The organism is Paenibacillus silagei (assembly GCF_017874735.1).
Lineage (GTDB): Bacteria > Bacillota > Bacilli > Paenibacillales > Paenibacillaceae > Paenibacillus_AQ > Paenibacillus_AQ silagei.
In genome coordinates, this window is sequence record NZ_JAGGLV010000004.1 from 55838 (window position 1) to 113508 (window position 57671).

The following is a 57671-nucleotide window of genomic DNA, read 5'->3' on the forward strand; positions in this document are numbered from 1 at the left end:
ACCCGCAAGCGGGATATTCCCATGGGCACCGTGCTGTTCGTCATGGACGGTCTCGTCATTCTGTGTCTGGGCTTCTTCAAAAGCTGGGATTCCGCGCTGTACGCGATGCTCTGTATCTTCGTCAAAAGCCGGGTGGTGGACATGATCCACATCCGCCATATCAAGCTGACCTGCTTCATCGTCACGAAGGAGCGCGAGAAAATGCTGAACCGGCTGACCAGTCTGCCGCACGGCATCACGGTTGTGAACGCCGAGGGCGGATACAGTCACGAAGGCAATACGATGCTGATGACCGTAACCACCCGCTATGAGCTGGCAGATCTGCGCAAGACGATTTTGGAGACCGATCCGAAATCCTTCGTTAACGTGCTGGAGACCGTGGAGATTATGGGCAGGTTCCGGCGGCTGAGCTAACCAGGAGCGAGCTTGCTGCCACCCGCCGGAACGTCAGGCAAGCAACATATTTTGCGGCAAAAGAAAAGAGTGCTGTTCTCCGCTTTTGCGGGTAACAGCACTCTTTTTAACTTAAGATTAAGGGAGCGGTTGTTCACTGTGTCTTTATCTTATACATAAACCGCTTTACGACGCTTACGTCGGTACAGGTCCGGCTCATTTAGCCTTTCGTAGGCGTAATGTATTCGGTTTTTGGCATACATTCAGACCACCTAGCCTTTTTCGGGCATGTACAGGACTTTCCCTAATCCGAAGAGGACTCCCCAGCCGCCATACGCCGAACAGGGATGCCCGCCAGCCTTCCAGCTGAAGAACATCCCCGATGTATTGTTGTAACTGACTATCCAGCGGCTTAGCGGCGGTCCTGTGGACCTCCAACGAAGGCTTGCTCTTGTGTATCCAGGTTATAGGCGGTATGCAGCGCCTGGATGATCTGCTGCAGGTTGCCGGATTCAATCACACAGGATACCTTGATCTCGGAAGTGCTCACCATCTTGATGCTCACGCCTTCATTCGAGATCACCTCGAACATTTTGGCGGCAACCCCCGGGTGGCTGACCATCCCGGCGCCGACAATCGACACCTTGACCAGACTGTCCTCGGAAGTCACTTCACGGTAAGGCAATACGCTGTGCAGCCCTTCGATGACCTCTTTGGCCTTCACAAGATCTCCAAGCGCTACAGTGAAGGAGAAGTCAGCCGTCTTGTTCTGCACTCCGCTCTGCACGATAATATCGACATCCACACCTTCATCGGCCAGCTTGCCGAATACCTGGGCGAGTACCCCCGGCACATCTGGAACTCCCAGAATACTGATCCGGGCCACATTTTTATCATAGGCAATTCCGCTAACTACTACACCTTGCTCCATGCTTGCTTCCTCCTTCACCACAGTACCTTCATTATGGTTAAAGCTTGATCTTACGACCAGCTTCACTTGATATCGTTTGGCATATTCCACGGCACGCGGATGCAGCACGGCTGCCCCGAGATTCGCCAGCTCCAGCATCTCGTCATAGGAGATTTCCTTCAGCTTGCGCGCCGTCTTCACAATCCGCGGGTCAGTAGAGTAGATTCCGTCTACATCGGTATAAATCTCGCAGACATCCGCCTTGATGGCTGCAGCCAGCGCAACCGCTGTCGTATCTGAGCCTCCTCGGCCCAGCGTAGTGATCTCGCCATCCAGCGTCATGCCCTGGAAGCCGGCTACAATCACAATCTGCTCCCGCTCCAGCGACTCCAGCACCCGGCGCGGAACAATCTCACTGATCCGTGCCCGGCCGTGGGTCTCATCGGTGCGGAACCCGGCCTGCCAGCCTGTATAGGATACGGCATTCCGGCCGATCCCGTGAAGCGCGATCGACAGAAGCGCTACGGAGATCTGCTCCCCTGTAGTCATCAGCATATCCATCTCGCGTGCGGGGGGCTGACCGTTCAGCTGATTCGCCTGATCGATCAGATCATCTGTGGTATCTCCCATAGCGGAGACCACCACAACGCAGCGATGTCCTTCATCCTGCTTGGCTGCGATCCGCCCGGCGACCCGCTTCATACGTTCAATGTCGCCGACGGAGCTGCCCCCGAATTTCATGACATAAAGTGACAAAGTTCCATTCACTCCCTATTTCGCTCTAAAGTAGCTTAAATTTTGGTTAATGCTTTAACACAGTATAATACGAAAATCATAACATGCGTTAATGGTTTCACAAAATAAAGTGCCCATTTTTGATGAACCCGGCCTTAACCCCGAACCCGCACGGCCGGAATCAGGTGCACTAATGCTCCTCATTCGCTCATCCAGCCCGCTTCGGCCCAATTCAGGGGCACTAATGCTCCTCATTCGCTCATCCAGCCCGCTTCGGCCCAATTCAGGAGCACTAATGCTCCTTATTCGCTCATCCAGCCCGCTTCAGCCCAATTCAGGGGCACTAATGCTCCTCATTTGCTCATGTAGCCCGCTTCGGCCCAATTCAGGGGCACTAATGCTCCTCATTCGCTCATCCAGCCCGCTTCGGCCCAATTCAGGGGCACTAATGCTCCTTATTCGCTCATCCAGCCCGCTTCGGCCCAATTCAGGGGCACTAATGCTCCTTATTACTCACCTACACTCCATATTCGCCCCACCGGAGACGTCCGTCAGAGGGCTTTATCCCTTTGTTTCCCATTATGCCGTACGCTTTCTGCAAATCTGAGGGACTTATCCCTTTAATCCCCCCATTCAGCTAACATTCCACTATATCAGAGGGATTTATCCCTTTCATCATTTTCATCCCCTTTCCCTTCACTTCTTCCTTCTCTCCCAGCCTGACACAGCAAAAAGACCTCCGCCGCATCAAGCGGGGAGGCCCTCAAGTTACATCTGAAATCCAAAAAGGCTCTACGCGCGGGAGATATATTTACCTTCGCGGGTATCGACCAGAAGAACATCTCCTTCATTGATGAACAGCGGTACCTGGACCGTATGACCGGTCTCCAGAACAGCGGCTTTGGTCGCGCCTTGAGCCGTGTTGCCCTTCACGCCCGGTTCGGTCTCAGTTACCTTCAGCTCTACGCTGGTCGGCAGGTTGATCCCGAGGATTTCGCCCTGGTAGCTGACGATATTCACGGTCATGTTCTCTCTGAGGAAGTTAAGCTCCCATTCAAGCTGCTTGGCTGTCAATTCGAACTGGTCATAAGTCTCGTTGTCCATGAACACATGTTCAGAGCCGCTTGCATACAGGTACTGTACACCACGGTTCTCGATGATGGCGCGGCCAATGGTTTCACCGGCACGGAACGTGCGCTCAACCGTATTGCCGTTACGCAGGTTCTTCAGCTTGGAGCGGACGAAGGCTGCGCCTTTACCCGGCTTCACGTGCTGGAAATCTAGGACGGTGAAGATGTCCCCTTCTACTTCTACGGTCAGGCCTGTCTTAAAATCGTTAACTGAAATCACAAAAAATCCCTCCTGGAATCCATAAATGAACTGAATGATAGTGTCTTACAGTACCAAATAATCCTTCGATGAATGTGTCAGCAGCGTGATGCCGCTCTCGGTAATGACAATATCATCTTCAATCCGTACGCCGCCAAGGCCCGAGAGATAGATTCCCGGTTCCACAGTGACAACCATCCCCGGCTGGATGACTTCATCCGCCAGCTTGGACAAGCGCGGCCATTCATGTACTTCCATCCCGAGACCATGGCCTGTGCTGTGGCCGAAGTATTCACCATACCCGTAGCGGGTGATGATATCTCGGGCCAGGGCATCACATTCACGGCCGGTCATGCCGGGCTTGATATGCGCCAGCGTATGAAGCTGCGCTTCAAGCACAATATCGTAGATCTCCTTCAGCTTAGGGTCCGGTGATCCCAGAGCAATCGTGCGGGTCACATCGGAGCAGTAACCGTCCAGGAGCGCGCCGAAATCGAAGGTGACGAATTCGTTGTTCCCGATAACCTTGCTGCTCGCTACACCATGCGGCATAGCTGAACGCTCACCGGAAGCGACGATTGTATCGAACGAAGACGAAGTTGCACCATGCGTACGCATGTAGAATTCCATTTCCAGATCGACATCGCGTTCCGTCATGCCCGGCTTGATCACATTCAGGATATGACTGAAGGTGGCGTCTGCCAGATCGGCAGCCCGCTGCATCACAGCCAGCTCTTCCTCGTCCTTGAACATGCGCAGGTTCTCAACAGCCTTCGATACCGGTACCATGGCTGCCGGGGCAAGAGCCTCCGCATAAGCGGTGTACGCACTGAAGGTCACATCATCCTGCTCGAAGCCGACACGGACTTGTCCGCCCTTCGGCAGCAGTTCCCGCACGGTGTCAATGAATTTCGAGTCATGCTGTACCACCTTGAGGCCATTCACCTGTTCCGAGGCCTGTGTCATATACCGGAAGTCCGTCAGCAGATAACTGTCATCACCGGTAACCAGTACGTACCCGGAGGAGCCGGTGAACCCACTCAAATAGCGGCGGTTATATCCGCTGGTAATTAACATCGCATCCAGTCCCAGTTCCTGCAGAACCTTACGCAGCTTGGAGACGCGCTTGTTGCCCATTTTCATTCTCCTCTCGAAATAGCCACATTGTATTTTACCATAGCGGCAGGCCAACTGAGAAGTTTTTTCGAAGGGCCTAGGCCAGCTTCGTCTGCTGTTCGCGTTTGCGTTCATCCGTATACTCGATTGCCGCTGTATATCCGATGAATAATCCCCAGAGCAGGAAGAGACAGAATTCGCTGATCACCGTGTCCCACGGCAGCTTGAACGGCGGCTGGAGCAGGAATAAGCGCGAGCAAGCCAGGAACAGGACCGACCACCACAGCACCCCGTATATCATCCCAGGCCAAGGTCCGTTAAGCTTCCGGAGAATAAACACGTAGATCAGGGAAGCTAATACGGAGAGTACAATGAAGCATAAATATCCGAGCAGATACCCGGCAGGGGTCAGCAGAAATTCATGCTTGAAAAAGGGCTCCGCCAAAAATCCCGGAATGACCTTAGTGAAGTGCAGAACATACATCAGCCAGTGCAACCCTCCCCAGATTAAACCGGCGAAATAACCCAGTTCAATGGAGAAATAAAAAGGATTCGTCTGGACACTCTTAGGCTTGCTTGAAGAACTCATAGAGCTCCCTCTCTTTCGGTATGGGGTTAATCCGGTTTCCACTCCGCTCTCTACAGCTAGTATGTACAGCTAACGGCAATCCAACTAGTAATGTGTTTAAAAATTAGTTACAATGTATTATATAAATCATATCAATATACGGGAAGGTGAATTGGTTGTCCCAGGAAACTCCCAGTTACGGCGGCCAAGCCGTCATCGAAGGCGTCATGTTCGGCGGCAAGCATGTCAACGTAACAGCCGTAAGACGAAAGAATCAGGAGATTACATTTTTGGAGGTGCCGAAGAGCGATAAGAGCTGGGTCCTTAAACTGCGCAAGATTCCGCTGCTTCGCGGCATTGTCAGTATTATAGATTCCAGCGCCAAAGGCTCGAAGCATCTGAACTATTCGGCAGAATCCTATGCCGAGGATGAGACGGAGCCGGAAGAGCTTGCCAAGCAGCAGGCGAAGAACAAGAAGAAGGACGAAGGCTGGAGCCTAGGAATGATCTTCGGCGTAGCTATAATGGGGATTCTGTCTTTCCTGTTCGGTAAGCTGATTTTCACGCTGGTCCCGGTATTCGTAGAAGATTTTTTGTTCAAAAATGTATTTGACAACTATATTCTGCACAACCTTGTGGAAGGCGGCATCAAGCTGATTCTCCTGCTCGTCTATCTCTGGGCGATCTCGCAGACGCCAGTGATCAAGCGGCTCTTCCAATATCACGGAGCTGAGCACAAGGTCATCAGCGCCTTTGAAGCCGGTGAAGAGCTGACCGTAGCGAACGTACAGAAATACAGCCGTCTGCATTACCGCTGCGGAAGCAGCTTTATGATGCTGACGATTATCCTCGGTGTAATTATCTACTCGGTCGTCCCGTGGGATTCCCTGATGGAACGGGTGCTTCAGCGTATCGTTCTTTTACCGGTGGTCATCGGAATCTCGTTCGAGGTACTGAAGGGCACGAATGCGGTAAGAGATATTCCCGGCCTTAAGTATTTGGGATACCCGGGCCTGTGGCTGCAGCTGTTGACTACCAAGGAACCTAAGGACGATATGGTAGAGGTGTCGATCGCTTCCTTCAACCGGATGCGGGAGCTGGACGCTGCAATTGAAGCAAAAGGATATTCGGAGGCAAGTGTGTCAGGCGGCATTTTGGATCCTGCGAAAGGATGATTAGCCAATGATCAGACATGCTTTGATATTTTGGATTACGACAGCTCTTGCCGTATGGGGCCTGGTGCTGGATATTATGGCACGCGGCCTGGCGGCCCTGTCCTTCTTCATCTTCCCCCTGATTCTGCTGGGACTGTTGTATTACGCCTACAAGGTAGCCCCCGGCAGAATGGGAGGCGGACCCGGACGTCCGCGCACTAAGGTTAAGCCTTCGGCCAAGACGATGTCCAAGGTTGCCGGCATCCGCAAGACCACTGGCTCACCGGGCAAGCGCAAAAGCTATCCCTTCCAGGTCATCGAAGGCAGTAAGGGTAAGAATGACGATCAGTTGCCCAAATATCACTGAATACTGAATGTAACGAAGCAGAGCTGCAAAAGGCATCCCCACGTGATTTCATCACGTGGGGATGCCTTTTTTCTGGAAAGATAAGAATTTATATGTTGTGGTTTTGTTACCGTCTTGGACCTGCGGCCTGAAGGGGTGCCCTCCTGGTGTAGGACGGCGGTGCCGGACGATAGTTAGCGAAGAACTCTTCTCCGGCTGCGATGCCCGCCGTATACAAGGCGTCCGTCTGTGCCTGCGTGATATGAAACTCGGTGGTGGAGATGCCCAGCGTAGGGATTTTGACCGTACGAACGAATTTATCCGTCTCAATATACCGTTCATCATGCGCGGAGAGCATCGTTTCCACCATCGCCTCCAGCATGCTGAACGGACCCGTAATATGATGCGGCTGCGGAGCTGTCTTCCCAATCAGCTGATAGCCTATGGTTGGTGTCCTGCGCAGCGGCGAGAGGAAGCCGTCCTTCTTCTCATCAAACAGCCAGAGCGGAAAATTACTCAGCACTCCCCCGTCCACCATATAGACCAGCTGCCCGCTGAACGATTTCCCCCGGGCCGCCTCTCCAGCCAGCCGCAGGATCACCGGATCGAAGAAATAAGGAATGCTGCAGCTCATCCGCACCGCCTTGGCAACTTCGAAGCTGTCAGGCTCGATCCCGTACAGCACCAGATCATCTGGCAGCACCACAATCCGCCCGTTGGTGATATCTGATGTAATCACCCGCAGCTTGCCGCGCGGCAGATCCCGGAACGTAACAACCCCCTGCTCCAGCAGCAGGTTGCGTATCCACGCTTCCAGCGCCTGGCCTGAGTACAGCCCCTTCTTGAGCAGCACACGCAAGGCCGGCCCAACGAAAGCGGTGTTGTAGAGCGCTCCCCGCTTCAGGAAGGAGGTGAACGGTGTCCGCCGGATAATCCGGCTCATGGTCTCTCCGCTGTACCCCGCTGCCAGCAGCGAGGCAATGATCGAACCGGAAGAGGTTCCTGCTACCCGCCCGAAGGTACGGCCCGCGCGTTCCGTCGCCTCCACCGCACCTGCCAGGGCAATTCCTTTGACTCCCCCGCCTTCAAATACCGCGTTAATCTCCATACATGGCAAACCCCCGTTCCATAGAATGTATTGTTATCTATGAGCACGGGGGACTATTCATGACTTAACTCTTGAAATAGAAGCTGAGCAGACTGGCTAGCCCGTACGGGTCACGGACCACAATATCATTCGCCCGGAACAGGATGCTGCCAGCCACCTCATCGTATTTCTCATTATATTTGAGCTGGTTGATAATCTGATCTCCGCTCTGCCATTCCGCAGTCTGCTTGGTATCCCCTACCTTGTAGGAGGCAAGACCGATATACAGCTTAACCTTCGTTCCCTTAACCTCGTTCACCCACCAGTCCACCAGCTTATCATAACGGGCGGCGCTGAAGGAGAGGCTCCAATAGACCTGCGGGGCAACATAATCGATCCAGCCGCTCTGAATCCAGGTGCGCACATCCGCATACATGTCATCATAGGCTGACACCCCTGCTGTAGTATCTGAGCCGGTGCTGTCCGCTTTTTTGTTGCGCCATACCCCGAACGGGCTGACCCCGTAAGAAACGGACGGCTTGGCTGCATGAATCTCCTGCCCCAGCTGACGGATGAACTGGTTGATATTATCCCGCCGCCAGTTGCCTTTGCTGCTAATCCCTTGTGTATTGAAGGTCTTGAAGGCCGTATCATCGGCAAAAGCTACATTGGACGGATAGAAATAATCATCCAGATGTACCCCGTCGATATCATACCCTCTGACCACCTCCATCACCGTGTCAATAATATGCTGCCGAGCTTCCGGAATTCCCGGGTTTATGTACAGCTTGTTCTCCGCCTTGACGATCCAGTCCGGATGAAGCTTGGCTACATGGTTAGGGGCTAGACTGCTGGTAGAAGCGTCTGTCGTAGCCCGGAACGGATTGAACCAGGCGTGCAGCTGCATTCCCCGGCTGTGGGCACTGCTAACCATATAGGCCAGCGGGTCGTAGCCGGGCTCCTTACCCTGAGTCCCGCTAAGCACCTTGGACCAGGGCACGATCTGAGAAGGATAAAGTGCATCTCCAGACGGTCTGACCTGGACGAATACACTATTGAACCCGGCCGCCTTCAGCTTGTCCAGCAGGCTGTCGAACTCCTTTTTCTGCTTGTCGGGATTACCTGCCGAAGACGTTGAGGGCCAATCCAGATTATACACGGTGGATACCCAGGCGCCCTTCATCGCCTTACTGGTCTTGGCACCAGGAATGGAAGGTACGGTTGGTGACGGTACCGTTGGTATTGGCACAGATGGCGTAGGTACAGTTGGTGTAGGCACTGACGGAACTGTCGGCGTCACAGGTGTAGAAGGGCCGCCGATCTCCATGCCGGAATATAAGGAGATATGCTTCGTAGCCTGATCCCAGAGTACTTGAAGCCCAAGCTGCTCGCTTACAAACCGCAGCGGCACCATGACCCGCCCCTGTGTGATCTGCACAGAAGTATCCAGACGGACGGCTGTACCGTTAACGATAGCACTTGTTTTGCCGCTGGTCAGCTGCAGTACATTATTATCCTTGCTTATGGTTGCTGTTTTACTGGTCTGATCCCATTTCACACCGGCCCCCAGTCCCTGGCTGATCACTCCAGCCGGCACCATCGTAACATTAGTACGTGTAATATACGGCGGCACATCCGGGTTCAGCGTCTCTCCATCCAGTTCAATGGTGATTTGCACAGAAGCTGCGCGCACACCCGGCGTCCATACAGGCAGACATAGCATAATCACGAGCAGTCCTACGATCCATTTACGGTAATTCATAATTCCTCCCAGGTCTTGAAGTTGTATAGACAAAAAAATAGCCCTCTCGTCCTTGGGTCAGGGAGAAGGCCGTTCTTTTGTAAACGGAATCCTTCCTTAGTGAAAAAGGAACGGTATCCGTTTTGACGTAAAAAAACTGGAAAGGTTGCGCTAATCAAACAAAAAAAGCCACGTTTATGAATCGCTGGCTATCTCATGGTGAATATCGTACAAGGTCTGCACACGCGCTTCATCCCGGCGGAAATACTCCACCAGCGTTTCGATCCGGGTGATGGAATCCCAGCTCAAGTGATGCTCAATGCCTTCAACATCCTTATAAATATGCTCTTGCTGTACCCCAATAATCCCGAGGAACTCCTCCAGCAGCTGATGGCGGTCCACAAGACGTTTCCCCACTTTTTTTCCTTTGCTTGTTAGGACAAGCCCACGATATTTCTCATAGATGAGATATTCGTCCTTATCCAGTTTTTGGATCATCTTGGTCACAGAGGAGGGATGGACTTCCAGCCCCTCGGCAATATCCGAGACCCGCGCATAACCCTTCTCGTCGATGAGCTTATATATGCGCTCCAAATAATCCTCCATGCTGGGTGTTGGCATTCTAGCTTACCTCTTTTCTATAATGAGCGTAACGGTGGGACCGGGCCTTGCTCTAACAATGATACATGCTTCTGCCGCTCCTTGGCAAGTCCTGCCGGTCATCCGCTTCCCCGCTTAGTGATGTTTACCATGATTCCATTCGCCTGAGGATTGGCACAATAACGGTATCCTCATCCCTAAGGAGCGTGAAATTATGAGCATAGTCACACCCGAACGCCCTCCTGCTAAAAGAACGCGCAAGCCTACCGGCCTGTTCATCCCAGAGCTTGTCTTCTTTGAACCTGATGCGCTGAATTATCCCAAAGGGGAGCGGATTATGGAATGGGTCAAGTCCCGCAATATTCCCTACCGCATGACCACCTCGCATAACCGGATTACCAATCTGCCGGGCGAGACAGAAGTCGAGCAATACAAAATCGCCAAACGGACGCTTGTGGTCGGCTTGCGCAAGACGCTCACTTTTGACCAGTCGAAGCCGTCGGCCGATTATGCGATTCCGATTGCCACCGGGTGCATGGGCCACTGCCATTATTGTTACCTGCAGACTACGCTTGGAGCGAAGCCCTACATCCGTGTCTATGTCAACACCGGGGACATCATCGATGCCGCAAAAAAATACATCACCGAGCGTTCCCCGGAAATCACGACGTTCGAAGCGGCCTGTACCTCAGATCCGCTCGGCCTTGAGCATATTACCGGCTCGCTGACGGAACTGATCGAATTCATGGCGGAGGAGCCGCTCGGGCGGCTGCGCTTCGTGACCAAATACCAGCATGTCGAGCCGCTGCTTAAGCTGAAGCATAACGGTCATACCCGTGTGCGTTTCAGCGTGAATGCCGACTATGTGATCAAGAACTTCGAGCCGGCCACCTCACGCTTCGAGGAACGGATTGAGGCCGCCGGACAGATCGCCCGTGCCGGGTATCCGCTGGGCTTCATCATTGCCCCTATTATCTGGCATGACGGCTGGGAAGAAGGCTACAGCGAGCTATTAGAGAAGCTGGCGCATGCCCTGCCGCCGGGGATTGGCCAAGGGCTGACCTTTGAAATGATCCAGCACCGCTTCACCAAGACGGCCAAGACCGTCATCGAGAAGCGTTATCCGAAGTCGAAGCTGGAGATGGACATCGAGAAGCGCAAGAAGAAATGGGGCAAATGGGGACAGAACAAATATGTCTACCCGGACGAACAGCAAACCGCCCTGCGCGAATTCATCACAGAGCGGATTTTTGAACATTTTCCGGAAGCAGCTATTGATTATTTCACTTAAGTCCTTGAGTTAGAAAATCAGCCAGCGCGGCGTGATGCCCTGCAGCCAAATCGTAATGCGGAACATCTGGTCGGTGAACAGCAGGATGCCCATGAATACCATCAGCCCGCCGCCCAGCTTCATCAGCAGGTTGGAGTATTTCAGGATCTTGCGCGCCCCGCCCAGGAAAAAGGCCAGTCCAAAGAACGGCAGGGCAAAGCCGATACTGTATGCCGTAATCATCGTAAACCACGTTCCCGGATCACTGGCCGATAGCGCAATTATAGCGGTTAGAATGGGACCTATGCAGGGCGACCAGCCTGCTGAGAACCCGATGCCGAAGATGAAGGAGCCCAGGTACCCGGCAGGCTTCCATCTCAGCTCCAGCTTGCGTTCCCGGAGCAGGAACTGCGGCTGGAAGACGCCCAGCAGGAAGAGCCCCATGACAATAATAAGGATCGCCGATAATTGCCGGATCAGATCCCGCTGGCCGTTGAAGAATTCACCGAACAAGCCGGCTCCAAAGCCAAGCGTATAGAACACTGCCGAAAAGCCAAGAATGAACGCCAGCGTATGCGAGAGGGTCCGGAGACGGACCTCTTTGCTGTTGCTGCCACTCTTCAGCTCCTGCACCGATAAGCCGGTAATATAAGATAGATAAGAAGGATAGAGCGGCAGGCAGCAAGGCGATATGAATGACGCCACTCCGGCGGCAAAAGCGATTCCTGCATTCAGGTTGGACACGGGCGCATCTCCTTCCATAGTCGGGGTCACTCGGGTCACTTCATGTAGCAGCAGTACAGATACAATTATGTAGTTGGTGCTAAGGGCGGCCGGTTATACGCTTGTTTGTTAGGCTGGCAGCCCTTTTTTGCCGATGAGGGTTAGGGTCAATAGTGCAATTAACAGCAGAACAATCGTTGCTCCAGGAGCCAGATTCCATACTCCAGCAATGACCAGTCCGGCAATAACGGCAATCTCGGCAATCGCCACGGACAGAATAACCGAAGACTTGAAGCTCCGTGACAGCAGCAGACTAATGGCCACAGGAATGGTCAACAGTGCAGAGACCAGCAGCGAGCCGACAATCTTGATCGCCGTACTGATTACCAGAGCCGTTAACACCGTAATTAGCATATTGAGCAGCTTCACCGGAAGTCCGCTGACACTGGCCGCGTCCTCCTCGAAGCTGAGCAGGAAGAATTCCTTGAAAAATAAGGTTACGACGACCACAACGGCAATCGTTACGATTCCCACCACGATAAGATCAGTAGTATTGAGCGTATAGATGCTGCCGAACAGATAGCTCATTACATCTGCATTATACCCTTTGCCCAGGGTGAAAAAAAGGGAGGCCAGCGCTACACCGCCCGACATGATGATGGCAATGGACAGCTCGGCGTAGCTTTTGTAGGCTTTGCGCAGCTTCTCAATCGCAAATGAGGCCACAACCGCAAAGACCAGCCCCGCCCCGAGCGGATAAAAACCCGTCAGAAAGCCCAGCGCTACCCCGGCAATCGTAACATGCGCCAGCGTATCTCCGATCATAGACAGACGCCGCAGCACCAGAAAAACGCCGATCAGCGGCGCCGTAATGCCAATCATCAGCCCGCCGGCCAGCGCCCGCTGGAAAAAATCACTATACAGGATTTCCAAGATGTATATCTCCTTTACAATTATAAAACCTTTTAGGGTAAAAGCTTTTTCGAAACCTTTTTCGAAAGCTTTTTCGAAACCTTTTCGATCCCTCCCAAACCCTCCCTTCGCCAAGGGAGGGCCCCAAGGGCTCTGCCCTCTGGACACCCGCTAAGTGCAATTGGCGTGTGAGGACCGATTTGCGGCGCTTAGAGACGTTTGCGGAAGGATCGCTTTGCCTCCCTTCGGGATACGCTTCACAGCAGGCGGGATTTACTTACGTCCCAAGACTTTCACCTCATATATTTGACCTGCTGGCCTTATCATGCCACTCTACTATTTTATTTCCATAAATACAGTAAGGATGAAGCTGCGTTCGTAGCGAATAATCAGAGATAAGTGTAGTCTGTGCAACTAAAAACAGTAAAACGGAAGGCTTTCCTCTTCTAATTGTATTCTGTACAACTATATTTGCCCGGATGGCCGAAAATCCAGGTACGAAGGCATTTTAATTGTACGAAATACATCAAAACAGAGATTTGGCGGCGCATCTGACGATTTAGTTGTACGAATTGCAATTAACCCACCCTTTCCCCCTAATCTGGGCACGGCAAACCCTCAGCAAGCGGGAGTTAAAAGTAATCCTCACACGTTTAAAACTGATTGCAGAATGTACAACAGAACTATCACTTTTGAGCGTATAATCAGATTCTGTTGTATTTCGTACAATTGATATTGGCAGAAAGGCTGGAAAAAGGTCCATTTCAAAAAATCTAATGTACAAACTGCAACAGAAGAGCAAAAAGGGCAGAAATTCGTGCAATCTACTGTACAAAATACAATAGGCTGCGGTTCGAGCAGTTAAACCGTAAAATGATCAGGGTAACTATCCTCTTATCAGCCAATCTCAACGATCAGGACAACGTATGCTGCAGGTTATCGACAGCGCAGTCCTGCACATCATGCGAGTGGCGGCAGTAGAAGTTGATTTTACCGTTCTTCTGGACCGGCTCGCTGCCCAGGTAGTTCTTCATCATGTCGATATCATGCGAGACCATCAGGAAGGTCATATGATGATGGGCATGCATGTGCATGATCAGCTCGAAGAATCCGGCCTGGGTCTCGGCGTCAATGCCGACGGTAGGCTCATCCAGAATCAGAAGATCCGGGTGGTTGATCAGCGCACGGGCCAGGAAGACACGCTGCTGCTGGCCGCCGGACAGCTGGCCGACTCTTTTCTCGGCAATATCCTGAATCCGCATCACTTCAAGCGCATCCTCACACTGCCGGTGCTGGGCCTTCGAGACCCGCCGGATCAGATTCTTGTTGTTATACAGGCCGGACAATACGACCTCACGGACAGTTGCCGGAAACAGCGGGTTGAACGCATTCTTCTGCGGAACGTAGCCGATCCGCTCCCAGTCCTTGAACCTCCGCACCGGCTGGCCGAATAATTTGATTTCCCCGCTGGTGGCAGGCAGCAAGCCGACGATCATCTTAAGCAGCGTAGTCTTGCCCGCACCGTTAGAACCGAGGATACCGAGGAAATCACGTTCTTTTACCGTATAATTCAGATTCGAGATGACCTTCTGTTCCCCGTAGGAGAAGGACAAATCCTGTATTTCGATCATATGCTGATGGCAGTCCAGGGATACCGGTTGCATGTGAAGTACCGCCTTTCACTTATACTTTCCTTATTATTGTAAGGCTAGAATGAGATTTTGCAAATTTTTCTCCATTAAGGTGAAATAATTGTCCCCGTTCTTCTGCTGGGCCTCGGTCAGCCCTTCTACCGGATTCAGCACCATCGTGGATACACCGGTCTCACTTGCCAGTGTCTTAGCCAGCTTATCAGATACAAGCTCCTCGAAGAAAATATAACGGATGCCCTCTGCCTTAACCAGCGCCGCCAGCTTCACCAGATCCTGCCCGCGCGGCTCAGCGTCAGGTGACAGCCCCATAATCGCATGCTGCGACAGGCCGTAGTCACGTGCCAGATACGAGAAGGCCTGATGAGATACGACAATCTCCTTGCCCGGCAGCTTGCCCAGCTCTTCGGTGAACTTCAGATCCAGCGCGCTCAGGCGGTCCGCCAGCTTCTGGTAGCGCTCCTCATAGCCTTCAGTATGCGCAGGATCAACGGATTGAAGACTATCCTTGATATTCTTGGCCATTACAAGCGCCGATTTCGGGCTTACCCAGGTATGCGGGTCCGTGTGCAGGCTGTCGCCATGCCCGTCTGCTTCAGCCTCTTCACCTTCATGGCCGTGATCATGCCCATCGTCTTCATCCGTTGTAATCAGCTTCACCCCTTGGCTAACCTCTACAGCCTTAGTTTTACTGTCACGGTCAAGGCTCTTGAGGAAATTAGGTACCCAGCCCTCCAGCCCGGCTCCGTTATAGAGGAACAGCTGCGCCTTAGAGGTACTGATGATATCCTGGCTGCGCGGGGTCCAGTCATGCGGCTCTACCCCTACAGGAAGCAGGTTGATAACATTGGCATCTTCGCCGCCGATTTCGGCAGTGAATTCATATATAGGATAAAAAGTAGTTATAACGTTCACTTTTCCTTCCACAATGCTTCCGTTGCTCTTCGGTCCGCATGCGGCCAGCGACAGCGTAAGCAACAGGACAGCGGCGAGCAGCAGCCCTTTTTGCAAACTTTTTGTAACCATTTCTCTATCGACCCCTTAAATCGTAAAATTTACTATCAGAATTATAATAGTAATCGTTACGATAAGTCAACTCCGATCTACATTTCGTAGTCTGCAAGCTGCCTTCTACCCGGTTATCTTGGAGCAAAAAGAAGCAATCCCCGCTGCCTGTGGCCTGCGGAGATTGCTGTACGGTCATTATGCGGATGCTCTTGGCATCCTTATTTCACAATCGCTCCATTCGGCATGCTGTCCGGCACAGTTGCAATGGTCAGCTGCTCGCCCTTGGAAGCGGCCAGGATCATGCCCTGCGACAGCTCACCGCGCAGCTTCACCGGCTTCAGGTTCACAATGCAGATCACCTTGCGGCCCACCAATTCCTCCGGTGTGTAGAACTTTGCAATGCCGGATACCACTTGGCGCTGCTCATAACCAAGATCCAGCTGCAGCTTCAGCAGCTTATCCGCTTTCTTCACCGGCTCGCAGGCGATGACCTGGGCTACGCGCAGCTCTGCTTTGGCGAAATCGTCGATGCCGATTTCTTCCTTATGCTCCTCTTCCTCCGGATCGGCAGCCGCCGCCTCCGGAGTCACAGCAGCCGCTGCCGGCGCCGCCTCTGCAGCGGCCGGCTTCCCGGCTCCCATCGCTTCGGCGATGTACGCTACTTCCTGCGCCACATCCAGGCGCGGGAAGATCGGGTCGCCCTTCACCAGCTTAGTACCTGCTGGAATCAGGCCGAAGGACCTGCCGCTCTCCCAAGTGGTCAGCTCGCCCGGCTGAATGCCCAGCTGCTCCCAGATCTTCGCCGGAGCGCCGGTCAGGAACGGCTGGAGCAGAATGGATGCGGTGCGCAGTCCCTCGACCAGATGTCTCATCACCGAAGCCAGCTCCCCGCTGCGGCTCTCTTCCTTCGCGAGTACCCATGGCTGGGTCTCGTCAATGTATTTATTCGTCCGGCTGATCAACGCGCCGATCGCAGTCAGAGCTACGGAGAATTCCATCTTCTCCATCGCTTCTTCCACCTTGGCGTAAGTGCTCTGCACCATTGCCTCAAGGTCACCGTCAAATGCGGTAACCTGACCGGCATAAGCCGGAAGCTCGCCGCCGAAATATTTCTCCACCATCGCCCCCGTCCGGTTCAGCAGGTTACCGAGATCATTGGCCAGATCGTAGTTAATCCGGTCCACGAAGCTCTCCGGCGTGAAGGTTCCGTCCGAGCCGAAGGGAACCTCCCGCAGCAGATAATAGCGCAGGGCATCCAGACCGTAGCGGTCAATCAGCGTCACCGGATCAACCACATTGCCCTTGGATTTGGACATCTTGCCGTCCTTCATCAACAGCCAGCCATGTGCGAATACCTTCTTCGGCAGCGGTTCGCCGAGCGCCATCAGAATAATCGGCCAGTAGATCGTATGGAAGCGGACAATTTCCTTCCCGACGATGTGTACATCTGCAGGCCAGTACTTGTCATACAGACTACGGTCCTCGGAGCCGTAGCCAAGGGCCGTAATGTAGTTAGTAAGGGCATCGATCCATACATAGACTACATGCTTCTCGTCGCCTTTTACCTTAACGCCCCAGTCAAAAGTCGTACGGGATACAGCCAGATCCTCCAGACCCGGCTTGATGAAGTTGTTAATCATCTCGTTCTTACGGGATTCCGGCAGGATAAACTCCGGGTTCTCTTCGTAGAACTTCAGCAGGCGGTCAGCATACTTGCTCATGCGGAAGAAGTAGCTCTCCTCCTTGACCAGCTCCACCGGATGACCGCTGTCCGGACTTTTTCCTCCGGTAATCTTGCCGTCAGCATCTCGTTCAATATCCACCAGCTGGGTCTCGGTGTAGAAGGTCTCATCCGAAATACAGTACCAGCCTTCGTACTCCCCTTTGTAGATATCCCCCTGCTTCAGCAGGCGGTCAAAAATATCCGCAACCACCTTCTTGTGGCGCTCCTCCGTGGTACGGATGAAATCATCATTCGAGATGTCCAGCTTCTTCCACAGATCCTTAATGCCGACTACAATCCCGTCCACGAACTCCTGAGGGGTCTTCCCGGCCTTCCCGGCCTTCTCTTCAATCTTCTGCCCATGCTCGTCCGTTCCGGTCAGATAGCGCACCTCATAGCCGCGCAGCCGCTTGTAGCGGGCCATCGCATCACCGGCTACCGTAGAATACGCATGCCCGATATGCAGCTTGTCGCTCGGATAATAGATCGGTGTTGTCAGATAAAAGGTTTTGTTCTCACTCATTACTTCATCATCCCTTCGTTATCCCTAATCGTCCATTTCACACAAAAAACTCCCGCCCCTCTATGGGGCGAGAGTAAACTCACGCGATACCACCCAACATTCCCCGGCTCCTCACAGAGCGCAGGCTTCGTCAGTTCCTTAACGGAACTGTCCATTAACGCTGGAACACGCCGTGCGCTTACGCAGGCCCCGGCTTCAGGCCTTCTGCTCGAACACAGTTCCTCCCGGACCATATTCAATCTGGCGTCCCATACCGGCTCCCAGCAGCCCCGGCTCTCTGTAATGGTGTCCACATCTACTTATCCGTTCCTCGGAATATCACTTATTATTCAAAATATACCCATCCCGGCGGCCTGTGTCAAGTCGTATGCAGCGGCTTGTCCCCGGATGGCTGCTCTTTGCGCGGCGGCACCGGGTCAAGACCTCCCGGATGGAAGGGATGACAGCGGGCGATCCGCCTGGCAGCGAGCCATGAGCCCTTAAGCGGCCCATGGACCTCAATAGCCTCCAGCGCATAGGCCGAACAGGTCGGGTAGAACCGGCAGGTGGCGGGCTTTAGCGGCGAAATGAACTTGCGGTAGACCCGGATAGGGGCCTGTACCGTTCTTCGTAGGTTAGCCATATTCAGCGTCCCTCTTTGCTACGTGCGGCCCCGGCCGGCTCTTCTTCTCTTCCCTGCTCACAATCCTTGCAGTAGCCGAAGACCTCGAATTTATGCTTGACCACCCGGAACTGATCCGGCGGGTCGGTTAGATTCATCGGGCAGAATTGAATCGGGTACGTCTTCATACACTGCAGACAAATCATATGGTGATGATGGTGATCCTGACTGCAGCTTGCCTTGAATTTGACGCCTTCTTCAAATACAATCTGCTCCAGTACCCCCAGCTCCTCCATAACGCGCAGGTTACGGTAGACTGTATCGAAGCTCAGCCCGCTATACTTGCGGCCCATATGCTCATATACATCCTTCGCAGACAAATATCCCGTATTCTCGCCGAATAATTTGGCAAGCGTCTTGCGCTGATCGGTGATTCGCAGCCCCTGCCCCGACATGGCTTCCAGGATTTGATCTGTCGACAGCATTCGCTCATCTCCCATAACATTAGATCATTTGTGTTGCACTCTCTTTATAATGCCCCAAAAGCACTGCCCCGTCAATAAAGGTGCCTGTTGCCTCCCCGCATCCAGATACTTGCGGAAGAATACAAAACGGCAGCCGCCCCCTCAGGAGCGCTGCCGTTTGTATTGTAGAAGAAATTATTTTTTCGCCGGAAGCGGGGTGAATACAAAGTTAACGGGCAGGTTGCTGCCGGAAGCCACGGAGAACACAATCTCCACACGCCCTTCATATTCTCCGGTGCGGTAGATGACAGCATTCGTGTCTGAGGATAAGCCTAATACGCCCTTATTGGGCAGGTTCACCATTGTACCGTTTACGATCAACGGCCCCAGATAAGGACCCCCGCGCGGATTGAAGGTGATCAGCGTGTTTGCTGCAACACGATCCAATACGATTTTGTACAGTACCCCGAAGTTACCGGCGTTAGAAACATATGTTCCATTCATTGGATCCATGCCGTCCAGGTTTTTGTCCATTTTATTGTCGCCCAGAAGCAGCTTGCTTTGCGTGGTACCCACCAGATCGGTCACGTTCATGACGCGGGTAGAATCGGGGAAGGTTCCCCGGGTATGCACGCCGTCAATGTCAAGAACCGGCAGATAAGGCAGCTCGGCGACAGGATCTTTGCTCTGCTCCACCATAACTACATTATACTGAATCGGCAGATCACTGAACAGGTCTGCGCTCAGCGACATTACGTCTTTGGGCTTCATGGCGATTTTGTTCAGGTCTGTCATAATCGGAAGACTTTGCCCCGGCTGCAGGGTAATTTGCGATTGGGCCAAGCCGGTAACCATGGAATTGAAGTATTTCTCCATCGATACTTTTCCAGTATATTCCGGTGAGGTCACCGGTCCGGCAATCCCTAGATATTGGATGTTAATAGTTGTCGGATACAGGTTGTTATTCGTTGCAATCACATAGAGCTTCTGTCTGGTAGCCATATTGTTCATATGATGCACCAGGAAGCGCGTATTGCCCACTGAACTCTCCCGGTACAGTACACCTTCCGTCTGAACGGTCTCCGGGCTGTTACTGCGGATCAGGGTGTAGCCTTCGGACGACAACGTATACGGTAGGTTAGGGAGCGCCGGAATCATCCCGCCGTCCAAACTGATGATATCCCCCGGAATGGTGAACAGCTTCGTTACTTCATCCTGTGTATAGAGTTGTTCATTGGTGATTGTAATCATCTTCTCAAAAGTACTGCTAAGACCGTGCTTGTCCGTAACCGTCAGCTGAATGGACAGCGGTCCCGGGGTGAAGTACGCCAGGGAACGATTGTTCCAGGTTGCGGTCAGCTCTTCATTCTCAGGATCATAGCTGGTATCGGTCAGGACTACCGGCTCACCCATTTTGTATTCTTCTTTATCTGTTGTGAATTGGGCTACTGGCGGCTGATTAGGCTGCAGTACCTGAATGGTTACCGGATAAGGGTCACTCCACATGTTGTTGGCATCCCGTACCGAATACATAACCGTATAGAAGCCCGGCTGATCATAGATATCCTGCTTGTTGTCGCTCCAACGTTCTTCAACAATCGGCGTACCGTTCGGGGAAGAGCTGTAGGTTACATAATTCACAGTAGTCTCACCAGCATAGATTTCTTTGGGCTGAACTGTGAAGGAGGCAGTCGGCTTCGTATTCAGCGTAAGAATAACCCGCTTCTGCACATTGTCCACGGTATAAGGAATATTAAGTGCATAGGTAATGGACGTTAACGGAATCATGAAGGTGCCTTTGAACTGGTAAGCCGGTCCCTTCATAGTGAACTTGGTACCATTGACGGTATAGATTTTGCTGTCGGTCTTGAACCGCATAATGCTGGTACCCTTGGTCACAATGACCTCTTTGGTTTTGGCGTCATAGGTAAAGGCAACGCCGACCATTTCCACCATTGCGCGGATCGATACGTAGGAGACGCCGTTCTTGACTGCCATCGGCTGATTGGCGGTGTAAGGCGTTCCGTTTCTGAACATCTTGTTGCTGTTCATCATCAGAATAAGCTGGCCTGCCCCTGCAGCAGAAGTAGTAGTCATGCTTGGGGTTACAGGCGTATCCGTTAACGGAGTAGCCGTAGGCATAACGGCATCAGTCGGCACAGTACCGTCCACAGGAGCAGCTGTTGCGCCTGGAACCTCAGTAGCAGCCGGAGCTGGAGTCTCTGTTATTGCTGGAATGCCTTGAACCGGTGATGCTGTAGGAACAGGTGTTGGTGTGGGTACCACTGTACCTGCAGGCGGTTCAGTCATTAACGGAGGCAACGGGTCTGTTGACTCAGGCTGAAGCTGTGTTTCAGAAGTATCCACCGCTGCGGCAACATGGCCTGTTACGGTTTGTGTGCTGACTGGAGCTGCAAAAGCCGGAACGGCTGCTGCTAATTGTGATACAGCTAATACTGTTACCAAGAACATTTTCCTAAAATTCATTGTACGACTCCTTCTGCTCCCATTGTAGTGTATAAGGCAGTATATTCAATGCTTTCTGTCCACCTTATAATCCCCGCAAAAACGCAACCGCCCTCTTCAGGACGGCAGCATATTTTGCCACGTTCATTTTACAAAACATAGTATTAGACGCAAGCAACGGAGAAAAGTTTCATTCTGTGTAAAGAAAGATCTATATAAATCCAATTAGCTCCATTATTAATGGGTGCCCCCACCTGTCACCAGAAGAGTATAATAGTAGCAGACTTCATGTGAAAGGAGTATTTAAGCTGAAATGAATCCATCTGAAGGGTTATACAAACTTATCGACGCCCGCTGTGTTAATCCGGCTGGATCTGAATCTGAAATACATAAGTCAGACAGGCATACCCTCCTCATAGGAATTAAAGGCAGCGGCGAAGTCGAAGCTAAAGGCTATTGCTCTGAATTTGGTTCTTGCGATGTACTGCTGCTGCTCCCTGATACACCGTGGCGCTTGTTAGGGAAGGAGAAGAACTCTCTGGAATACTGCTGTTTTACCTTTGATGTATATACTATGGACGGACAGCATACGCTTCAGCGCGGAGAGCTGGAGGCCGATATTTTCCCGCCTGCCCATTGGTCTGAAGCGTTAACTAAGACTGACCTGATCTGCTCTTGCTGGCAGGGCAGCAGCTGGGACAGAATGGAGTCATCTATCCGTTTCCAGGAATTGCTGCTTCATTTATGGAGACCAGACAGTCCGGAGAATAAGCATCGCACTCCCTCAACTGCAATAATTGACCAGTCCAAAGCCTATATAGACAGTCATTTCGGGCAGCCCATGACCAGAGAAAAGCTTGCCGAAATGACAGGAATGAGCGTCGCCCATTATTCCCGGCTGTTCAAAAAACAGGTGGGCCGGAGCCCGATGGAATATCTGAATTCTGTCCGCATTCGTCATGCGGGTGATTTGTTGCTCCGCTCTGAAATGACGCTCCGTGACACAGCGCACCATGTAGGCTATCAGGATGAGTTCTATTTCAGCCGTAAATTCAAATCAGCCATTGGCATTTCACCATCTGTATATGTTAAAAAACACCGTATGTCCACTCGAATTGCCTCCATGGCCCATCCCTATACCTCTCATTTGCTGGCATTAGGTTTAACGCCTTATGCGGCATTGATTAATAATTCACGCGGATCTGCCTATAGCTTGAATAACGTTATCAGCTTGGGGCATGATCAGCCCGACCTCGGTAGACTGGCAAATGCCCGGCCGGAGCTGATTATCAGCTTCGAACATTCAGATTATGCGGAACCAGACAAAGCAGGCTTGTTCCCCCATATTGCCCCAACGTGTACCGTACCATTTGAAGGGGATTGGCGTGAGCATCTCCGGATAATTGCGAGAGCGGTGAACCGTCTGGAGATCGCCCGGCAGTGGCTTGAGGCGTACGAAGAGCTGGCTGAGAGTCTTCGGCTCAGTGTCAGAGAAAAGCTGGAGGACGAAAAAGTTGCTGTGGCGCAATATGAGAACGGGTGCTTCCGCCTGTTCGGCAACCGTAACTTGGGTACCGTGCTGTATAAAGATCTGCAGCTTGAGAGACCCCGGCAATTACTGAATGTAGAGCATTCCATTCTTCTTACTCCAGATCAGCTTTCGGAATGCAGCATTGACCATCTGATTCTGTTTACATCGGGTAACTCCGCACAGCGTGATTTGATCCATCGTTCGCTAGCTTCACAAGAAGTATGGAGGGAGTTAAATGCCGTACGAAAAGGAAACGTCTACGAGGCCGCTGATTCAAGTCTCTATTCCTGTTACACCTCGATGGCCCACGATTTATTTCTGCGCCGTTCAAGCGATTTGCTCCTGAGCCATATGTCCAGGCGATGAGCATTTTTGTCCATGGCACCCACCTATGCCACTCCTTATAATTAAATTGTGATAATGATTATCAAAATCAATTGCGAAAGGTGTGTGGCTTGTGTTTCCTTGTACTCGAAAATTCAAACACAAATTTAGCCGTGGAGTCATCGGCCTGCTTGGAGTAATAATGCTGGGGCTAGTCGTTGGATGCAGCAACAGCGGGAATAATGGAGGTTCGGCGGTTGCCGGTTCCACCTCTCCAGTACCTGCCAAGACGACTGAAAATACGGATACCCGTATCATCTCAACCATTAAGGGAGATATAGAAATTCCGGCACATCCGAAAAAGGTTGCGGGCATGCTTTATGTTTTTGCTGACCATCTGCTGGCACTTGGAATTGAACCTCATGCAATGGTTACATACAACGATTTGGGATTCCCCCAATACCTGTCAGACCAAATGAAGGATACTATCGTTATTGGCTCAGGAGAAGCACCTAACTTGGAAGCACTGCTCGAAGCGGAGCCGGATCTCATTCTTGCTTCTAAGACACTGAACGAAGCGAACTATGAGCAGCTATCAAGGATTGCGCCAACGATACTTTTCGACAATGAAAATGAAGATGATTGGACCCGATTCCGGCAAACGGCAGAAATCTTCGGAAAAGAAACTGTGGCTGATCAGGTCCACGCCGATTATGAATCAAAGATAGCTGCGGTAAGGAACGAATTGGCTGCCACTGCTGCCACTGAGACTGTCGCCTATATGCGAATACAGGACAAGCAATTGCAGCTGATTCAACCGGGAGATAATTTTACGCTCTTCGGCCCTCTGGGACTAACCCCCGCTTCCACAGAAGGTATAGATTTCAAGGACTCATGGAATGTAGCCATCTCCGAAGAAGTACTTCCCGAGCTGAATCCTGACCGTATGTTCATCATTCTTCGCCCAGGTGACAGTAATCAGACGGCTCTGGATAATATTATGAGTACTTCAATCTGGGCCAACCTTACAGCTGTCAAGAACAAACATGTGTATATCGGTGATGCAAATCTGTGGTTTGCCGGCTATGGCCCAATCGGACTAAGCAAGGTTATCGATGAAATCTCGAATGCCTACCTGCCGGAATCGTGAGGGACGAGCCATGACTCCCGCTCCAGACAGCCTGCTCATACGAACGATACGCGACAGAAGAACCATACAGGAATTTAATGGAATGCCCATTGCCCGGAGCACACTGCTCAACTTGCTGGACAATGCGGTATGGGCACCTTTTCATTCCAAAAAAGAGCCTTGGCGATTCATCCTGTTCACAGGGGAGGGCCGGACAATATTTGCCGACGCTATTCTGAAGACACGCCCGGAAGCATTCGTTCAACAATTCGGTGCACAGATACATGATACGTATTGCAGGCGGATTCCGGTCCACCTCATCGTGATCATGCATAGCGCCCTTCCTCCAAAAGCCTGGGAGGAGGCCCTGGCAGCAACTGCCGCTCTGATTCAGAACATTCAGCTGCTGGCCTGGGAACAAGGAATCGGCGTGGTATGGAAGACCACTGCTTTTAATGAAGATTCCTCATTTCGGTCAGCAGCTGGTGTAACTCCTAACGAGAAAATCGTTGGCACCTTGCATATGGGATATTTCGATCCCGAAGACAAGCCTGCTCCAAAACCGCGTACTGCTGCTGTAGACTTGCTGACAGTTATAGAAGGCAATCATTCGGATAATTGTTGACAAGAGATCGTGGCCGGTTCCTGCTTAAAAAAAACAGAGGGCTGTCCCGCAAGGCCATTTCACGGCTTTGCGGGACAGCCCTAATTACTGAAAAAGCAGACTTACTGTGCTTCAGCCGTCCTGAACCTGCTGCGGTATTCTTTGGGGGTCATTCCCGTCTGCTTCAAGAACACCTTGGTGAAATAACGGCGCTCCTGATAACCGACGCCCGAGCTGATGGCCGTGATGCTCTTATCACTGCTGGCGAGCATGAATTTGGCAGCTTCAATCCGCTGCTGGGTGACATATTCCACGAAGGTCACCCCGAAGCGGTTCTTGAACAGGAGGCAGAAATAACTGCTGCTGATGCCAATCGTATTCGCCACCTCATCAATGCCGAGATCCGCATGAAGGCGTTCCGTAATGAACTGTGCGGCCTGGTTCATCAGCTGCTCCGCTGTTTTTTTGGCAGGCTCATCAGCCACAGGCACTTCCTGAAACAACGGGATGCTGTTGTACAACTTATCCTTATACTGCCTGCTGCGAATCCGCGAACCGATCTCCCGCACCTTGTCGCCAAGCTCCCCGTAATGAATCGGCTTGCAGATATACTCCTTCACACCCAGCCGGATGGCTTCACGCGCATAATCGAATTCCTGGTAGCCGCTGAGCAGCAGCACCTCACTCGTAAGCCCCATCTCCCGCAGCTTGCCGATGAATGTCAGCCCATCCATGACCGGCATACGGATATCACAGAGCACCAGATCGGGTGGACAGTCCTCGGCTATGCGCAGCGCCTCCATCCCGCTGCGGGCCATCCCCGCAACCTCCATCCCCATGTCCTGCCAGGGCAGCACAGTGTTGAGATTGCTCAGAATAGGCGCTTCATCGTCAACCAATAATACTTTTAGCATAATGGCCTTCCCCCTGCCCGTATTTCGGAATGACGCACTGGATGATCGTTCCTTCCCCAGGACTTGCACATATGAAAATCCCATATCTGTCGCCGTATTCGATCCGTATCCGGTCCGCAACACTTCGTACCCCTAGCCCTCGCCGCTCCAGATGAATGCCCTGCCCAGGCTTGCCTTCCGGCTGCTGCTCTGCCGCGTCATTCACCATGTATTGAAACATCGATAGCTGAGACGGGGTCATCCCGATTCCGTTATCCTGTATCCGCAGCACCAGATTGCCTTGGGTCTCCCACACCTTGACACTCACGAGACCCTTATACCCGATCCCCTCAAAACCATGCTGAATACTGTTCTCCACCAGCGGCTGGAGCGTAAGCTTCAGAATCCCGCAGCCCATCAGCTCTGGCGGAATTTCAAGCTCATAATCGAACAGATCCTCGAACCGGAACTTCTGGATATCCAGATAATTGCGCAGATGCTTAACCTCTTCCTCCAGCGTAATCTCATCCCTGTCCTGAATGCTGATCCGCAGAATACTCGCCAGCCGGTAGACCATCTCACTGACCTTGCGGCCTTCATTCTGCACAGCCAGCACATTGATTGATTCCAGGGTATTGAACAAAAAATGCGGCTTGATCTGGGCCTGCAGCACACGCATTTCCGCCTGATTCTTGCGCTGCTGCTCCACATGAACCCGGCTGAACAATGTATTGATTTTGTCCATCAGATCATTGAAGCCTCTGGCCAGCAGCGTCATCTCGTCGTTGCCCTTCTCCTCGACACGGGTAGTAAGGTCACCGTCCTCCACCCGGCGCATGAAGCGCACGATCACAGCAATCCCGCCTGTAATCCGGTTCATGAAGAACAGATTGAAGATGACAGCACCCAGGAGGCACAGGAACATCACTACGACGAACCAGCGGGCAAACACCGTCACCTCATGAGACAAAGTATCCCAAGAAGTGATGGAGACCAGACTCCAGGGATACTCCTTGAGATGGTAGACCGACAGAATGCTTTTCTCGCCGCCGAACTGTGTCTTGAAGCTCTGAAAGCCGGGCTTAAACGTAATCTCCTTCGTGGTGAAGCCGCAGAAATCCTGCCCGTCCAGCTGCCTGTCCGGGTCCAGCAGAATCATCCCGGCATCGTTAACCAGCATGAAAGACACCTTCTGGTCGGTCCCGCCAATCTTAAGATTGCGAAAAATCGACTCGAACTCCCAGTTCTTGATCTGCACCACCAGAATGCCGATATTCTGAAAGAAGCTAAGCTCCTTAATCAGCCGGATTTGCGTAAATACAGCCTCCGTCCCGGTCAGCTCAGGGTACTCATGCGGGGCCAGCCATTTCGGAACCCCGTTCAGCTTCATGACCTCCTGGTACAGCTCGCTGCCTTTGAACTTATCATAGGGCAGGGTGCGGAAGTTCTCCTTGTTGAAGACCGAGACGATCTCTGAGCTGCCTTTACCGTTGAAATTATACAGGAAAGCATAGCTGATTGATGGATGATTATAGAGCAGACTGCGGAAATTGCGCTGGCTGGCATTCAGGCTGAGCTGCTCGGCATCGGTTAAATCCTGCTTGGAGGGATCATCCGCACTGAGCGCCATATGAAAGACCGAAGTGGCAATTCCGTTGTCAGTCACATTGTCCATATCCTTGAACACATTAGAAATGCTGTAGCTGATCGCTTTGAGCGAATATTCGGACTGCTGGCTGTATTTCTTCTCAATCGAATTATAAGTCACGAAGAACATAATCATGCCAAGAATAAACAGCGGAATGATAATCAGGCCTAAGAATGCCGTAAACAATTTGTAGCGCAGATTCATCGGCTGTTGCTCCTGACATGATTGATATTATCCTTTTACACTGCCTGCGGTGACGCCTTCAATAATCTTCTCTTGCAGAACCGCATAAATCACTATAACCGGAACCACACTGTAGACAATCCCCGCCGACATCTGTGCGTAATTCATCTGATACTGATCGCGGAACTGGACCATCCCCACCGGGAGCGTACGCAGCTCGTCATTGGAGAGAAAATAGTTGGCCAGCAGGAACTCATTCCAATTTCCCAGGAAATTAACAATGAATACCGTAACCATCGCCGGAACTGTCAAAGGTACAATAATTCTAGCAAATATACCCGGGGCCTTCAAGCCATCCATGACCGCCGCTTCTTCAATTTCACTGGGCAGCGAACGCATGAAGGCCGCCAGAATAATGATCGTGAACGGGATCGCATTAGCAATGTAAGGAATAATCAGCGCCCAGTGGGTATTGAGAATATGCAGCTTGCGGACAATCGTATAGATGGGCAGCATCAGCGCATTATTCGGAATCAGCATCCCGATCAGAACCAGCGAGAAGAGGATGCCGTTCCACTTCCCCTGACGCATCCGCGTGACCGCGAAGGCGAACATAGACGCCAGCAGAATAGACACTACAGAGGCCAGAACCGAAATATATAAGCTATTGAAAAAATAAGTGCTGATCTTGGCATTTACCCACGCTTCCACATAGTTGGACCATTCGAAGCTCTTCGGAATGCCGAAGGGGTTGAGGGCAATCGCATTATTATCCTTCTTCACCGAAGAGAAAAGGACAAAGAGGAACGGAAACAGCACAATCACCAGATACCCCAGCAGGGCGATGTGCGGCAGACTTTTTTTCAGCGGGCGCGGCATCAGTATTCAATCCTTTCCGTACGGCGGGCAAACACCAGCTGGTAGAGGGCGGTTACCACGAGTGTGAACAAGAAGATCAGAACAGCGATCGTATTGCCGTACCCGTATTTGAAGTTGGTAATCGCATACTTAATCATATAGGTGGCCATCACCTCGGTTGAACCCGCAGGACCGCCCTTGGTCATAACAATGACGATATCGGCAGCCTTCATCGCTCCGGCAATGGAGAGCATAATCACCACCGAGATGATCGGTACGATCAGCGGCAGAGTGATGCGTGTAGCCCGCTGGAACCCTGTAGCGCCATCGATGGCCGCTGCTTCATCCAGCTCACCGGGAATGGAGAGAATCGCCGCCAGTACCATTACAATGTAGAATCCGGTCCACTGCCAAGCGTTCGTAATCAGAATTGACAGCATGGCGAAGCGCTCATCCGACAGCCAGTAGACCGGCTCAATGCCGACAAGGCCAAGCACTTTGTTGAACAAGCCAATATTCGGCTCATAGATGAAGCCCCAGAGAATCCCGATAACCGCGGTAGACATAATGGATGGCATGAATACCGCCGTCTTGTACAGTCCCTTCAGCTTCTTCACATTCGCAATCAGTAAGGAGAAGAACACAATCAGCGGCACCTGTATGCCTACGGAGAAGAGAATGAACCACCCGTTATTTTTCACAGAAATCCAGAAGCGTTCATCTCCCAGCGCTTTCTTGAAGTTGTCCACTCCGGCATATTTGACCGTCTCGGATACACCGTTCCAGCTGGTGAAGCTATAGTAGATTGAGCTGAAGATGGGATAGATGAAGAACATTACGAACAGCACCAGTGCCGGAATAACGAACAGAATGAACACCAGAGGATTTCTCAGTGCCTTATTCATAGCTACCTCCATATTGCTTTCTTTTGAAAAATGCACCCTGGAGCAAGCACCAGGGCACATACAGTTCACCGTTTCTTATTCCACCGCTGCATTAGCCTCTTCCTGTATCTTCTGAAGCGCTTCGCCCATCTTCTCAGGAGTCGTCTGCCCGCCGATCAGGCTCTGAATCTGGATATTACTGATTTCAGTGGTGACATCCGCCTGCACCAGCGAATCAAAGGCCGGGAAGGACGACTGGGAGCTATTCAATACCGCGACAATCTCACTCATCAGATCATCCGTAATGTTCTTGTTCAGCACAGCCTGATCGATCTTCATGGCTGGCAGGACTCCGTCCTCTACCAGACCGCGCAGCTGCATCTCTTCATTGAACATATTCTTAATGAAGGATTTCACTGCTGCAAGCTGCCGCTCATCTTCACCCGCCGAAGCGGAGAAGCCATAACCATTGTTCACATCGCGCATCAGCGCCGTCTGATCCCCCACTCCGCCTTCAACAGCCGGAATATTGAAGAAGCCGACCTTGCCGATTAGACCTTCGCCGGATTGGCCGGCTTTGAACACGGAAGACTTCCAGGTCCCGTCATACATCAGGATGGCTTCACCGCTGGTGAACTGGGTCGTATATTCAGCATATTCGAAGCCCAGCTCTCCCTTCTTGAAGTAGCCTTTATCCACCCATTCCTTATATTTCGCCAAGCCCTTGATAACATTCGGATCATTCCACTTCGCTTCACCGGTAGCGAACTTCGCGGTCACATCCGGTCCGGCATAACGGGACCAGAGATGGTTGGCCAGCATCAGCGGTACCCAGCCTGCTTTGGAGGCACCGGCCATCGGCACTTTACCATCTGCTTTAATATCAGCCAGTTGCTTCTCCAGTTCGGCGAAGGTTGTCGGAGCCTTCCAGCCCTTGCTGGTATAGTATTCTTTATTATAGAAGAACCCCTCTCCGGAGCCACCGATCGGCAGACCGTAAATCTTACCTTCATAGGTGAACGGGTCCAGATTAGAGAATTTGTCTTTGATGCCTAATTCATCAAGGATCGGGGTCAGGTCCAGCAGCTTGCCTTCTTTGGCATAGATCTTGGAGTCCGGGCTGCCGAACAGGTCGAAGATCTCCGGAGGGTTACCGGCCGCCATTTCACCGCGCAGCTTCTCCTTACGGTTCACATCCGAATCTACTCCATCAAGCTTGAAGGTCAGTCCAGGCACATCCGCCTGCACCTTGCCCACCACATCCTCCAGAATAGCCAGTCGTTTCTGTTTGTCCGCTCCAACCTGGGTATGACGGATCGTCATTTCAAAAGGCTCAGCATTAGCCGGTTCTTCCGTTGCGGTAGCATTGGTAGCAGCAGCCTCATTCGTTGCAGCAGGCTCTGTCGTCGGAGACGCATTATTCTTGTTGCCTCCACAGCCAGCCAGCAGCGCCGAGCTAACGAACATCAGGGACAACAGCAGTGTTAGACTTTTTCTCATTACGGGTGACCCTCCCTATTTCATGATTTCCCTTACAACTCTAATTATAGAAAATCACATTTGTAATCGTAAGGTTAAGATTTATCTTTAATAGGGATAAAATCCTCTAATGGAAGCGGATTCAGTCAGGTTTCCTGACATAGAAAAAAGCGAAACTCCTCAGAATAGAAGCTTCGCTTTCGATAATTAATATATGCAATTAGACCAATGCGGTCTGCATACGGCCTTCTTCAATCAGCCGGTATGCACGCTGCACTTCTTCATCGGAAGGTGACTCTACCCCTTCAAGCTCATAGGGACGGCCAAGCTCCTTCCATTTGTAGATGCCCATTACGTGATAAGGCAGGATTTCGAACTTCTCTACTCCATTAAGCGTTCCAATAAAGCGTCCAAGGTTCTGCAAATCCTCTTCCTTATTGTGAATGCCGGGAACATAGACATGGCGAATCCACATTTTACGGTTATTATCGGATAACCAGCGGGCCAGCTTCAAGGTACGGTCGTTGGACTTACCGGTCAGCTTGATATGCGCTTCATCATCAATATGCTTCAGATCCAAAAGTACCAGGTCGGTAACATCCAGCAGGTCGCTGATTTTCGATCCATCATTATAGCCGTTGGTATCAAGCGTGGTATGCAGATTCCAGCGTTTCTTCACCTCGGTGAACAGTTGCTTCACGAAATGCGCCTGGAGGGTTGGTTCACCGCCGGATACGGTCAGGCCGCCGCCGGACGTTTTATAATAATTCAGGTAAGGCTCAATTTCCGCCAGTACTTCCTCGACGGTCATTTCCTTGCCTTCATTGAGTTCCCATGTGTCCGGGTTGTGGCAGTATTGACACTTGAGCAGGCAGCCCTGCATAAAAAGCACGAAGCGGATACCCGGGCCATCCACCGTTCCAAACGTCTCCAAAGAGTGGATATGTCCTTTAAGCATGAGATGTCATCCTTTCGAAAAAAACTTAAAATTTTAACCACTTTCAGACAAGAGTGTACCGCCCTCTTGCAAGGGCGGCAGCTCTTTGATTGATTTCAGTTCTTGTAGAACAAGAATGCTTCTTACATGGAATCGTGGAATGTACGGTTGATAACATCCATCTGTTGTTCACGGGTCAGCTTGATGAAGTTAACAGCATAGCCGGATACGCGAATGGTCAACTGTGGATAGTTCTCTGGGTGATCCATAGCGTCAAGCAGCTGCTCACGGTTAAATACGTTAACGTTCAAGTGCTGAGCGTTATTGTGGAAATATCCGTCCATCATGAAGACCAGGTTGGACTTACGGGAATCTTCGTCTTTACCCAGCGCCTTAGGAACGATGGAGAAGGTATTCGAGATACCATCCTGTGCATCGGAGTAAGGAAGTTTGGCAACAGAGTTCAGGGATGCCAGGGCGCCCTTCTTGTCGCGTCCGTGCATTGGGTTAGCACCAGGAGCGAATGGTTCACCTTTTTTACGTCCGTCAGGAGTAGTACCAGTCTTTTTACCATAAACAACGTTTGAAGTGATAGTCAGTACCGATTGAGTCGGCACAGCATCACGATACGTTTTGTTTTTGCGGATCATCGACATGAAGGTTTCAACCAGTTCAACAGCAATGCCGTCAACAGCGTCGTCGTTGTTACCGTAGCAAGGGAATTCACCCTCAGTTTCAAAGTCGATAGCAATGCCTTCTTCGTTGCGGATTGGCTTAACCTTAGCGTATTTGATTGCGCTCAGGGAGTCAGCAGCAACGGACAGTCCGGCAATACCGCAAGCCATAGTACGCAGAATGTCGCGGTCATGCAACGCCATTTCGATACGTTCGTAGGAATATTTGTCATGCATATAGTGAATGATGTTCAGCGTATTGACATAAGTCTTAGCCAGCCATTCCATCATTGGTTTGAAGCGTTTCATTACTTCATCATAATCCAGGTATTCAGAAGTGATCGCAGGATATTCAGGACCTACCTGAGCACCGGATTTCTCATCTTTACCGCCATTGATCGCATATAGCAGAGCCTTAGCCAGGTTGGCACGGGCACCGAAGAACTGCATTTGCTTACCGATACGCATTGGGGATACGCAGCAGGCAATCGCATAATCTTCACCCCAGTATGGACGCATTACATCATCGTTCTCATATTGGATAGCGCTGGTCTCAATAGATACCTTAGCACAATATTTTTTGAAGCCTTCAGGAAGCTTCTCGGACCACAGTACAGTCAGGTTTGGTTCTGGAGCAGGTCCCAGATTGTACAGGGTATGCAGGAAGCGGAAGCTGTTCTTGGTTACGCGGGTTGTGCCGTCTTCAGCCATACCACCGATGGATTCTGTAACCCAAGTTGGGTCGCCGGAGAACAGGTCGTTATAGTCAGGCGTACGCAGGAATTTCACGATACGCAGCTTCATTACGAAATGGTCAACGATTTCTTGAGCTTGCTCTTCTGTCAGAGTACCTTCTTCAACGTCGCGTTGAACATAGATATCAAGGAAGGAAGATACGCGTCCAAGGGACATAGCCGCACCATTCTGTTCTTTAACAGCTGCCAGATAACCGAAGTATACCCATTGTGTAGCTTCTTTGAAGTTCGTAGCCGGTTTGGAAATATCCATACCATGAGCTGCAGCCATTTGTTTCAGTTCGCCCAGAGCACGCATTTGCTCGGACAGCTCTTCACGCAGACGGATAACATCTTCTGTCATGGAGTCTACTTCAAGCTCAGTCAGTTGCTGCTTCTTGTCTTTAATCAGGAAATCAATACCATACAGAGCAATACGGCGATAGTCGCCGATGATACGTCCGCGGCCATAAGCATCAGGAAGGCCTGTGATTACGCCCGATTTACGCACAGCTCTCATATCTGGTGTATATGCATCAAATACGCCTTGGTTATGCGTTTTGCGGATGTTCGTGAACATGTCAACGATATTCTGCGGAAGCTCGAAGCCGTATGCCTTAGTAGCATCGATCATCATCTTGATACCGCCGAACGGCTGAATGGAACGTCTGAAAGGCGCGTCAGTCTGAACGCCGACAATCTGTTCCTTGTCCTTGTCAATGTAGCCAGGAGCGTGGGAAGTGATGGTGGAGACAGTATCGAGGGATACATCCCATACGCCGCCTCTTTCTCTTTCTTCCTTGCTCAGCTGGGAGATAATCTTCCACAGTTCAGTTGTATTGCTGGTAGGTCCAACCAGGAAATCTTCAGTTCCTTCATAAGGCTTGATGTTCTTGGCAATAAAGTTGTTAACGTCAACTTTCTTGGCCCAGACACCTTTTGTGAAATTTCTCCAACCCGATTTTGCTTCTAATACTTCTTTTTCAATCACCGACATGCTAAATCCCTCCATTTATATTTATTATATTTGTAGAGATCGCGGGCTTGAAGGTTAATCCCGTGTCTCGTGATCCCGAGGCTAATAGTTGTTATAAAATTCACAATCACATCTTCATAACGGGGATCGTTGTCTATATAAACATTTTAGTTTATTTTCTGAAAAAGGACTGTGACAAATATCACTCTTTCGGTGATATTTGTCACTTCCATCCAGTCCCATATTAACCTTTAACCTTATTCTTTGCCAGGCAACCGTTAATTAGTTATCGAATTTGCCGTAGAATGCGTTGCGGTATACATCAGCAAGCTCGGAGACCAGCGGCATTTTAGGATTGGCAGTAGTACATTGGTCTTCAAATGCACGGTCAGCCAGATAGTCAACACGGGATTCGAAGTCCTTAGGATCGAAACCAAGAGCCGAGAAGGATTCTTCGATACCGAGTTTTTTGTTCATGTCGCGGATTGCATTGATTAGGCTCGTTACGCCTTCTTCGGTAGTGCGTGCAGGCAATCCCAGAATACGGGCGATTTCTGCGTACCGTTCGTCAGCTACAAAGTGCGAATATTTAGGGAACGAAGCGAACTTCGTAGGTTTCTTGGCATTGTAACGGATAACATGCGGCATCAGGATCGCATTGGTACGGCCGTGCGCGGTGTGATACTGTCCGCCCCATTTGTGTGCCAAGCTGTGGTTAATCCCCAGGAATGCGTTGGCAAAGGCCATACCGGCAAGCGTCGAAGCATTGTGCATTTTCTCACGGGCCAGCTTGTCACCTTGCAGTGCGGATTTCTCCAGCCACTGGAACACCAGTTGGATGGCTTTGATTGCCAGACCATCGGTATAGTCACTGGCCATTACAGATACATAAGCTTCGATAGCATGTGTCAATACGTCCATTCCTGTATCGGCAACTGCAGTCTTAGGCAAGCTGTAGACAAACTCAGGGTCAATAATTGCTACGTCTGGAGTCAGCTCATAGTCAGCGAGCGGATACTTGGTATTATTGCCTGTTGTCTTGTCTGTGATAACTGCGAACGATGTTACTTCAGAACCTGTACCCGAAGTGGTTGGAATGGCAACGAATTTCGCTTTGTTGCCGAGCTTAGGGAATTTGTATACCCGTTTGCGGATATCCATGAATTTCTGTTTCAGGCCGTTGAAGTCTGCATCCGGATGTTCGTAGAACAGCCACATGCCCTTGGCAGCATCCATTGGGGAACCACCGCCGAGTGCGATGATGCAGTCCGGCTGGAATCTGTTCATCATAGCTGTACCTTTTTCTACAGTAGTAGTCGATGGATCCGGTTCAACTTCCGAGAACACCTCGATCGCTACAGGAGTCTGGCGCTGACGCAGATAGTGCTCAACTCTTTCAACATACCCCAGTTTAACCATTACAGGGTCAGTGATGATAGCAACGCGTGTGATATCAGGCATTTTGGCCAGGTACTGAGTGGCTCCCTTTTCGAAGTAAATCTTGTCAGGTACTTTAAACCATTGCATATTCACGGTACGACGATTCACCCTTTTCACGTTGATCAGATTGATTGCAGTGACGTTCTGCGATACCGAGTTGCGTCCGTAAGATCCGCAGCCCAGTGTCAATGAAGGGATATTAGTGTTGTAAATGTCGCCGATTGCGCCGTGAGTCGATGGCGAGTTGACGAGAATACGTCCGGTCTGCAGACGGTTGGAGAACTTCATGATTACTTCTTCGTTGTTGGAATGGATAGCCGAGCTGTGGCCCATGCCGCCAAATTCAACGATTTGAGCTGCGCGCTCGATACCCTGGTCAGCATTCTTCACTTTGTAGCAAGCCAGAACCGGGCTCAGCTTCTCAGCGGACAATGGATATTTAGTACCTACACCTTCAAGCTCAGCTACCAGGATCTTCGTTCCGGCAGGAACCTGAATGCCGCACATTTCAGCGATCTTCACAGCGGATTGGCCAACGATAGCCGGGTTAACTGCACATTTCTCTACGTTCATTGCGCCGCTGGTCAGTTTAGCTGCTTCTTCTTTGTTCACAAAGTAACAGCCGTTTGCAATCATTTTCTTTTTCACTTGATCGAAGATGGCTTCTTCAATGATAACTGCCTGCTCGGAAGCACAGATCATACCATTATCAAAAGTCTTCGACAGGATAAGGTCTGTTACAGCCTGATCAATATCAGCACTCTTCTCAATGAAGGCAGGCACGTTACCAGGACCTACGCCGAGTGCCGGCTTGCCGCAGCTGTAAGCTGCCTTGACCATTGCCGATCCGCCGGTTGCCAGAATCAGTGCAACGTCCGGATTGTTCATCAGTGCGTTTGTTTTGTCCATCGTAGGAAGCTCAATCCATTGGATGAAGTTCTCAGGTGCGCCTGCTGCTACGCCTGCATCATGCAGAATTTTGGCTGCTGCCGCACTGCACTCTTGCGCTGACGGGTGGAAACCGAATATAATAGGGTTACGTGTCTTAGCGGAAATCAAAGCTTTAAACATCGTGGTGGATGTTGGATTGGTTACCGGTGTGATACCCATAATGATTCCGACTGGTTCAGCAATCTTCTGGAAGCTGTCATAAGCGTTATCCTCAATAACGCCTACAGTCTTGTCGTACTTAATACCGTGCCAGATATATTCAGTGGAGAAGATGTTCTTTGTAATTTTGTCTTCGTATACTCCGCGTCCTGTTTCTTCAACAGCCAGTTTTGCCAGGTACATATGCTTGTCGAGTCCGGCCAGCGCCATTGCATGAACGATTGTGTTTGTCTGCTCTTGATCCAGGCCCATGAATGCTTCGTGGGCTTTCTTTGCTTTATCCACCAAAACCTGAATATACTCTTCAGCGGTGGTTTGTTTCACTTGGGCGGCGACTTCGTTTTTAACTGCCATCTCCCTCGTCCTCCTGTCAATTTTTAGGTTGTTTCTTTCTATACATTTATCTTAGCACATCCTTTTCACCTTGTATAGTGAAATCTTTCACAAAGTTTAAAGTTTTTTTTGAGTTGTTTTCAAAGCGCTTTCATTCGATCATTTACCGGTATTTCTTCCACATTATATGTAATATTTAATTAATATTTGTCTATTCTGCGAACGCAATACGATAGTCTGCAGCGTTGATAGCCCATCTTGCCTTGCAATGCCGGTTGGGCTTCGGGAATTTTGCTCATGAATGCCAAGCCTCCACTTCGGTTCATCCGTCGCTCTTCTACAGACTCACTCTGACGGTGAATATAAATATAAATTTCTGCCAAGTGGAAACGGCTTTGCCGTCCTTTTAAAGGGCGGTAAATTACCCTGCGGGTGAACGCATGCTAATGCCTCTCTCACCGTCCGCTTTTAAGGAGCAGTAATGTTGCAGTTTTTGCAGGATTTCTATATACCTTTTACGGGTTGCAAGTACAATGTTGCATTATTTGCACAAATTTCGGTGTTTAGAGCACGTTAGCGCTGAATTTGTTGCAGTTCGTGCAGGATTTCAGCATAGAACGCTTCTTTGGGGCAGTAATGTTGCACTTTTGGCAGGATTCCTCTTAAAATGTTATTGGCATAATTTCCTGAAAGGAAAAAAAGGAGACAGCATCTCTGCTGCCCCCCTTATTCATCTCTTCCCCTAAGTCTAGAAAGAGACATCCCAGGCTACTCCACCTTAATGGTATCGAAAAATTTCTTCTGTACGGTTGCGGCTGCTGCATCAAGCTGGGCCTTGGAGTCCGTGCCTTCCTTGGCGAACAGCTCCTGAATGACATTGGACATGGTTGCATAGTAGTCCTGGGTATTGTACTGCGCCTCAGGCTTGCCGTCGAGCAGAGCCATAATATCTGTATTGTATTGATATACAATATCAGAGTATTTGTCATACACTGCTTTGGTCTTCTTGCCGAAGTCGGAATCGGCAGCATAGTAATCAAGAAGCGGCGGAATGAAGTATTTGCCGTCCGCCTTGCGCTGCTGCAGAATGGCATCGAGCGCTTCCAGACCTTTATCCGAGAAATAGTCGAAGGTAATATAACGGAAGGCCATCTCCTGCTCATCCTTGCTGGCATTAGGGTTGATGACCAGATAGTCGCCGCCGAGAACACCGGTATGCTTGCCGCCCTTCTCAGCCGCAGGCATTGGATAGGTCAGCACATCCTCAGGCTTGAACCCGCCCTGGTTAAGCGCCTGTTCAATGACTCCGTCAGATCCGGCCATTACCATCGCGGTACGGCCCTGCTGGAAGGCACCTACAGCATCGCCCCAGCCGAGCGCCCAATCCTGGGGAACCGCTTTGGCTTCCCATCTCAGCTTTTTATAGAAGTCCAGCGCTTTAACACCAGCTTCGGAATTGAAGGTGGCCACCACCTTGCCGCCCTCAATCTTCTGAATCTCACCGCCTGCTTCGAACAGGAAGTTGGTCCAGTTCCAGCCGGCTTCGTTGCCTTTGCCCATCGGGGCAATCCCGGAGATGCCTTTCTTGGGATCGGCCACTCCTTTGGCTGTGTTCAGCATGTCGTCCCAGGTCCAATCCATTGGAGGGACGGCTACACCTTTGTCATCCAGCATCTTCTTGTTGATCATTGTTGTAGTGACGTAACCCTTTTGTGTAACCCCATACACCTTGCCGTCAATAATGAACTGGTTCTGCAGCACAGGATTGATCTGATCCTTGAACTCATAGTTGTTCCACAGATCGGTGATGTCGGCAACCCAGCCCTTCTCAATCAGGAATTTGGCTTCGGTGGCATACGTGTTGAAGAAGGTCGGCGCTTCATTCGCTGCCATCTTCACCCCGATCTCGCTTACATTATACTGCCAGTCGTCCTTGACGATCTCCACGTTCGGATAGACTTCCTGGAACCGCTTGATTTTGTCATCCTCCTGCGCTCTCACCTCGGTCAGGTCCGGCGTAGGATAGTGGATTTTGATTGTTACCTTTCTCTGGGTGATATCGTCAGCCGGTGCTGCAGACGGAGTGGCTGACTCTTCCGCCGCCTGGGTTGCTGCTGGTGCAGGTGTCGCTTCTCCCCCGTCAGCCGCCGGCTTGTTGCCGTTATTATTGCCGCCGCAAGCGGACAATAAGGTCCCCGTGACCAGGAGACAGGCGAATACGCTGGAAACTTTACGCATGGTAACTCCCCTTTTCCATATCATAATGAGCTTACAAATTCATCTTAAAAGAGAAACCGTTTACAAACGAGGTGTATTTATATTCCCTTCATGTGCAGGAGTACGATCTCTAACGGACCTCATCCTTCCTGCTCAGCCTTTGACAGCAGACAATGAAACTCCGCGCATAATGAACTTCTGGAAGACCAGGAAGACCAGGATCGGCGGCAGAGAGACAATGAACAGAATTGCGAATTTGATGTTCGTATTCAGCGCTTTTACATTGATAACGTACTTATAGATAGCGGTAGCGAGCGTATACTTCTCCTCACTGTGCATGACCAGCGACGGCCAGAACCAGTCATTCCAGGCTGTGGAGAAGATGAAGATCGCCAGTGTTGCAAAAATCGGAATCGACAGCGGCACCGCGATGGTGAAGAAGCTTCTCGGCTCCGAGGCCCCGTCCATCCGCGCGGCTTCCAGAATCTCGGGATGAATCCCGTCGAAGAAATTCTTAAGCAGCAGGAAGAAGAACGTGTTCGCGCCTGCCGGCAGCCAGAAGGCCGCATATTGATTGAGCAGGCCCAGCTCCTTTAGATTGACAAAGTTCGGAATCATATAGCTCGTAGCCGGAATGAACAGCGTCATCAGGAAGAAGAAATAGAAGGCCTTGCGGTAAGGCACATTCATCCGTGAGATACTGAAGGACGCGAGTCCCAGTACAATTAGCGTGGCGACCATATTCCCTGCAAAAATATACAGGGTGTTCCGCAGAAACATGGCCAGATCGATGTAATCCAGCGCATCCTTCAGGTTACCGAAATGCCATTCCTGCGGAAAAAAATGCGGCGGAAAGGAATTGACCTCGATATTCGACTTCAGCCCGTTGAACATCGTCATGAGGATGGGGTACAGCATGCTGAATATCATCAGGACAATGAACAGCACCATAATTCCGTAGACCACCCTGTTGCTGGTCTTTTTCAGGTCATGCTCCGAGAGAATACCTCTGTCTGCGCTCTTCATCCTAGTTGTCCTCCTTGTTAAGCTTGAACTGAAGAATGCCCAAACCGCCCAGAACAACAAACATCAGCATCCCCAGCGCAGTCGCCGTACCATAATCCAGTCTGGTAAAAGCATACTTCACAATAAGCAGCGCATACGTCAACGTAGCATTGTTCGGCCCCCCGTCCAGCAAGGCTAGCTGTGACTGGTAGCCCTGAGAGGTGGCAATCACCTGAAGAATCAGCATCAGCAGAATCAGATTGCGCAGCGAAGGCAGGGTGATGTGGCGGATACGGGCCCAGACTCCGGCTCCGTCAATCTCGGCGGCTTCATACCAGTCCCGGGGAATACTTAACACCGCAGCAAGATAGATCAGCATCCCCGAGCCGAATTGCTGCCAGGTCTCCATGAAGACCAGCGAGATCATCGACCACCGGGTATCGGTCAGGAAGGCGATCTGCTCCGCTCCGGTGCTGCCGATTACGGCATTTATCGGTCCAACCGGATCGTACAGCCAGCGCCACAGCCCGTATAGGACTACAGCAGGCATGACATATGGCAAATACGCAGCAACGCGCACGAATCCGCCGAATTTCCGCAGCTCGGAGATGGCAATGGCAAAGGCAATCGGAACCCAGAAGCCGATCACCAGGCAGAGCAGCATATAGTACAGGGTGTTTTGGACAGCAATCAGTACATCGGGGTCGGTAAGCGCCCTGGCGTAATTGTCCAAGCCAACGAAGGTATTCCCTTTGACGAAATCAACGGTGTAGAAGCTGTACAGGAACCCTTTGAAGATAGGCACCCACATAAACATAATGAAGATAATCAATGCGGGGACAAGAAACATCACGCCCCAATAATTCTTTTTCCAACGGTTCTGCTTGTACGGCTTGCTCTCCAGCTCCGCTGGAAGGTGATCATGTAATGCAGCAGACTGATTCATTCCGGCTCCCTCATTCCTGTCGTCTTTCAGCACTTTATGGGAAAGCGCCTCCTGTCTTCATTGTAGGAAATGAGGGAAAGACTTAACATGTCTATATCTATGGCAATCGTAAGCGTTCTTACTTCTTCAGTTCGCTGGGGCTGAGCCCAAAGTATTTTTTGAAAATTTTGCTGAAATGCTCCGGCGACTCGTATCCTACCCGCTCCGCAATCTCATACCGCCGCAGATCCGTGTTCAGAATCATCTCCCGGCTGTCCTCCATCCGCAGCTTAATGACATATTCCCAGAGGTTATAGCCTGTATTCTTCTTGAACAGATAGCTCAGGTAATTAGGGCTGACATGATTCTTCTTTGCTACTTCATGGATCGTCAGCCCCTTCTGGGCGTAATTCCCGTCAATGTATTCCTTCGCCTTCTGCACGATCAGATTGCTGTGCGTATGCAGCTCCTCGGGTGACGGATCAGCAGCATAGTTGTTCCAGTTGAAATCCCCATAATAGAACACATAATGATCGGCATGCTCGTTGTTCCAGAGTATGGCCTTCGAGGCTTGCCGGTTCAGCACATCCATGAAGCTCAGCCCCTTCAGAATCTGGCTGATGCCAATGACAGCCCGGAGCTGCAAATAGCGGTTAATATTGTAATGGAGGCTGCGACCCAGCACCTCCAGCCGACTCAGCTGGCCGGTGGACGGCTCCTCGTAGCTCTGCTCATCCCACTGGATAATGACCGTAATCTCCTGGTCCGGCGAATAGAAGGCAGTGGAATTCCACTCCTGATCCAGCAGCTCCTTGGCAATATTCAAGGCGGCGTAACGCAGCAAATTATGATCGCGGGTAGTGTACCTCTGCTCAGGCCGGTCTTGCGGCAGGGGAAGCTTGATTTTGATCACCGCAAAAAACGGCCCCTGCAGCCTCAACTCATCCAGCTTGCGCCGCTTCTCCTCTGCCCCCAGCACCGCCGCAGTCTCCGTAAGCAGGCTGTTCAGCAGCTCGCTGTACTCGGGAAGCGGCTCCTCCAGGCGGAAGCGGTCAGCATTCCCATCCATATAAGTGGCCAGCTCCGGCGACGGTCTATTCATCTTCAGGACGACACTGCGCACCGAATCCAGGAACTGCTCACTGTTCAGCGGCTTGATCAGATAGTCTCTCGCACCCAGCCGGACGGCCATCTGGGCGTACTGAAAGGTCTCATGCGCAGAGATGACGATCGTCTGCATCCAGGGCCTGGTTATTTTGGCATGCTGCATCAGTTCGATCCCGCTCATAGCCCCCATCTGGATATCGGTCACAAGCAGATCAATCTCCTCCATGCGGATACAATCCAGTGCCTCATACCCGCTGCCAGCCGTATAGATATGGTCAATATCCAGCCCGGAAGCAGCCAGCAGACTGCTCAATCCTTTGCAAATGAGCGGCTCATCATCAACAACAAGTATATTGAACACCGTATTCTCTCCTCTACTCTATAGTCTCTGACTTCGGAAGGATCACACTTACTATCGTGCCTCCGCACTCGCGCGGTCTGTAGCTGATCCCGTAATCCCCGCCGAAGTGCAGTTGCACACGCTGATGGATATTGCGTATACCGTAGCCGTTAACCGGGTTCGGGCTGTCATCATTGAGTATCTGTTCGATAGCCTTATAATCCACCTGCTTATAACCGTTATCCTCAATGGTAATCCGAATCCGGCCATCCTCCAGCACAGAGGTAATAATGATTTCGCCGTCCTCCTCCATATGCTTAACCCCGTGGATAATCGCATTCTCGATCAGGGGCTGCAGCGTGATCTTGGGGATCAGATTCCTGGTCGTCCCGGGAGCAATATTCCAGATAACGGCGAACACATAATCATGCCGGTGCTGCTGGAGCTTGATGTAGGCACCGGCATGCTCAAGCTCCTCTTCGAGCGTGATCAGCTCCCGGCCCCGGCTTAAGCTGATCTTCATCAGCTTGGATAATTCCTTGATCATTTCCGCGGATTCCACGTTGCCTTCGAGCGAGCTTTTCCAATAAATACTCTCCAGGGTGTTGTACAGCAGATGCGGGTTGATCTGCTGATAGAGCAGCTGCAGCTGCGATTCCTTCTGCTTCAGCTCCATCTGGTATTTGTACATAATCAGGCTGTTGAGCCTGCGGGCCATATCGTACGTGGCGTTAATCAGCACACTGACCTCATCGTTGCTTCCTCTGCGTGGAGTCTCGGGCACACGGTTGCCCGGCTCATACTTGCGCACAAAAAAAGCCAGCTTCTGCAAAGGAGTCATCAGCGAACGCCAGAAGTAGGTAATGATGATCAATCCGAACAGCGCATAGGCCACTGTTATGTATTGAATGACGCGTTTCATTTCGTTTTGCTGCTGGAGCAGGGATTTGACGGGTACCTTGTAGACCAGCTTTTGCTCAAAGGCATGATTGTTGTTCACCACATAGATGAAGTCATCAGTGATAATATCCTCGGTCCCTTCCGGATCTCCCGCCTCCGAGCCGTCCGGCAGAACGATCACCTCTCCAGTTGAATTCGTGGTGGAGGCCAGCACACGGTTGCCCATGTCCGTCAGATAGATTTCCCCGTCCGGCAGTGAGATGGACCTTAGCGATTCACCGATCTTCGATTCCATCTTGGTCACCACCAGCACGCCGAGCGTTCCTTCCCCCCGGTAGATATTATTGACAGCCCTGACATAAGTGAGCGTCTTCAGATCTTCGGCCTGCGGACTCAGCTTCTCGGTGAACATCAGGGTACCGCGGCCTTTCTGCTGCACCACCTGTTCAAACCAGTACGGCTGTTCCTCTTTGGAGAAAAAATAAACCCCCGCCTTCTTCACCTGCGGAAAATTGGGAGCGAAAAAGTAGTAGTTATCTGGATCATATACGTACAGCGAGTAGTAAATGCCGTCCCCCCGCTCCGCTCCCTGCGAATAGCTGCCGAGCAGCTTCTCGATGGTCTCATAACGTTCCACCCGCTCCAGCACCGTATCATTCCCGCTCATGTTGAGCTGCTGCAGGACCGGATTCTGGATGACGGTGGTCGTTATTTTATTCACCGTATCGATGTCTCTGTTAATGATGGCGAAATTCTGCTTGTTCAGCTCCACATAGGCATTGGTCACATGGCGCTTCAGAATCTCCTCTGCCTTGTAGTTGCCGTAGCTGTTCAGAATCAGAATAGGCGTAATCATAATCAGGAACAGCAGAATCAACTGCTGCTTAACACTGAGCCTGACAATGGGTTTCACAAGCATGGACAACATCTGGATTCACCTCCAGTTTTAATAATATAACAAACGTATAAGCGCTTACACAGGTTTATTTCAAAGTTCTTTATGTCCATTTGTATGGAGTTTCTTACCCAAATAAAAACCAGCCCTCACACGAACATCCCGCGTTGGACTGGTTTTATAGTGCTTCATCCTGAGCACATTGAGCCGGACGGCTTATGCTAGCTGTAATTCTTCCTCTACTGTTCTCAAAAAAGCAAGCACAGCAGCAATCATCTGCTCCAGCCCCGGTTGTTCAATCGGAAAATGACCTGCACCCTCTAAAATCACAGATTCTTTTCTGCTTTTAAGATGGTCATAAAATGGTCTGCTGAAGCGGTAAGGAGTCATAGGGTCTAATTGAGGATGAACCCGAACCCTTGTTCATGAATATGTAGTTCCTTTCCACGCTTCCTCGCTTAGGAGACAGGAATTTCTTTTTCCATAATGTAATCATCCATAACAAATCCATTGCCGATATCCGCCATTTGTCCCCGTAGGGTCCGGAAGCCTTTTTTCTTATATACTGCAATACTGGATTCGTTATCACGATTGACTGTCAGCCAGATATGAGTCAGATTACGGTCCTGACACAGCTTCTCCAGGAAGGCCAACGCTTGGCTGGCATAGCTGCGCCCCCTGTACTCCTTACTGATATAAAACTTGCTCAAAAAGAGCTTCCCTTCCTCTTCTCTGGCCGACATATATCCGGCTGTGGAGCCTTCGCCGTTATGGATCAAGTAATATTCGTAGCCCTGATGATGGATCTGATCCGTTATCGCGGGAACCGATTGGAACTTTTCAATCATGTAATCAATCTGCGCGACGGTAATAATGGAGACATAATGTTCGTGCCATATTTCTGCTGCCAACCGGGCAACCTCAGCAGTTTCTTCCGCTGTATTCACTTGTGAAAATCTAAGCTCCATAATATGTACCTGCCTTTCCTGAGTCTCTCGTATCACCCTATCCTTGGACACGGACATTGAAGCAGAAGTTCACGCTCTGGTATACCCGTTCAATTGCAGCCACGAGGCACAGGCATCCGTCCAGGTCTTGGTGTGCGGTTCTTCAGGAGCTAAGCCCAGACCGTGTACGCCGTGCGCATAGATATGCAGATCGAATGGAACCTTATAACGGCTAAGTCCTGCGGCGAACAGCAGGCTGTTCTCCACAGGAACATAATCATCGTCCGAGGTATGCCAGAGGAACGTTGGCGGCGTGTCCGGGGTTACCTGGAACTCGCTGCTGAGCTTAAGCGACAGCTCCGCATCAGGAATGTCTCCCAGCAGATTCTCCTTCGAGCCCTGATGTGTGACCCCTTCGGTCATCGAGATGACCGGGTAGCATAGAATCAGGCGGTCAGGACGGCTGGACAGCCGCTCCAATGGCTCCGGGTGATCAGGATTACCGAGATCATAAGATACCCCTGCGGTAGAAGCGAGATGTCCGCCTGCCGAGAAGCCAAGAATGCCGAGCCGAGCCGGGTCAATGCCGAATTCGTCCGCGCGGAAGCGGATCGTACGCAGCGCCCGCTGCGCATCCTGAAGCGCACTCGGGTATTGATAGGGCGCTACACGATAGCGCAATACGAAGGCGGAGATGCCCAGTGTATTCAGCCACTGCGCCACGGGCCCTCCCTCATGATCGGCACGCATAGCGTACCCACCTCCCGGACAGACCAGCACAGCAGCATTCCCCTTGCCTTCTACTAAATACGGTATAATCGCAGGCTGATCCTCTTCGCTGGTTCCCAGCGCTCCAGGCGCCCCTTCAGGCCATAGCAACAACGTTTCCATCATCATCCCTCAAGCTTTCCTTCTATAATAGAATAGATAATAGAGGAAAAAAGTTCCTCAAGGGCCATTCTATCAAGCTCTTACAATTCATGCAATCCGGATATCACCAGATCCGCTGCCTTCAGCACTTCAGGCTTCCCGATACCTACCACCTGCATTCCGGCCGCCTTCCCGGCGGCTACTCCAGCCTCAGCATCCTCGAACACCACACAGTCCTGCGGCTCCAGCCCCAGCTCCCGGCAGGCAGACTGGAACACCTCAGGGTCCGGCTTAGCCCGGGCTACCTTATTGCCGTCAATAACAACGTCGAACAGCCCCGCAATATTCAGCTTCTCCAGTATGAATTCCGCATTCTTACTCGCAGAGCCAAGGGCAATAGCCACGCCGCGTGCTCTGAGCGCATTCAGATAGGCTCTGACTCCAGGCAGCAGCTCTGATTCATCCAGACCTGAGATATATTCTACATAAAGGTGGTTCTTCTTCTCCGCCATCGCCAGCTTCTCTGCTTCGCTGTATTCAAGGCCGCCAATCTCTAGAAGAATATCCAGGGATCTCATCCGGCTGACGCCCTTGAGCCGCTCATTGTCCTGTTCGGTGAACGGGAAGCCCAGCTCCCCGGCGAGCGAGCGCCAGGCCAGATAATGATACTTCGCCGTGTCTACAATCACGCCATCCAGATCGAAGATAGCGCCCTTCATATGCTCCAGCATCATGGTCATGCTCCTCTCTGATTGGACTCAGACGCTAACTCCAGGATCGCACCGGGAGGGCACGGCACCACCTCACCGCCGAACCCGGCGAAGCTTACCGCTTCGCTGTTGCCCGGCGCTGCCGTAACCGTGATCTCTTCGTGGCCGATCCGCAGCCGGAAGCTGCCTCCGCGCAGGATTACCGGCAGCTCAATGGAACTCCAGGTCTCCGGCAGAGACGGCTTAAGGGTGACGGTCTGTCCATCAAATCGCACACCCGCGAAGCCAAGAACCGCAGCCATCCACGCGCCACCGTTCGCCGCCGGATGCGTCCCGCCAATATAGAGGTCACCGACATACTGCTTCGACTCGCCGGTAAGATCGACCGTGGCCGTGCGCATGAAATACGGATATCCCCAATCCGGCAAGCCGATATCCGCTGCAGCCAGCGCATAGATACACGCGCTGAGGCTGGAGCCATGCTCGGTTCGCGGCTCATAGAATTTCCAGTTGGCCTGTTTCACTTCCCTGCTTCATCTGTCCCGGAACAGATGAAGCATGAGCACCACATCGGCCTGCTTCAGGATTCTTGTGGTTGTTGCCAGCCCGTTGCCTCCGCCCCAGTACTCATTCGGGTGAATGATCCGTGCCTTCAGCTCAGCCAGAGACACATCCTCCAGTTGCAGATAACGGTCGAATTGTTCAATCACCAGCGTATCCGGGTCCGGCTGCGGAACATAGAGATGTGCCAGCATTGCTGTGAACTCATCCAGGAACGGCCCGTCTGCATACGATTCAGCAAGACCGTTATACACAGCCGGATATTTGTCCTGCAACCGTTCTGCTGTCTGCAAGGCAATCTTCAGTGTCTCCTGAACCATGGCGCTCGTAAATGCGTTATTATTCACCCGCTCATGATATTCATCCGGCCCGGTAACATCCAGCAGCTCATAACGCCGCTTCACAGGATTATAGTAAGCATAGGAATAGAAGAAACGCGCACATTCCCAGATCACCTCCGCCCCGCCGTCCGCCAGGATGCTGTCATCTCCCGTGAAGGTCACGTATTGCCAGAGTCCGTGCACGACATCTGCACTGATATGAATCTGCTTATCGCGGAAATAGGTCCGCATGGGGCGCCCGGTAAATACATCGTTCACATTGAACAGAGTGCAGGCATCATCCCCGGAGTCCTGACTCTCCCATGCGTAGAAGGCGCCTAAATATCCGTATTCCTCCGCCTTCCGCCGTGCTCCGTCCAGCGTGTGGATGCGGTACATCATCAGATTGCGGGCAATCCCAGGATCACTGTGCAGGAAAAAGGGCAGCATGAACATCTCCGTATCCCAGAATACGGCCCCCTTATAGACCTGCCCGGACAAGCCGCGCGCCGGAATCGAGACCTTCTCCGACTTCGTCGGTGCAATGATCAGCAGCTGATACATACTGTACCGCAGCGCGAACTGCGCCTCCACATCGCCTTCAATGATACAATCGCTGCGTGACCATCGCTCCGCCCACTTGCGCCGGTGAGCCTCCAGCAGGCCGGGATACCCTGTAGCGGCGGCCTCCTGGACGGCCCGCACCGCCTGCTCATCAGGGCTGCCTTCCGCAGGAGCGCCTTCTATATCCAGGCCCGTGTACACGGCTGCATATTTGCACCATGTATGAGTCTCACCTGCCTTGGCTTCTATAGAAATATGGCGCAGCGCGGTTCCTCCATCCAGCTCGATAACAGCGTCAACCCGCTTCGCCTGTTCAGCGGTACCGAACACTATAAGCTCCGCCACCGCCACCGGCAACCCCAGCTCCCCGGTAACTGCTGTTGACAGCAGCGCCCCGCCGTGCGAGCGGCTCTGTTGCTCCAGCAGATGGGGACCGTTGATATCCCACACTGCGGCATCGATTCCTGTAGTAATCTCTATCCGGCAGTCGGCGGTGCAGTGAAGGGTCCATCTGGCAGCCAGCAGATGGAGCTGATCCATGCTGACGAACCGCTCGGCGGTCAGGGTCCCCCTTCCGCCTTCTCCGATCTCAAATACCGTCTCCCGCCGGTGCATAGCGAAGCGGAGATCCAGGCTCTGTGTATGAGCCAGAGGCCTGGTCTCCAGCACACTTAGCTTGCAGCCGTTGGCGCTGACTACCGTATACAGCCCGTTCGGTGCGTTCACCGGCTCACGCCATTTGTCGCCCACCCGGTCATACACTCCGGCCAATGTAACCGCCGCAAGCTGCTCCTTCCCGAACTCCTCAAGGACTCCCCGGAAGCCCATATAGCCATTGCCGGTCATAAATTTGTTGCCGTTCGCCGTAATCCGCCCAGGCTCGAAGCTGCGCTCACTTACCGTCCAGTCCATTACACAGTCATCCCTTCAGCGAGAGGAAGCTCGATTCCTGCTTCATCTACGGTCACCCGCTGATCATAGATCAGCACCTCTGTGCTTCCGCCATTGACTGCTCTGAAAGAAACTGACTCTGCATTTACCGTAATACCCAGCAGTACGCCCCTGCACATCGCCTGGAAGCTGTAAGCGGTCCACTTCTGCGGCAGCACCGGCCGGAAGGACAGACAATCTCCATCCGAGCGCATCCCCCCGAAGCCGTAGACGATGTTCATCCACGCTGCGGCGATCGATGTGGTGTGCAGCCCTTCCCGGGTATTTCGGTTATAGTTGTCCAGATCCAGGCGCGTGGCGAACTCGAAGAACCGGTACGCTTCCTCCGATTTGCCCAGCTCACTGGCCAGAATCGAGTGAATCGACGGCGAGAGCGAGGACTCATGAATACATCTCGGTTCATAATATTCATAATTCGCCAGCTTGGTCTCGCGGGAGAACTGCCCGTTGTACAGGAACATGAACATCAGCACATCCGGCTGCTTGATCATATCGTAACGGTACAGGCGGTCATACGACCAATTCGAGTACAGCGGGAACTCAGTCACCGGAATGGAGTGAATGTCGATATGCGGCATATCAAAAAATCCGTCATGCTCCTCGTAGATGCCGCTGCCGGGATCGAACGGGATTTTCATATGGACACGCTTGTGGTCCCAGTCAGCCAATTCCTCCTCGCGGAGTGCAGTAACCGCTATAACCGCCGCATATTCTTCAGGCGCCTCCGCCTTCATGAGGGCTACTGTTTCGAGCGTATATTCGAATAACTTCTGAGCCAACAGATTGATGTAGCAGTTATTGTTAACCATCAGCTGGAATTCATCCGGCCCCATCACGCCGAAATATCCGTATTCCCCGCTGCGTTGACCCCACTGGCCGCGGGATGCGTAGAAACGGCTGATCTGAATCAGCATTTCGGCGCCTTTGCTGTAGAGGAATTCCAGATCGCCGGTGTTCTTCACATAATGCCAGATGCCGTAGGCGACTGCTGTCCCGACATGAAGCTGCAGATTGGAATGCTGCCACAGGTCACAGCTCTCTGTCCCGTCAATCGTGGCAATCGGATAGAATGCGCCCGCGCAATCCACATCCTTCCCGCGCTGGAGCGCCTGAGGCAGCGTCTTGTAGCGGAATTCCAGCAGACTGCGGGCCGCCTTCGGGTTATTGAACAGATAGAACGGCAGACAGTAGGACTCGGTATCCCAGAAGGCAAGCCCCCGGTAAGCTTCGCCGGTTAACCCTTTGGCACCGATGTTATACCCGGGATGGTCCCCGTGATATGTCTGATACAGCTGAAAAATACAAAAACGGATGCCCTGCTGATTCTCCGGATCGCCCTCAATCCGGATATCGCTGGTTGCCCAGATGCTGCTCCAATAGGAGGCTTGGTCAGCAACCACCTCTTCCTCCACCAGCCGGTCCGCCGCTGCTGCAAGCTCCATGCCTTTTGTCCAGAGACGGTCTGTAGCTGGGGCAGCATCCGTGCCTGTCACATTGACCACAAGCTTCGTGAAGGATGCAGGCTCCCCTTCAGCCAGCATAAGTGAGAATTGCCGCCCGATATACCGGTCATCTTCCACAAGCTCCGTATGCAGCGCCTGTGAAGACTTCAGGACAAAGCCCGAGAACAGCTGATTTCCGGTTGTCAGCGTACGGGCCATAATGGCAGTTATTGCTCCTTCCCCGCCGCGCTGCTGCTCTTTCCACATACTCTGGCCGTGTTCCTCATGAACCATGCCGAAGTCAAGGCCAGTACAAATATCTACCTTACCCGTGAAATTAAGCGCGGTGAAGCTAATCTGCTGCAGTCCCAGATGGGACAGAGTCATGCTGACCAAGCGTGTGAAGCAGAGCTTCAGCTTTTTCCCGTCCGCCAGCAGCCAGATGAACTCCCGTGTATAGGTTCCCGTCTGGAAATCCAGTCTGCGCGTATACGCCTCTATGCGGGAGTGAGCCAGATCCAGGGTTTCACCGTCCACCGAGATCCGGGTATGCAGCCAGTCCACGCTATTCACCATGTAGCGCAGCGACCGGATAATGCCTTTATAATGATTGCCAACCTCCATTTGCTCATTCAACCCGTTGAAATAGCTCCCCGGCAAGGAATCGCCGCTGTAGCCCTCGTCCGCATACCCCCGTACCCCCATATACTCATTGCCCAGTGAAAAAATAGATTCCGAAGTCCGGTTGCGTTCCGGATCAAAGCCTTCCTCAATAATTGCCCAGGGATCGACCTTCAGATAGGGATCTGCTACTTTTGCCATAATTGAAACTCTCCTTCGCTAAGTGAGGCTTGGTCCGCTCCTCCGCTCACACAGCGGAAACAACAGACACTTTAGTTCCAGAGTATCGCTAAGCCCGCCCGTGACCAAGGTCCGCCTGTAAGCGAGTTATGTGCATTTGTACGGATCATATGGAATACGGACGACAAACGCAAAAAAGCCGCCCCCTCTGCATCTATCCAGAACAGGTGACAACTGATATAATATCCTTTGAATCATGTAAAGAAGCCTATCATACGCCCAAAAACATAAGCTTTCTCACACAAATGAAGTGAAATTTATCACAATGTTAAAAATTCGACACTTTTATACGAAAATACTTACCCATAAAGAGGAATTTCAAGGTATAATTAATTTAAAATTTACTGAAAAACTGAGGGAATAAAGGGGATGTCGATTATGATAAAGGAACATTATAATGTTATCGAAGCCCGCGGCAATACAAACTGTTTCTCCGAGCAGAACTTTAACCGCCTGTTGGTCACCATGAAGGAACGTGTAGTCCCTGAAGGATCACACCTGTTCTGGGAAGGCGATTTCTCGGATAAACTGTTTTATATCAAGCGTGGACGTGTGAAATTGACCAAATCTACAGACGAAGGCAAGGAACTGATTCTGTATATGTATCAGGCTGGCGATATGGTAGGTCAGGCTGACCCGTTCTTCAGCACGAAGCATAGCTTCACGGCCGAAGTCATTGAAGAGAGTGAGGTTGGCGTGATCGAGCAGAAGGATCTGGAGATTCTGATCTGCCAGCACTGCGACTTCTCCATTGACTTCATGAAATGGATGGGGATCCATCACCGTCTCACACAGACCAAATTCCGCGATCTGATGATGTACGGCAAACCGGGCGCACTCTGCTCCACACTGATCCGTCTTGGCAACACCTATGGTGAGAAGACAGGCGACAGCATTCTAATCAACAAAAAAATCACGCATACAGATCTGTCCAACATGATCGGCGCTACCCGTGAGAGCGTTAACCGGATGCTTAGTGATCTGCGCAAAAAAGATGCAGTGGAGTATGAGAATGGCATGATCGTCATCAAGGATCTGGCGATGCTTCAGGAAATCTGCCACTGCGAATTATGTCCCAATGAAATTTGCCGAATTTAATTTCCTATCAATAATACCCTCTATTCACCTCATTGAAACATATCTGACCCAATAAATTTAATAGAGTGGTCAAGGCGCCCTGTCCGGCGTCTTTTTTTCTTGTCTGGCGATGAATTTACCTCACTGGTGGCACATCCTATGTACCTTTTACTTCCCAATCATCATAATATTCTGGTGTTAAAGGCAGTTCCTCATTCCTAAGGAACTTCGCAGCATATACGGCTAGCGGAGAAGCTGAATCGAGGGTTATTCTAGTGATATCCACCCATTCCGCCCCGCGGGAATCCTGTTCTTCGAACATTGAAATGGCAACAGGCTCTTCTTCCCCGGTCATTTCAACCTGATACAAGGCTGCCAGATGATGCATTTGTGTAAAGTGATCTTCGTTATGCCGGATAAAGAAATCGTAGGTGCCAAGGTTCTGTTTTACCTTTACTGTATAACCAGTCTCTTCAATAAACTCTCTGACCAAGCCGTCAACCAGTGATTCACCAGCCTCCAGTCTTCCCCCAGGCAGATCGTATCTTCCGCTATAAGGGCCTCTTCCTTTATGGATCACTAACAGCCTGCCGTCACGCTGACAAATTCCATATACGCCAAAATGGTTAAAGCTTGCCATCGCCGCCCTCTCCTCCGTTCATTTTCTAAATAGATCACCTCTATCAGTAAGCAATACCGACACGGGATCTTATGAAATCGCTAGTATCAATCTGACTATAGGTGAATTCCGCTGTATCCGCTACAGATATTTCAGTACCGCCTCCGGGCAAAATATCTCGTCTCACACGATAGGTCCCCATACGTTCTCCTTCCACCAGAGCGGTTGGGCACACAATGGTCCATTTCAGAGTCGATCGCTCCAGCAAGCGATAGGCTTGTTCATGTTCTTCTGCAGCACGGGTGGACCTGCGTTTAGATTCGCTGGATTGGTAACGCAGGAGTTCCGGGGAAAGCTCACTTTGAAGAATACCCGCAGTTCCTACGGTAATAATGCGCTCTATCCCTTCCTGATACATGGCTTCAATGATAAAAGGCATGCTGTCTGTAAGCGTGGTTGTCCCATCGGTGTTCAATGCACTAATCACTACATCATTTCCCTGCACTGCCCGGGCAACATCTTCTTGATTAATAACATTACCTTCGATAATCGTCAGGTTGGCATGGAGCGGATGAACCTTCTCCGGCGTGCGGACCAATACTTTCACATGATGTCCATCCTGAAGAGCATGGGTAACAATGTTGCTCCCCACCCGGCCGGTGGCACCTAGAATCAATATATTCATATGAAAATAACCTCCTGGTAAGAATTATCCCTATTATAGCAGGGATAGAGCGGCAAAAAAGCCCCGCAGCCATGTAGCAGCTGCGGGGCTTGATATTGGATCTAGCTTGCTTTCTTCGTCTGAGGAGGAGCTGATACGTTACGCGGAGTCCGTACTGGCGAGATTAGCCAGTAAGCCATTCCGACAAAGACACCGCCGCCGATGATATTGCCAAGCGTAACAGGAATCATGTTGTGGAACCAGCCGGCGATGCTCACTGTCTCTGGATGATTCGGCAGCAGCACGGCTACGCTCAGGAGCGTCATGTTCGCTACACTGTGTTCATAGCCGCTCGCGATGAAGGCGAACAGACACCACCAGATCAGGACCAGCTTCGCCGCTTCACTCTTGGCGCGGGAGGACATCCACAGTGCCAGGCAGACCAGCCAGTTACAGAGAATGCCGCGGAAGAACAGCTCTGAGAACGGAAGGCTCATCTTTTTGGCGGCGGCTGCGAAGATCAGATGCTCGGCAGGCGCTGCCTTGAAGAGGCCCGATCCCTGAATCAGCAGCGCCAGCACCACTGCACCAGCTACATTGCCGAGGAATACCAGGACCCAGTTCTTCACCGTGTCCCAGACTGTAGTTCTCCCGGCAAGTGTGCTTACCGTGAAGAACATATTATTACCTGTAAACAGCTCTGAGCCTGCGAATACAACCAAGGTCAAGGCAATCCCGAAGGATGCTCCCATAATCAGCGGCTGGAACGGTGACTTAATCGCTGCCAGCGGTGCCCCCAGTGAGAAGATGAGAATAATACCAATACCCACATATGCTCCTGCCAGGAGGGCCGCCAAAAAATATTTGGGCAGGCTCTCATTCATTTTGTCGCGTTTCCCTACGGCTGTCTCAACGATATTCTCTACGCTCTGCGTAAACATATCCGCACCTGCTCTTCCTTTAATTTAGGGTTGTTACTGCCGCAGGCAGAGTGACCTTAACAACTCCGCCCTCTACTGTAACCGGATAGACTTCTGCCTGCCCCCGGTCCGGTGCCTGAACCTCTCCGGTACGAAGGTCTATCTTCCAGTCATGCAGCGGATCATATAAATAATAGCCTGATACGATGCCTTCCGCGAGCGGACCGCCCTTCGGGTGGGGACTGTGGTTGCGGACCGCATAGACTGCGCCGTCCGATGTGCGGAATATGGCTAATTCCACCTCTCCTGCATGAACTACCCGGCCGATCTGCAGCATGAAATCTTCCACTGCACCTATCGTATATTCCCGATTGCTCCGTTCCATTATGCTCTCTCCCTCTCCCTTTAGACTATACCTGTGTCTCTTCGAACAGCGCAGTACGGGTGTTTTTGTCATCCAGCATTTTCCGCCAAGGATCACTCACCTGGGCCAGTGCAAAGTCAATACGTGCCGCAAGCTCTTTACGGTTGTCGTCATTCCCCATAACCACAGTCTGGATATGCTCAAGACCCATACGCTCTACCCATTCGGAGGTTCTCTCCAGGTAATTGCCGGTCTCACGGTAGTACTGGATAACAGCGGAGCAGACCTCAACCAGCTCCTCGTCGGTCTTCACCTTGCAGAAGGCATCTGCGATGCGCGGCTTAATCCCGCCGTTCCCGCCGATGAACACTTCCCAGCCGCCGTCATTGCCGACAATCCCGATGTCCTTCGTGCAGGATTCTGCACAGTTGCGCGGGCAGCCGTTCACCGCCATTTTGAACTTGGCCGGCATATCCAGCCGTTCGTACTTGCGTTCCAGCATAGCGCCCATGCCCATGGAATCCTGTGTACCGAAGCGGCAGAACTGCGAACCCACGCAAGTTTTTACCGTACGCAGCGACTTCGCATAACCATAGCCGGACGGCATATCCAGCTCCTCCCACACCTTAGGTACATCTTCTTTTTTGACACCGATCAGGTCAAGACGTTGTCCGCCCGTTACCTTCACAACCTTCACATCATACTTCAGGGACACATCGGCAATCCGCTTCAAATCCTCAGGAGTGGTCACCCCGCCATACATCCGCGGTATAACTGTATAAGTTCCGTCCTTCTGAATATTGGCGCTCATCCGTTCATTGACGAACCGGGATTCCTTCTCGTCCTCGTGTGTGTCAGGATAGATCATCCCCAGATAATAGTTCACTGCAGGGCGGCATTTCGAACAGCCTTCTGCCTGCTTCCAGTCCAGGACATGCATGACTTCCTTGGTGGTCCGGAGGCCTTTAGCCGTAATCTCGGCTACGATCTCATCCCGGCTAAGTGAGGTGCAGCTGCAGATTCCCTGCTTGGCACTCTGCTGGAAGCTGTCTCCGAGAACGAATTGCAGAATCTGCTCTACCACCGGCTTACAGCCGCCGCAGGAGCGGGTTGCCCCCGTGCAGGCTTTGATCTCATCCACCGTAGTGAAGCCGTTCTCCGTAACAGCATCCACAATCGCTTTTTTGGTTACGCCGTTGCAGCCGCAGACGATTTCTTCATCGGCCATCGCTTCAACGGACATGCCCTTCTTGGCTCCGCCTCCGCCGCAGCAGCTTGTGCCCATAACCTCATCATAGATTTCATTAGTCATCTCTGTGCTGTTTTTCACAAGCTTCTGCAGGTTGGCAGATTCCGTTACATCACCGAACAAGACGGCACCGACAATCACATTATCCTTAAGCAAAATCTTCTTGTAGGTTCGCTTCCATTCATCCTTGGCAGAAATGACGGTATGCTCCGGTGTTTCGGTAAATTCACCAGCGGAGAATACATCTACCCCGGAAATTTTGAGCTTGGTTGCTACAACTGAGCCTTCATAGCCTGGAGTCTGTACACCAGACAAATGCTTGGCAAGAACCATGCCCTGCTCGAATAACGGTGCAACGAGTCCGTAGCAGGTTCCACGGTGCTCTGTACATTCGCCGACAGAATACACATCAGCCATAGAAGTCTGCATATAATCGTCAACTACGATCCCGCGGTTAACGGTGATTCCGCTGTCCTTCGCAAGCTGGACATTCGGCTTGATTCCAACAGCCATCACTACAAACTCTGCCGGCAGCTCACTGCCGTCACTGAAGCGTAGTCCAGTTACCCGTTCTTCGCCAGTTAATTCAACCGTCTGCTTGCCCATGGCGAATTTCACACCTTGACGCGTAAGCTCTGCCTGCAGCATTGAAGAAGCGGTACGGTCCAACTGGCGCTCCATCAGATCCTCCAGCAGATGCACAACGGTAACATCCATACCCAGGTTGACCAGGCCTTTCGCAGCTTCAAGACCTAGCAGTCCTCCACCGATCACAGCCGCCGTGCGGTACTGCTTCGCCGCTGCCAGCATCGCATCGCAGTCTGCGATATCGCGGAAGCCGACTACCCCATCCTTGGTGCTGCCGGGTACGGGGAGAATGAAAGAATTCGAGCCTGTTGCAATAATTGCTTTATCGTAAGGAACCGCCAGTCCATTATCGGTCAATATGAGTTTGTTCGATTCATCAATCCGGGTAACCGTCGTGCCGGTATGCAGTGTAATATGATTATCTTCATACCACCCGAGATCGTTGAGAATGATGTCTTCAATTGTTTTGCTGCCTTCAAGTACATAGGACAACATAATCCGGTTATAGTTGGGATGCGGC

Annotated in this window: 47 protein-coding genes and 1 pseudogene (2 of these 48 running past the window's edge); 8 read left to right on the forward strand and 40 right to left on the reverse strand. The window is 51.5% G+C overall.

Annotated elements, in window-relative coordinates; translation table 11 throughout:
- Window positions 1-414, forward strand: partial view of a YitT family protein gene (locus J2Z70_RS07640; RefSeq protein ID WP_209871170.1) — the end only. The gene continues 453 nt to the left of window position 1, outside the view; the window shows 414 of its 867 coding nt (coding positions 454-867); its start codon lies off the left edge, out of view; its stop codon occupies window positions 412-414.
- Between the two features lie 391 nt (window positions 415-805).
- Here the strand turns inward: J2Z70_RS07640 and J2Z70_RS07645 are convergent, their stop codons facing one another.
- The 4 genes from J2Z70_RS07645 to J2Z70_RS07660 form a co-directional block, all read right to left on the reverse strand.
- Window positions 806-2059 (reverse strand): aspartate kinase, encoded by a 1254-nt coding sequence (locus J2Z70_RS07645; protein ID WP_036731918.1) that lies wholly within the window; start codon window positions 2057-2059, stop codon window positions 806-808.
- A gap of 771 nt (window positions 2060-2830) precedes the next feature.
- Window positions 2831-3388, reverse strand: a complete 558-nt coding sequence (gene efp, locus J2Z70_RS07650) for an elongation factor P (protein WP_036731916.1) — start codon at window positions 3386-3388, stop codon at window positions 2831-2833.
- Between the two features lie 45 nt (window positions 3389-3433).
- Complete coding sequence (locus J2Z70_RS07655; protein WP_036731914.1) at window positions 3434-4504, reverse strand: M24 family metallopeptidase; 1071 nt, start codon at window positions 4502-4504, stop codon at window positions 3434-3436.
- A 76-nt stretch (window positions 4505-4580) separates the two neighbouring features.
- Window positions 4581-5072 (reverse strand): YqhR family membrane protein, encoded by a 492-nt coding sequence (locus tag J2Z70_RS07660; protein WP_209871173.1) that lies wholly within the window; start codon window positions 5070-5072, stop codon window positions 4581-4583.
- 206 nt (window positions 5073-5278) lie between these two features.
- Between J2Z70_RS07660 and J2Z70_RS07665 the strand changes: the two genes are divergently transcribed.
- Window positions 5279-6226, forward strand: coding sequence for a DUF1385 domain-containing protein (locus tag J2Z70_RS07665; RefSeq protein ID WP_143803754.1), 948 nt, complete (start codon window positions 5279-5281; stop codon window positions 6224-6226).
- A 7-nt stretch (window positions 6227-6233) separates the two neighbouring features.
- Entirely contained in the window at window positions 6234-6572 is a 339-nt protein-coding gene (locus J2Z70_RS07670; protein ID WP_209871176.1) for a hypothetical protein, read from the forward strand.
- Window positions 6573-6678: 106 nt separating this feature from the next.
- Here the strand turns inward: J2Z70_RS07670 and J2Z70_RS07675 are convergent, their stop codons facing one another.
- The 3 genes from J2Z70_RS07675 to mntR form a co-directional block, all read right to left on the reverse strand.
- Window positions 6679-7659: a patatin-like phospholipase family protein gene (locus tag J2Z70_RS07675; protein WP_209871179.1), complete on the reverse strand. Its 981-nt coding sequence runs from the start codon at window positions 7657-7659 to the stop codon at window positions 6679-6681.
- A gap of 64 nt (window positions 7660-7723) precedes the next feature.
- Window positions 7724-9400, reverse strand: a complete 1677-nt coding sequence (locus J2Z70_RS07680) for a family 10 glycosylhydrolase (protein ID WP_209871182.1) — start codon at window positions 9398-9400, stop codon at window positions 7724-7726.
- Window positions 9401-9574: 174 nt separating this feature from the next.
- Window positions 9575-10000: a transcriptional regulator MntR gene (gene mntR / locus J2Z70_RS07685; protein WP_036698430.1), complete on the reverse strand. Its 426-nt coding sequence runs from the start codon at window positions 9998-10000 to the stop codon at window positions 9575-9577.
- A 199-nt stretch (window positions 10001-10199) separates the two neighbouring features.
- Here mntR and splB point away from each other — a divergent pair, with 199 nt between their 5' ends.
- Complete coding sequence (splB, locus tag J2Z70_RS07690; RefSeq protein WP_200869605.1) at window positions 10200-11270, forward strand: spore photoproduct lyase; 1071 nt, start codon at window positions 10200-10202, stop codon at window positions 11268-11270.
- Between the two features lie 9 nt (window positions 11271-11279).
- Here splB and J2Z70_RS07695 read toward each other — a convergent pair whose 3' ends face one another.
- From J2Z70_RS07695 to J2Z70_RS07730, 8 genes are all read right to left on the reverse strand, one after another.
- Window positions 11280-11993 carry a cytochrome c biogenesis CcdA family protein gene (locus J2Z70_RS07695; RefSeq protein WP_036698435.1) on the reverse strand — a complete coding sequence of 238 codons (714 nt, stop codon included), beginning with the start codon at window positions 11991-11993 and terminating at the stop codon, window positions 11280-11282.
- A 108-nt stretch (window positions 11994-12101) separates the two neighbouring features.
- Window positions 12102-12905: a metal ABC transporter permease gene (locus tag J2Z70_RS07700; protein ID WP_209871185.1), complete on the reverse strand. Its 804-nt coding sequence runs from the start codon at window positions 12903-12905 to the stop codon at window positions 12102-12104.
- 893 nt (window positions 12906-13798) lie between these two features.
- A complete protein-coding gene (locus tag J2Z70_RS07705) occupies window positions 13799-14548 on the reverse strand; it encodes a metal ABC transporter ATP-binding protein (RefSeq protein WP_036731897.1) in 750 nt (249 codons plus the stop codon).
- A 33-nt stretch (window positions 14549-14581) separates the two neighbouring features.
- The gene (locus tag J2Z70_RS07710) at window positions 14582-15559 is read right to left on the reverse strand and encodes a metal ABC transporter solute-binding protein, Zn/Mn family (RefSeq protein WP_209871188.1); all 978 of its coding nucleotides are present in this window, start codon (window positions 15557-15559) and stop codon (window positions 14582-14584) included.
- 200 nt (window positions 15560-15759) lie between these two features.
- On the reverse strand, window positions 15760-17787 hold the full coding sequence (metG, locus tag J2Z70_RS07715; RefSeq protein WP_209871191.1) for a methionine--tRNA ligase: 2028 nt from the start codon (window positions 17785-17787) through the stop codon (window positions 15760-15762).
- A gap of 358 nt (window positions 17788-18145) precedes the next feature.
- The gene (gene yidD / locus J2Z70_RS07720) at window positions 18146-18409 is read right to left on the reverse strand and encodes a membrane protein insertion efficiency factor YidD (RefSeq protein ID WP_036698448.1); all 264 of its coding nucleotides are present in this window, start codon (window positions 18407-18409) and stop codon (window positions 18146-18148) included.
- Window positions 18410-18411: 2 nt separating this feature from the next.
- A complete protein-coding gene (locus J2Z70_RS07725) occupies window positions 18412-18873 on the reverse strand; it encodes a Fur family transcriptional regulator (protein WP_036731890.1) in 462 nt (153 codons plus the stop codon).
- Window positions 18874-19047: 174 nt separating this feature from the next.
- On the reverse strand, window positions 19048-21324 hold the full coding sequence (locus tag J2Z70_RS07730; protein WP_342593000.1) for a copper amine oxidase N-terminal domain-containing protein: 2277 nt from the start codon (window positions 21322-21324) through the stop codon (window positions 19048-19050).
- A gap of 307 nt (window positions 21325-21631) precedes the next feature.
- Between J2Z70_RS07730 and J2Z70_RS07735 the strand changes: the two genes are divergently transcribed.
- The 3 genes from J2Z70_RS07735 (at window position 21632) to J2Z70_RS07745 (ending at window position 24927) form a co-directional block, all read left to right on the forward strand.
- Window positions 21632-23215 (forward strand): helix-turn-helix domain-containing protein, encoded by a 1584-nt coding sequence (locus tag J2Z70_RS07735; RefSeq protein WP_209871195.1) that lies wholly within the window; start codon window positions 21632-21634, stop codon window positions 23213-23215.
- 160 nt (window positions 23216-23375) lie between these two features.
- A complete protein-coding gene (locus J2Z70_RS07740) occupies window positions 23376-24323 on the forward strand; it encodes an ABC transporter substrate-binding protein (RefSeq protein WP_209871199.1) in 948 nt (315 codons plus the stop codon).
- Window positions 24324-24333: 10 nt separating this feature from the next.
- A complete protein-coding gene (locus J2Z70_RS07745) occupies window positions 24334-24927 on the forward strand; it encodes a nitroreductase family protein (RefSeq protein ID WP_209871202.1) in 594 nt (197 codons plus the stop codon).
- Window positions 24928-25028: 101 nt separating this feature from the next.
- Here the strand turns inward: J2Z70_RS07745 and J2Z70_RS07750 are convergent, their stop codons facing one another.
- The 20 genes and pseudogenes from J2Z70_RS07750 to J2Z70_RS07840 all read right to left on the reverse strand — a co-directional run bounded on the left by J2Z70_RS07750 (window position 25029) and on the right by J2Z70_RS07840 (window position 51631).
- On the reverse strand, window positions 25029-25820 hold the full coding sequence (locus J2Z70_RS07750) for a response regulator transcription factor (protein ID WP_209871205.1): 792 nt from the start codon (window positions 25818-25820) through the stop codon (window positions 25029-25031).
- Window positions 25798-27651, reverse strand: a complete 1854-nt coding sequence (locus tag J2Z70_RS07755; protein ID WP_209871208.1) for a cache domain-containing sensor histidine kinase — start codon at window positions 27649-27651, stop codon at window positions 25798-25800. The genes J2Z70_RS07750 and J2Z70_RS07755 overlap by 23 nt, the downstream gene beginning before the upstream one ends.
- Before the next feature lie 27 nt (window positions 27652-27678).
- Window positions 27679-28509, reverse strand: coding sequence for a carbohydrate ABC transporter permease (locus tag J2Z70_RS07760; protein ID WP_209871210.1), 831 nt, complete (start codon window positions 28507-28509; stop codon window positions 27679-27681).
- On the reverse strand, window positions 28509-29393 hold the full coding sequence (locus tag J2Z70_RS07765) for a carbohydrate ABC transporter permease (RefSeq protein WP_036731879.1): 885 nt from the start codon (window positions 29391-29393) through the stop codon (window positions 28509-28511). The genes J2Z70_RS07760 and J2Z70_RS07765 overlap by 1 nt, the downstream gene beginning before the upstream one ends.
- Before the next feature lie 75 nt (window positions 29394-29468).
- Entirely contained in the window at window positions 29469-30872 is a 1404-nt protein-coding gene (locus J2Z70_RS07770; RefSeq protein WP_209871213.1) for an ABC transporter substrate-binding protein, read from the reverse strand.
- Window positions 30873-31071: 199 nt separating this feature from the next.
- Entirely contained in the window at window positions 31072-31809 is a 738-nt protein-coding gene (gene pflA / locus J2Z70_RS07775; RefSeq protein ID WP_036731876.1) for a pyruvate formate-lyase-activating protein, read from the reverse strand.
- Between the two features lie 122 nt (window positions 31810-31931).
- Window positions 31932-34193, reverse strand: a complete 2262-nt coding sequence (gene pflB / locus J2Z70_RS07780) for a formate C-acetyltransferase (RefSeq protein ID WP_209871216.1) — start codon at window positions 34191-34193, stop codon at window positions 31932-31934.
- 261 nt (window positions 34194-34454) lie between these two features.
- On the reverse strand, window positions 34455-37076 hold the full coding sequence (gene adhE / locus J2Z70_RS07785) for a bifunctional acetaldehyde-CoA/alcohol dehydrogenase (protein WP_036731873.1): 2622 nt from the start codon (window positions 37074-37076) through the stop codon (window positions 34455-34457).
- Between the two features lie 747 nt (window positions 37077-37823).
- A complete protein-coding gene (locus J2Z70_RS07790; RefSeq protein WP_036731872.1) occupies window positions 37824-39293 on the reverse strand; it encodes an ABC transporter substrate-binding protein in 1470 nt (489 codons plus the stop codon).
- Between the two features lie 132 nt (window positions 39294-39425).
- The gene (locus tag J2Z70_RS07795; RefSeq protein WP_209871219.1) at window positions 39426-40298 is read right to left on the reverse strand and encodes a carbohydrate ABC transporter permease; all 873 of its coding nucleotides are present in this window, start codon (window positions 40296-40298) and stop codon (window positions 39426-39428) included.
- Window position 40299: 1 nt separating this feature from the next.
- Window positions 40300-41127, reverse strand: coding sequence for a carbohydrate ABC transporter permease (locus tag J2Z70_RS07800; protein WP_209871729.1), 828 nt, complete (start codon window positions 41125-41127; stop codon window positions 40300-40302).
- Between the two features lie 214 nt (window positions 41128-41341).
- On the reverse strand, window positions 41342-42670 hold the full coding sequence (locus J2Z70_RS07805; protein ID WP_209871222.1) for a response regulator: 1329 nt from the start codon (window positions 42668-42670) through the stop codon (window positions 41342-41344).
- 13 nt (window positions 42671-42683) lie between these two features.
- Window positions 42684-44477: a cache domain-containing sensor histidine kinase gene (locus tag J2Z70_RS07810; protein ID WP_209871225.1), complete on the reverse strand. Its 1794-nt coding sequence runs from the start codon at window positions 44475-44477 to the stop codon at window positions 42684-42686.
- Window positions 44478-44660: 183 nt separating this feature from the next.
- A complete protein-coding gene (locus tag J2Z70_RS07815; protein ID WP_209871228.1) occupies window positions 44661-44834 on the reverse strand; it encodes an alpha/beta fold hydrolase in 174 nt (57 codons plus the stop codon).
- Window positions 44835-44902: 68 nt separating this feature from the next.
- The gene (locus J2Z70_RS07820; RefSeq protein ID WP_209871231.1) at window positions 44903-45412 is read right to left on the reverse strand and encodes a GNAT family N-acetyltransferase; all 510 of its coding nucleotides are present in this window, start codon (window positions 45410-45412) and stop codon (window positions 44903-44905) included.
- 69 nt (window positions 45413-45481) lie between these two features.
- Entirely contained in the window at window positions 45482-46282 is an 801-nt protein-coding gene (locus tag J2Z70_RS07825; protein ID WP_209871732.1) for an alpha/beta hydrolase, read from the reverse strand.
- Between the two features lie 80 nt (window positions 46283-46362).
- Entirely contained in the window at window positions 46363-46992 is a 630-nt protein-coding gene (pgmB, locus tag J2Z70_RS07830) for a beta-phosphoglucomutase (RefSeq protein WP_209871734.1), read from the reverse strand.
- 5 nt (window positions 46993-46997) lie between these two features.
- Window positions 46998-47273, reverse strand: a complete 276-nt coding sequence (locus J2Z70_RS33165; protein WP_245368097.1) for a glycosyl hydrolase family 65 domain-containing protein — start codon at window positions 47271-47273, stop codon at window positions 46998-47000.
- Between the two features lie 9 nt (window positions 47274-47282).
- Window positions 47283-49328: pseudogene (locus J2Z70_RS07835) on the reverse strand (glycoside hydrolase family 65 protein); the annotation flags it as partial.
- A complete protein-coding gene (locus J2Z70_RS07840) occupies window positions 49328-51631 on the reverse strand; it encodes a glycoside hydrolase family 65 protein (RefSeq protein WP_209871234.1) in 2304 nt (767 codons plus the stop codon). The gene J2Z70_RS07840 and the pseudogene J2Z70_RS07835, both read right to left, overlap by 1 nt.
- A 417-nt stretch (window positions 51632-52048) precedes the next feature.
- Here J2Z70_RS07840 and J2Z70_RS07845 point away from each other — a divergent pair, with 417 nt between their 5' ends.
- Window positions 52049-52768 carry a Crp/Fnr family transcriptional regulator gene (locus J2Z70_RS07845; protein WP_245368069.1) on the forward strand — a complete coding sequence of 240 codons (720 nt, stop codon included), beginning with the start codon at window positions 52049-52051 and terminating at the stop codon, window positions 52766-52768.
- A 136-nt stretch (window positions 52769-52904) separates the two neighbouring features.
- Here J2Z70_RS07845 and J2Z70_RS07850 read toward each other — a convergent pair whose 3' ends face one another.
- The 5 genes from J2Z70_RS07850 to nirB form a co-directional block, all read right to left on the reverse strand.
- Window positions 52905-53387, reverse strand: coding sequence for an NUDIX hydrolase (locus tag J2Z70_RS07850; protein WP_209871237.1), 483 nt, complete (start codon window positions 53385-53387; stop codon window positions 52905-52907).
- 43 nt (window positions 53388-53430) lie between these two features.
- Window positions 53431-54051, reverse strand: a complete 621-nt coding sequence (locus tag J2Z70_RS07855; RefSeq protein WP_209871240.1) for an NAD(P)-dependent oxidoreductase — start codon at window positions 54049-54051, stop codon at window positions 53431-53433.
- Window positions 54052-54152: 101 nt separating this feature from the next.
- Complete coding sequence (locus tag J2Z70_RS07860) at window positions 54153-54971, reverse strand: formate/nitrite transporter family protein (protein ID WP_209871242.1); 819 nt, start codon at window positions 54969-54971, stop codon at window positions 54153-54155.
- A 19-nt stretch (window positions 54972-54990) separates the two neighbouring features.
- Window positions 54991-55335 (reverse strand): nitrite reductase small subunit NirD, encoded by a 345-nt coding sequence (gene nirD / locus J2Z70_RS07865; protein ID WP_209871246.1) that lies wholly within the window; start codon window positions 55333-55335, stop codon window positions 54991-54993.
- A 25-nt stretch (window positions 55336-55360) separates the two neighbouring features.
- Window positions 55361-57671, reverse strand: partial view of a nitrite reductase large subunit NirB gene (gene nirB / locus J2Z70_RS07870; protein ID WP_209871249.1) — the 3' portion only. It continues 116 nt past the right edge of the window; the window shows 2311 of its 2427 coding nt (coding positions 117-2427); its start codon lies beyond the right edge, outside the window — the gene reads right to left on this strand; the stop codon is at window positions 55361-55363.

Bases quoted from the DNA above. Each gene is read 5' to 3' on its own strand.
- J2Z70_RS07660 (WP_209871173.1), bottom strand. From the start codon at position 5,072: ATGAGTTCTTCAAGCAAGCCTAAGAGTGTCCAGACGAATCCTTTTTAT.
- J2Z70_RS07705 (WP_036731897.1), bottom strand. From the start codon at position 14,548: ATGCAACCGGTATCCCTGGACTGCCATCAGCATATGATCGAAATACAG.
- J2Z70_RS07665 (WP_143803754.1), top strand. From the start codon at position 5,279: ATGTTCGGCGGCAAGCATGTCAACGTAACAGCCGTAAGACGAAAGAAT.
- J2Z70_RS07825 (WP_209871732.1), bottom strand. From the start codon at position 46,282: ATGGAAACGTTGTTGCTATGGCCTGAAGGGGCGCCTGGAGCGCTGGGA.
- J2Z70_RS07770 (WP_209871213.1), bottom strand. From the start codon at position 30,872: ATGAGAAAAAGTCTAACACTGCTGTTGTCCCTGATGTTCGTTAGCTCG.
- J2Z70_RS07820 (WP_209871231.1), bottom strand. From the start codon at position 45,412: ATGGAGCTTAGATTTTCACAAGTGAATACAGCGGAAGAAACTGCTGAG.
- J2Z70_RS07675 (WP_209871179.1), bottom strand. From the start codon at position 7,659: ATGGAGATTAACGCGGTATTTGAAGGCGGGGGAGTCAAAGGAATTGCC.
- J2Z70_RS07860 (WP_209871242.1), bottom strand. From the start codon at position 54,971: ATGTTTACGCAGAGCGTAGAGAATATCGTTGAGACAGCCGTAGGGAAA.
- J2Z70_RS07800 (WP_209871729.1), bottom strand. From the start codon at position 41,127: ATGTTTCTTGTCCCCGCATTGATTATCTTCATTATGTTTATGTGGGTG.
- J2Z70_RS07855 (WP_209871240.1), bottom strand. From the start codon at position 54,051: ATGAATATATTGATTCTAGGTGCCACCGGCCGGGTGGGGAGCAACATT.
- J2Z70_RS07750 (WP_209871205.1), bottom strand. From the start codon at position 25,820: ATGCTAAAAGTATTATTGGTTGACGATGAAGCGCCTATTCTGAGCAAT.
- J2Z70_RS07755 (WP_209871208.1), bottom strand. From the start codon at position 27,651: ATGAATCTGCGCTACAAATTGTTTACGGCATTCTTAGGCCTGATTATC.
- J2Z70_RS07740 (WP_209871199.1), top strand. From the start codon at position 23,376: ATGCTGGGGCTAGTCGTTGGATGCAGCAACAGCGGGAATAATGGAGGT.
- pflB (WP_209871216.1), bottom strand. From the start codon at position 34,193: ATGTCGGTGATTGAAAAAGAAGTATTAGAAGCAAAATCGGGTTGGAGA.
- yidD (WP_036698448.1), bottom strand. From the start codon at position 18,409: ATGGCTAACCTACGAAGAACGGTACAGGCCCCTATCCGGGTCTACCGC.
- J2Z70_RS07725 (WP_036731890.1), bottom strand. From the start codon at position 18,873: ATGCTGTCGACAGATCAAATCCTGGAAGCCATGTCGGGGCAGGGGCTG.
- J2Z70_RS07735 (WP_209871195.1), top strand. From the start codon at position 21,632: ATGAATCCATCTGAAGGGTTATACAAACTTATCGACGCCCGCTGTGTT.
- J2Z70_RS07845 (WP_245368069.1), top strand. From the start codon at position 52,049: ATGATAAAGGAACATTATAATGTTATCGAAGCCCGCGGCAATACAAAC.
- J2Z70_RS07790 (WP_036731872.1), bottom strand. From the start codon at position 39,293: ATGCGTAAAGTTTCCAGCGTATTCGCCTGTCTCCTGGTCACGGGGACC.
- J2Z70_RS07655 (WP_036731914.1), bottom strand. From the start codon at position 4,504: ATGGGCAACAAGCGCGTCTCCAAGCTGCGTAAGGTTCTGCAGGAACTG.
- nirD (WP_209871246.1), bottom strand. From the start codon at position 55,335: ATGGAACGGAGCAATCGGGAATATACGATAGGTGCAGTGGAAGATTTC.
- metG (WP_209871191.1), bottom strand. From the start codon at position 17,787: ATGAGTGAGAACAAAACCTTTTATCTGACAACACCGATCTATTATCCG.
- J2Z70_RS07850 (WP_209871237.1), bottom strand. From the start codon at position 53,387: ATGGCAAGCTTTAACCATTTTGGCGTATATGGAATTTGTCAGCGTGAC.
- J2Z70_RS07810 (WP_209871225.1), bottom strand. From the start codon at position 44,477: ATGTTGTCCATGCTTGTGAAACCCATTGTCAGGCTCAGTGTTAAGCAG.
- J2Z70_RS07815 (WP_209871228.1), bottom strand. From the start codon at position 44,834: ATGACTCCTTACCGCTTCAGCAGACCATTTTATGACCATCTTAAAAGC.
- mntR (WP_036698430.1), bottom strand. From the start codon at position 10,000: ATGCCAACACCCAGCATGGAGGATTATTTGGAGCGCATATATAAGCTC.
- J2Z70_RS07795 (WP_209871219.1), bottom strand. From the start codon at position 40,298: ATGAAGAGCGCAGACAGAGGTATTCTCTCGGAGCATGACCTGAAAAAG.
- J2Z70_RS07765 (WP_036731879.1), bottom strand. From the start codon at position 29,393: ATGAATAAGGCACTGAGAAATCCTCTGGTGTTCATTCTGTTCGTTATT.
- pgmB (WP_209871734.1), bottom strand. From the start codon at position 46,992: ATGCTGGAGCATATGAAGGGCGCTATCTTCGATCTGGATGGCGTGATT.
- J2Z70_RS33165 (WP_245368097.1), bottom strand. From the start codon at position 47,273: ATGGCTGCGGTTCTTGGCTTCGCGGGTGTGCGATTTGATGGACAGACC.
- J2Z70_RS07840 (WP_209871234.1), bottom strand. From the start codon at position 51,631: ATGGCAAAAGTAGCAGATCCCTATCTGAAGGTCGATCCCTGGGCAATT.
- J2Z70_RS07745 (WP_209871202.1), top strand. From the start codon at position 24,334: ATGACTCCCGCTCCAGACAGCCTGCTCATACGAACGATACGCGACAGA.
- pflA (WP_036731876.1), bottom strand. From the start codon at position 31,809: ATGCTTAAAGGACATATCCACTCTTTGGAGACGTTTGGAACGGTGGAT.
- J2Z70_RS07680 (WP_209871182.1), bottom strand. From the start codon at position 9,400: ATGAATTACCGTAAATGGATCGTAGGACTGCTCGTGATTATGCTATGT.
- adhE (WP_036731873.1), bottom strand. From the start codon at position 37,076: ATGGCAGTTAAAAACGAAGTCGCCGCCCAAGTGAAACAAACCACCGCT.
- J2Z70_RS07730 (WP_342593000.1), bottom strand. From the start codon at position 21,324: ATGTTCTTGGTAACAGTATTAGCTGTATCACAATTAGCAGCAGCCGTT.
- J2Z70_RS07710 (WP_209871188.1), bottom strand. From the start codon at position 15,559: ATGGTTACAAAAAGTTTGCAAAAAGGGCTGCTGCTCGCCGCTGTCCTG.
- J2Z70_RS07670 (WP_209871176.1), top strand. From the start codon at position 6,234: ATGATCAGACATGCTTTGATATTTTGGATTACGACAGCTCTTGCCGTA.
- J2Z70_RS07760 (WP_209871210.1), bottom strand. From the start codon at position 28,509: ATGCCGCGCCCGCTGAAAAAAAGTCTGCCGCACATCGCCCTGCTGGGG.